At 63.9% G+C, this 52,845-nt stretch carries 63 protein-coding genes, 3 tRNA genes and 1 pseudogene (1 of these 67 only partly in view); 32 read left to right on the top strand and 35 right to left on the bottom strand.

Features of this window, described 5'->3' with window-relative positions; translation table 11 throughout:
* Positions 1–148: 148 nt before the first annotated feature.
* The 3 genes from AC0YKC_RS18685 to AC0YKC_RS18695 all read right to left on the bottom strand — a co-directional run bounded on the left by AC0YKC_RS18685 (position 149) and on the right by AC0YKC_RS18695 (position 2,110).
* Positions 149–892: a 2OG-Fe(II) oxygenase gene (locus AC0YKC_RS18685; RefSeq protein WP_488512105.1), complete on the bottom strand. Its 744-nt coding sequence runs from the start codon at positions 890–892 to the stop codon at positions 149–151.
* Positions 893–1,157: 265 nt separating this feature from the next.
* Positions 1,158–1,682 carry a carboxymuconolactone decarboxylase family protein gene (locus AC0YKC_RS18690; protein ID WP_488512106.1) on the bottom strand — a complete coding sequence of 175 codons (525 nt, stop codon included), beginning with the start codon at positions 1,680–1,682 and terminating at the stop codon, positions 1,158–1,160.
* A gap of 5 nt (positions 1,683–1,687) precedes the next feature.
* Entirely contained in the window at positions 1,688–2,110 is a 423-nt protein-coding gene (locus tag AC0YKC_RS18695; RefSeq protein WP_488512107.1) for an OsmC family protein, read from the bottom strand.
* A 1,308-nt stretch (positions 2,111–3,418) separates the two neighbouring features.
* Here AC0YKC_RS18695 and AC0YKC_RS18700 point away from each other — a divergent pair.
* Positions 3,419–4,768: a putative bifunctional diguanylate cyclase/phosphodiesterase gene (locus AC0YKC_RS18700; RefSeq protein ID WP_488512269.1), complete on the top strand. Its 1,350-nt coding sequence runs from the start codon at positions 3,419–3,421 to the stop codon at positions 4,766–4,768.
* A gap of 73 nt (positions 4,769–4,841) precedes the next feature.
* Here AC0YKC_RS18700 and AC0YKC_RS18705 read toward each other — a convergent pair whose 3' ends face one another.
* On the bottom strand, positions 4,842–6,374 hold the full coding sequence (locus tag AC0YKC_RS18705) for an acid phosphatase (RefSeq protein WP_488512108.1): 1,533 nt from the start codon (positions 6,372–6,374) through the stop codon (positions 4,842–4,844).
* Positions 6,375–6,580: 206 nt separating this feature from the next.
* On the opposite strand from AC0YKC_RS18705, the gene AC0YKC_RS18710 reads away from it, so the two are divergent.
* Entirely contained in the window at positions 6,581–7,846 is a 1,266-nt protein-coding gene (locus AC0YKC_RS18710) for a cytochrome-c peroxidase (protein ID WP_488512110.1), read from the top strand.
* Between the two features lie 151 nt (positions 7,847–7,997).
* Positions 7,998–8,222 carry a hypothetical protein gene (locus AC0YKC_RS18715; RefSeq protein WP_320296213.1) on the top strand — a complete coding sequence of 75 codons (225 nt, stop codon included), beginning with the start codon at positions 7,998–8,000 and terminating at the stop codon, positions 8,220–8,222.
* A 92-nt stretch (positions 8,223–8,314) separates the two neighbouring features.
* Here the strand turns inward: AC0YKC_RS18715 and AC0YKC_RS18720 are convergent, their stop codons facing one another.
* Positions 8,315–8,902 carry a dihydrofolate reductase family protein gene (locus AC0YKC_RS18720; protein ID WP_488512111.1) on the bottom strand — a complete coding sequence of 196 codons (588 nt, stop codon included), beginning with the start codon at positions 8,900–8,902 and terminating at the stop codon, positions 8,315–8,317.
* A gap of 101 nt (positions 8,903–9,003) precedes the next feature.
* Between AC0YKC_RS18720 and AC0YKC_RS18725 the strand changes: the two genes are divergently transcribed.
* The gene (locus AC0YKC_RS18725) at positions 9,004–9,420 is read left to right on the top strand and encodes a winged helix-turn-helix transcriptional regulator (protein ID WP_488512112.1); all 417 of its coding nucleotides are present in this window, start codon (positions 9,004–9,006) and stop codon (positions 9,418–9,420) included.
* Between the two features lie 121 nt (positions 9,421–9,541).
* Here the strand turns inward: AC0YKC_RS18725 and AC0YKC_RS18730 are convergent, their stop codons facing one another.
* The 4 genes from AC0YKC_RS18730 to AC0YKC_RS18745 form a co-directional block, all read right to left on the bottom strand.
* Positions 9,542–9,739 carry a hypothetical protein gene (locus tag AC0YKC_RS18730; protein WP_320296216.1) on the bottom strand — a complete coding sequence of 66 codons (198 nt, stop codon included), beginning with the start codon at positions 9,737–9,739 and terminating at the stop codon, positions 9,542–9,544.
* Positions 9,740–10,276: 537 nt separating this feature from the next.
* Positions 10,277–10,423: a hypothetical protein gene (locus AC0YKC_RS18735; protein WP_320296217.1), complete on the bottom strand. Its 147-nt coding sequence runs from the start codon at positions 10,421–10,423 to the stop codon at positions 10,277–10,279.
* A 108-nt stretch (positions 10,424–10,531) separates the two neighbouring features.
* Positions 10,532–10,756 carry a hypothetical protein gene (locus tag AC0YKC_RS18740; protein WP_320296218.1) on the bottom strand — a complete coding sequence of 75 codons (225 nt, stop codon included), beginning with the start codon at positions 10,754–10,756 and terminating at the stop codon, positions 10,532–10,534.
* A gap of 94 nt (positions 10,757–10,850) precedes the next feature.
* Positions 10,851–11,327, bottom strand: a complete 477-nt coding sequence (locus AC0YKC_RS18745; protein ID WP_488512113.1) for a phosphatase PAP2 family protein — start codon at positions 11,325–11,327, stop codon at positions 10,851–10,853.
* Between the two features lie 104 nt (positions 11,328–11,431).
* Here AC0YKC_RS18745 and AC0YKC_RS18750 point away from each other — a divergent pair, with 104 nt between their 5' ends.
* Positions 11,432–11,914, top strand: coding sequence for a DUF2127 domain-containing protein (locus tag AC0YKC_RS18750; protein WP_320296220.1), 483 nt, complete (start codon positions 11,432–11,434; stop codon positions 11,912–11,914).
* A 12-nt stretch (positions 11,915–11,926) separates the two neighbouring features.
* Here the strand turns inward: AC0YKC_RS18750 and AC0YKC_RS18755 are convergent, their stop codons facing one another.
* Genes AC0YKC_RS18755 through AC0YKC_RS18765 form a run of 3 tightly spaced genes read right to left on the bottom strand, consistent with a single transcriptional unit; the run spans position 11,927 to position 13,646 of the window.
* A complete protein-coding gene (locus AC0YKC_RS18755) occupies positions 11,927–12,490 on the bottom strand; it encodes a cytochrome c (protein WP_488512115.1) in 564 nt (187 codons plus the stop codon).
* Positions 12,487–13,245, bottom strand: coding sequence for a multicopper oxidase family protein (locus AC0YKC_RS18760; protein ID WP_488512116.1), 759 nt, complete (start codon positions 13,243–13,245; stop codon positions 12,487–12,489). Before AC0YKC_RS18760 ends, AC0YKC_RS18755 begins: the two co-directional genes overlap by 4 nt.
* A complete protein-coding gene (locus AC0YKC_RS18765; RefSeq protein ID WP_488512270.1) occupies positions 13,158–13,646 on the bottom strand; it encodes a multicopper oxidase domain-containing protein in 489 nt (162 codons plus the stop codon). Before AC0YKC_RS18765 ends, AC0YKC_RS18760 begins: the two co-directional genes overlap by 88 nt.
* Positions 13,647–14,579: 933 nt before the next feature.
* Here AC0YKC_RS18765 and AC0YKC_RS18770 point away from each other — a divergent pair.
* Entirely contained in the window at positions 14,580–16,112 is a 1,533-nt protein-coding gene (locus tag AC0YKC_RS18770; RefSeq protein WP_488512117.1) for a DUF2778 domain-containing protein, read from the top strand.
* Between the two features lie 246 nt (positions 16,113–16,358).
* Positions 16,359–17,606, top strand: a complete 1,248-nt coding sequence (locus tag AC0YKC_RS18775) for a glycosyltransferase (RefSeq protein ID WP_488512118.1) — start codon at positions 16,359–16,361, stop codon at positions 17,604–17,606.
* A gap of 17 nt (positions 17,607–17,623) precedes the next feature.
* Here the strand turns inward: AC0YKC_RS18775 and AC0YKC_RS18780 are convergent, their stop codons facing one another.
* Entirely contained in the window at positions 17,624–18,382 is a 759-nt protein-coding gene (locus tag AC0YKC_RS18780) for a bestrophin-like domain (RefSeq protein WP_488512119.1), read from the bottom strand.
* Between the two features lie 212 nt (positions 18,383–18,594).
* Here AC0YKC_RS18780 and AC0YKC_RS18785 point away from each other — a divergent pair, with 212 nt between their 5' ends.
* From AC0YKC_RS18785 to AC0YKC_RS18795, 3 genes are all read left to right on the top strand, one after another.
* Positions 18,595–19,380: a ThuA domain-containing protein gene (locus AC0YKC_RS18785; RefSeq protein ID WP_488512120.1), complete on the top strand. Its 786-nt coding sequence runs from the start codon at positions 18,595–18,597 to the stop codon at positions 19,378–19,380.
* Between the two features lie 103 nt (positions 19,381–19,483).
* A complete protein-coding gene (locus AC0YKC_RS18790; RefSeq protein WP_488512122.1) occupies positions 19,484–20,542 on the top strand; it encodes a Gfo/Idh/MocA family protein in 1,059 nt (352 codons plus the stop codon).
* Between the two features lie 5 nt (positions 20,543–20,547).
* Entirely contained in the window at positions 20,548–20,967 is a 420-nt protein-coding gene (locus AC0YKC_RS18795) for a GFA family protein (RefSeq protein ID WP_488512124.1), read from the top strand.
* A gap of 146 nt (positions 20,968–21,113) precedes the next feature.
* Here the strand turns inward: AC0YKC_RS18795 and AC0YKC_RS18800 are convergent, their stop codons facing one another.
* From AC0YKC_RS18800 to AC0YKC_RS18810, 3 genes are all read right to left on the bottom strand, one after another.
* Complete coding sequence (locus AC0YKC_RS18800) at positions 21,114–21,836, bottom strand: 3-keto-5-aminohexanoate cleavage protein (protein WP_488512125.1); 723 nt, start codon at positions 21,834–21,836, stop codon at positions 21,114–21,116.
* A 168-nt stretch (positions 21,837–22,004) separates the two neighbouring features.
* Positions 22,005–22,937 carry a dimethylarginine dimethylaminohydrolase family protein gene (locus AC0YKC_RS18805; RefSeq protein ID WP_040988460.1) on the bottom strand — a complete coding sequence of 311 codons (933 nt, stop codon included), beginning with the start codon at positions 22,935–22,937 and terminating at the stop codon, positions 22,005–22,007.
* A 32-nt stretch (positions 22,938–22,969) separates the two neighbouring features.
* Complete coding sequence (locus tag AC0YKC_RS18810) at positions 22,970–24,565, bottom strand: zinc-binding metallopeptidase family protein (protein WP_488512126.1); 1,596 nt, start codon at positions 24,563–24,565, stop codon at positions 22,970–22,972.
* A gap of 82 nt (positions 24,566–24,647) precedes the next feature.
* Between AC0YKC_RS18810 and AC0YKC_RS18815 the strand changes: the two genes are divergently transcribed.
* From AC0YKC_RS18815 to AC0YKC_RS18835, 5 genes are all read left to right on the top strand, one after another.
* Complete coding sequence (locus AC0YKC_RS18815) at positions 24,648–25,544, top strand: LysR substrate-binding domain-containing protein (protein ID WP_434722000.1); 897 nt, start codon at positions 24,648–24,650, stop codon at positions 25,542–25,544.
* A gap of 368 nt (positions 25,545–25,912) precedes the next feature.
* On the top strand, positions 25,913–27,007 hold the full coding sequence (locus tag AC0YKC_RS18820; protein WP_434721999.1) for an ABC transporter ATP-binding protein: 1,095 nt from the start codon (positions 25,913–25,915) through the stop codon (positions 27,005–27,007).
* Positions 27,008–27,078: 71 nt separating this feature from the next.
* A complete protein-coding gene (locus tag AC0YKC_RS18825; protein WP_488512127.1) occupies positions 27,079–28,194 on the top strand; it encodes an ABC transporter substrate-binding protein in 1,116 nt (371 codons plus the stop codon).
* A 17-nt stretch (positions 28,195–28,211) separates the two neighbouring features.
* Positions 28,212–29,045 (top strand): ABC transporter permease, encoded by an 834-nt coding sequence (locus AC0YKC_RS18830; RefSeq protein WP_488512128.1) that lies wholly within the window; start codon positions 28,212–28,214, stop codon positions 29,043–29,045.
* 5 nt (positions 29,046–29,050) lie between these two features.
* Positions 29,051–29,857 carry an ABC transporter permease gene (locus AC0YKC_RS18835; protein WP_320296236.1) on the top strand — a complete coding sequence of 269 codons (807 nt, stop codon included), beginning with the start codon at positions 29,051–29,053 and terminating at the stop codon, positions 29,855–29,857.
* Between the two features lie 477 nt (positions 29,858–30,334).
* Here the strand turns inward: AC0YKC_RS18835 and AC0YKC_RS18840 are convergent, their stop codons facing one another.
* Positions 30,335–30,694, bottom strand: coding sequence for an ArsR/SmtB family transcription factor (locus AC0YKC_RS18840; protein WP_040988334.1), 360 nt, complete (start codon positions 30,692–30,694; stop codon positions 30,335–30,337).
* 428 nt (positions 30,695–31,122) lie between these two features.
* Here AC0YKC_RS18840 and AC0YKC_RS18845 point away from each other — a divergent pair, with 428 nt between their 5' ends.
* Both AC0YKC_RS18845 and AC0YKC_RS18850 read left to right on the top strand, forming a co-directional pair.
* Positions 31,123–31,317: a hypothetical protein gene (locus AC0YKC_RS18845; protein WP_320296237.1), complete on the top strand. Its 195-nt coding sequence runs from the start codon at positions 31,123–31,125 to the stop codon at positions 31,315–31,317.
* A gap of 106 nt (positions 31,318–31,423) precedes the next feature.
* Positions 31,424–31,669, top strand: coding sequence for a DUF982 domain-containing protein (locus AC0YKC_RS18850; RefSeq protein ID WP_434721997.1), 246 nt, complete (start codon positions 31,424–31,426; stop codon positions 31,667–31,669).
* A 154-nt stretch (positions 31,670–31,823) separates the two neighbouring features.
* Here AC0YKC_RS18850 and AC0YKC_RS18855 read toward each other — a convergent pair whose 3' ends face one another.
* Positions 31,824–31,988 (bottom strand): hypothetical protein, encoded by a 165-nt coding sequence (locus AC0YKC_RS18855; RefSeq protein WP_488512129.1) that lies wholly within the window; start codon positions 31,986–31,988, stop codon positions 31,824–31,826.
* A 273-nt stretch (positions 31,989–32,261) separates the two neighbouring features.
* On the opposite strand from AC0YKC_RS18855, the gene AC0YKC_RS18860 reads away from it, so the two are divergent.
* On the top strand, positions 32,262–32,504 hold the full coding sequence (locus tag AC0YKC_RS18860) for a DUF982 domain-containing protein (RefSeq protein WP_320296240.1): 243 nt from the start codon (positions 32,262–32,264) through the stop codon (positions 32,502–32,504).
* Between the two features lie 285 nt (positions 32,505–32,789).
* On the opposite strand, the gene AC0YKC_RS18865 is transcribed toward AC0YKC_RS18860, so the two are convergent.
* Together AC0YKC_RS18865 and AC0YKC_RS18870 are read right to left on the bottom strand one after the other, a co-directional pair.
* Entirely contained in the window at positions 32,790–33,863 is a 1,074-nt protein-coding gene (locus tag AC0YKC_RS18865; RefSeq protein ID WP_488512271.1) for a glycosyltransferase family 8 protein, read from the bottom strand.
* 2 nt (positions 33,864–33,865) lie between these two features.
* Positions 33,866–34,066: pseudogene (locus AC0YKC_RS18870) on the bottom strand (DapH/DapD/GlmU-related protein); the annotation flags it as partial.
* A 472-nt stretch (positions 34,067–34,538) separates the two neighbouring features.
* Here AC0YKC_RS18870 and AC0YKC_RS18875 point away from each other — a divergent pair.
* From AC0YKC_RS18875 to AC0YKC_RS18885, 3 genes are all read left to right on the top strand, one after another.
* Positions 34,539–35,324 (top strand): hypothetical protein, encoded by a 786-nt coding sequence (locus AC0YKC_RS18875; protein ID WP_488512130.1) that lies wholly within the window; start codon positions 34,539–34,541, stop codon positions 35,322–35,324.
* Between the two features lie 69 nt (positions 35,325–35,393).
* The gene (locus AC0YKC_RS18880; protein WP_488512131.1) at positions 35,394–35,831 is read left to right on the top strand and encodes a hypothetical protein; all 438 of its coding nucleotides are present in this window, start codon (positions 35,394–35,396) and stop codon (positions 35,829–35,831) included.
* Between the two features lie 43 nt (positions 35,832–35,874).
* Positions 35,875–36,321: a hypothetical protein gene (locus AC0YKC_RS18885; protein WP_488512132.1), complete on the top strand. Its 447-nt coding sequence runs from the start codon at positions 35,875–35,877 to the stop codon at positions 36,319–36,321.
* Between the two features lie 82 nt (positions 36,322–36,403).
* On the opposite strand, the gene AC0YKC_RS18890 is transcribed toward AC0YKC_RS18885, so the two are convergent.
* From AC0YKC_RS18890 to AC0YKC_RS18910, 5 genes are all read right to left on the bottom strand, one after another.
* A tRNA-Arg gene (locus AC0YKC_RS18890) sits at positions 36,404–36,476 on the bottom strand.
* 7 nt (positions 36,477–36,483) lie between these two features.
* On the bottom strand, positions 36,484–36,792 hold the full coding sequence (locus AC0YKC_RS18895) for a HigA family addiction module antitoxin (RefSeq protein WP_488512133.1): 309 nt from the start codon (positions 36,790–36,792) through the stop codon (positions 36,484–36,486).
* Positions 36,793–36,819: 27 nt separating this feature from the next.
* Positions 36,820–37,098 carry a type II toxin-antitoxin system RelE/ParE family toxin gene (locus AC0YKC_RS18900; RefSeq protein WP_320296247.1) on the bottom strand — a complete coding sequence of 93 codons (279 nt, stop codon included), beginning with the start codon at positions 37,096–37,098 and terminating at the stop codon, positions 36,820–36,822.
* Positions 37,099–37,182: 84 nt separating this feature from the next.
* A tRNA-Arg gene (locus tag AC0YKC_RS18905) sits at positions 37,183–37,259 on the bottom strand.
* 54 nt (positions 37,260–37,313) lie between these two features.
* Positions 37,314–37,619 carry an ETC complex I subunit gene (locus AC0YKC_RS18910; protein WP_112101520.1) on the bottom strand — a complete coding sequence of 102 codons (306 nt, stop codon included), beginning with the start codon at positions 37,617–37,619 and terminating at the stop codon, positions 37,314–37,316.
* A gap of 248 nt (positions 37,620–37,867) precedes the next feature.
* On the opposite strand from AC0YKC_RS18910, the gene AC0YKC_RS18915 reads away from it, so the two are divergent.
* The 6 genes from AC0YKC_RS18915 to AC0YKC_RS18940 all read left to right on the top strand — a co-directional run bounded on the left by AC0YKC_RS18915 (position 37,868) and on the right by AC0YKC_RS18940 (position 41,806).
* A complete protein-coding gene (locus AC0YKC_RS18915; RefSeq protein WP_488512134.1) occupies positions 37,868–38,467 on the top strand; it encodes an NADPH-dependent FMN reductase in 600 nt (199 codons plus the stop codon).
* On the top strand, positions 38,464–38,835 hold the full coding sequence (locus AC0YKC_RS18920; RefSeq protein ID WP_488512135.1) for a YybH family protein: 372 nt from the start codon (positions 38,464–38,466) through the stop codon (positions 38,833–38,835). The genes AC0YKC_RS18915 and AC0YKC_RS18920 overlap by 4 nt, the downstream gene beginning before the upstream one ends.
* Positions 38,836–38,971: 136 nt before the next feature.
* The gene (locus AC0YKC_RS18925; RefSeq protein ID WP_488512272.1) at positions 38,972–40,147 is read left to right on the top strand and encodes a flavin-containing monooxygenase; all 1,176 of its coding nucleotides are present in this window, start codon (positions 38,972–38,974) and stop codon (positions 40,145–40,147) included.
* Positions 40,148–40,306: 159 nt separating this feature from the next.
* A tRNA-Pro gene (locus tag AC0YKC_RS18930) sits at positions 40,307–40,383 on the top strand.
* A gap of 60 nt (positions 40,384–40,443) precedes the next feature.
* Positions 40,444–41,166, top strand: a complete 723-nt coding sequence (locus tag AC0YKC_RS18935) for an LCP family protein (RefSeq protein WP_488512136.1) — start codon at positions 40,444–40,446, stop codon at positions 41,164–41,166.
* A 379-nt stretch (positions 41,167–41,545) separates the two neighbouring features.
* Entirely contained in the window at positions 41,546–41,806 is a 261-nt protein-coding gene (locus AC0YKC_RS18940; RefSeq protein WP_320296250.1) for a hypothetical protein, read from the top strand.
* Between the two features lie 128 nt (positions 41,807–41,934).
* On the opposite strand, the gene hdaA is transcribed toward AC0YKC_RS18940, so the two are convergent.
* The 3 genes from hdaA to AC0YKC_RS18955 are packed head-to-tail and all read right to left on the bottom strand — an operon-like array spanning position 41,935 to position 44,435.
* Positions 41,935–42,639, bottom strand: a complete 705-nt coding sequence (gene hdaA / locus AC0YKC_RS18945; RefSeq protein ID WP_488512273.1) for a DnaA regulatory inactivator HdaA — start codon at positions 42,637–42,639, stop codon at positions 41,935–41,937.
* 1 nt (position 42,640) lies between these two features.
* Positions 42,641–43,906, bottom strand: coding sequence for an AI-2E family transporter (locus tag AC0YKC_RS18950; RefSeq protein WP_430699260.1), 1,266 nt, complete (start codon positions 43,904–43,906; stop codon positions 42,641–42,643).
* Positions 43,803–44,435: a CDP-alcohol phosphatidyltransferase family protein gene (locus tag AC0YKC_RS18955; RefSeq protein WP_488512137.1), complete on the bottom strand. Its 633-nt coding sequence runs from the start codon at positions 44,433–44,435 to the stop codon at positions 43,803–43,805. Before AC0YKC_RS18955 ends, AC0YKC_RS18950 begins: the two co-directional genes overlap by 104 nt.
* 227 nt (positions 44,436–44,662) lie before the next feature.
* On the opposite strand from AC0YKC_RS18955, the gene purM reads away from it, so the two are divergent.
* From purM to AC0YKC_RS18970, 3 genes are all read left to right on the top strand, one after another.
* Positions 44,663–45,742 carry a phosphoribosylformylglycinamidine cyclo-ligase gene (gene purM, locus AC0YKC_RS18960; RefSeq protein WP_434721986.1) on the top strand — a complete coding sequence of 360 codons (1,080 nt, stop codon included), beginning with the start codon at positions 44,663–44,665 and terminating at the stop codon, positions 45,740–45,742.
* Positions 45,739–46,446 carry a phosphoribosylglycinamide formyltransferase gene (gene purN, locus AC0YKC_RS18965; protein WP_434721985.1) on the top strand — a complete coding sequence of 236 codons (708 nt, stop codon included), beginning with the start codon at positions 45,739–45,741 and terminating at the stop codon, positions 46,444–46,446. Before purM ends, purN begins: the two co-directional genes overlap by 4 nt.
* Positions 46,447–46,636: 190 nt before the next feature.
* Positions 46,637–47,152 carry a SixA phosphatase family protein gene (locus AC0YKC_RS18970; RefSeq protein ID WP_488512138.1) on the top strand — a complete coding sequence of 172 codons (516 nt, stop codon included), beginning with the start codon at positions 46,637–46,639 and terminating at the stop codon, positions 47,150–47,152.
* 70 nt (positions 47,153–47,222) lie between these two features.
* On the opposite strand, the gene AC0YKC_RS18975 is transcribed toward AC0YKC_RS18970, so the two are convergent.
* From AC0YKC_RS18975 to AC0YKC_RS18995, 5 genes are all read right to left on the bottom strand, one after another.
* Complete coding sequence (locus AC0YKC_RS18975; RefSeq protein ID WP_320296257.1) at positions 47,223–47,471, bottom strand: DUF680 domain-containing protein; 249 nt, start codon at positions 47,469–47,471, stop codon at positions 47,223–47,225.
* A 275-nt stretch (positions 47,472–47,746) separates the two neighbouring features.
* Entirely contained in the window at positions 47,747–47,953 is a 207-nt protein-coding gene (locus tag AC0YKC_RS18980; RefSeq protein ID WP_320296258.1) for a DUF680 domain-containing protein, read from the bottom strand.
* Between the two features lie 320 nt (positions 47,954–48,273).
* On the bottom strand, positions 48,274–48,480 hold the full coding sequence (locus tag AC0YKC_RS18985) for a DUF680 domain-containing protein (RefSeq protein ID WP_320296259.1): 207 nt from the start codon (positions 48,478–48,480) through the stop codon (positions 48,274–48,276).
* Between the two features lie 54 nt (positions 48,481–48,534).
* Entirely contained in the window at positions 48,535–48,741 is a 207-nt protein-coding gene (locus AC0YKC_RS18990; protein ID WP_434721982.1) for a DUF680 domain-containing protein, read from the bottom strand.
* Positions 48,742–48,794: 53 nt separating this feature from the next.
* On the bottom strand, positions 48,795–49,034 hold the full coding sequence (locus AC0YKC_RS18995) for a DUF680 domain-containing protein (protein ID WP_320296261.1): 240 nt from the start codon (positions 49,032–49,034) through the stop codon (positions 48,795–48,797).
* 483 nt (positions 49,035–49,517) lie between these two features.
* On the opposite strand from AC0YKC_RS18995, the gene AC0YKC_RS19000 reads away from it, so the two are divergent.
* Together AC0YKC_RS19000 and AC0YKC_RS19005 are read left to right on the top strand one after the other, a co-directional pair.
* Positions 49,518–50,195: a response regulator gene (locus AC0YKC_RS19000; RefSeq protein WP_320296262.1), complete on the top strand. Its 678-nt coding sequence runs from the start codon at positions 49,518–49,520 to the stop codon at positions 50,193–50,195.
* Complete coding sequence (locus tag AC0YKC_RS19005; RefSeq protein WP_488512139.1) at positions 50,192–51,565, top strand: sensor histidine kinase; 1,374 nt, start codon at positions 50,192–50,194, stop codon at positions 51,563–51,565. Before AC0YKC_RS19000 ends, AC0YKC_RS19005 begins: the two co-directional genes overlap by 4 nt.
* Before the next feature lie 28 nt (positions 51,566–51,593).
* On the opposite strand, the gene AC0YKC_RS19010 is transcribed toward AC0YKC_RS19005, so the two are convergent.
* Both AC0YKC_RS19010 and AC0YKC_RS19015 read right to left on the bottom strand, forming a co-directional pair.
* Positions 51,594–52,472 (bottom strand): ABC transporter permease, encoded by an 879-nt coding sequence (locus AC0YKC_RS19010; RefSeq protein WP_488512140.1) that lies wholly within the window; start codon positions 52,470–52,472, stop codon positions 51,594–51,596.
* Positions 52,473–52,483: 11 nt separating this feature from the next.
* A protein-coding gene (locus AC0YKC_RS19015) for an ABC transporter ATP-binding protein (RefSeq protein ID WP_434721978.1) crosses the window boundary here: on the bottom strand, positions 52,484–52,845 show its 3' portion. Its footprint extends 448 nt past the window's final position; the window shows 362 of its 810 coding nt (coding positions 449–810); its start codon lies off the right edge, out of view — the gene reads right to left on this strand; the stop codon is at positions 52,484–52,486.

Below are 52,845 nucleotides of genomic sequence, written 5' to 3' on the forward strand. Positions count from 1 at the left end.
TATCGATCACCGATGGAGTTCGAGGCTAACTTGCCGCCGCATGGGGTTGCTGCGCAGCAGCCCCGTGCGGCATAAACGCAACCATGTCCCTATTCCTCTGTCTCACGACAGGGGTGCACTCCACTACTGCCTACTGCCTACTGCCTACTCACTTCGCGTCGTGGAAAATGATCCCCACCGTATGCCGTCGCCCTGACCGCAGCCGGCTCACGCCGTGGCGCAGGTTGACCCGGTAATACCCCTTGGTTCCCTGCACCGGCCGATTGTGCACGGCGAAGATCACTGCATCGCCGCGCCTCAACGGCACCACCTCGGCGCGGCTTTGCATGCGCGGGCGTTGCTCGGTGAGCACGAACTCGCCGCCGGTGAAATCCTCGCCCGGCTCGGACAACAGGATTGCCACTTGCAGCGGAAAGGCGAGCGCGCCGTAGAGGTCCTGGTGCAGGCAATTGAAGTCGCCGGGGCCGTATTGCAACAGGAGCGGCGTCGGCCTCACCTGGCCTTCGTCGTGGCAGCGCTTCAGGAAGGCGGCGTGCTCGGAGGGATAGCGCTGCGCGACACCCATCTTCTCGTTCCAGTCGTTGGCGATGGTGGCGAGGCGCGGATAGAGGACTGTGCGCAAGCCCTCGATCAGGTCCGGCAGCGGATATTTGAAGTAGCGATACTCACCCTTGCCGAAGCCATGGCGCGCCATCACGACATGGCTGCGGAAATGCTCTTCATGCGGATAGAGGCTGGCGACATCGGCGCATTCTTCCGAAGACATCAGGCCGGGCATGACGGCGCAGCCCTGGGCATTGAGATCTGACACCAGCGCGCGCCAATCCTGCGCCGCGACGCGGGATTCGGCCGAGCGGCTGGCGCGCTTGGTGTTGAGGGAATAGATGGTCATGGGCGCCTCCTTTGCTTGGTGTCAAAGTGGGGCGGAGGCGACGTGTGGGCCACCCGATACATGACAAGATGGCGAGGCGCCGACTTCCCCTTCTCCCCCTTGTGGGAGAAGGTGGCCTCGCGAAGCGAGGTCGGATGAGGGGTGTTGGAAGCAATGAGGCGGCGGCAATTTCACACTTGTTGCCAAGCTGGAACACCCCTCATCCGTCTCGGCGCTATCGCGCCGATCCACCTTCTCCCACAAGGGGAGAAGGAAAGGCCGCGTTTCACCGCTTGCGATACGTCTCCAACTCCGGATCAAGCTCCACCTTCACCGCATTGGTGAACACGCAGGTCGCCGCCATGATGCCGGCGAAGGCGGTGAGGTTGACCAGCAGCGTCTCGTCGTAGCGGGCCTTGAGCGCGGCCCAGGTCTCGTCCGGGACGGTATTCGCGTCGGCCGCGACCGCCTTGCCGAAGCCGATCAGCAGCGTCTCGTCGGCCGACGGCTCGATCCCCTCGGGATCGACCCCGTTCTCGATCAGCGCGCGGCGGAAGAAGGTGACCGGGATCTCGGCGCGCATCGTCTCGGCGATCACCTTCGAGAACAGCCAGATGGCGCGGTCGTCGAGTGTGGGCTTGAGAAGGTCACGCAGGGTGAACCATTCGGCGTAGATGCGGTGGGCGGCCGGCGAGTGCAGCAAGACGCGCTTCATGTTGGTCATGCGGCCGCGCAGCGCAAGCTCGCGGTCGTGCTCGGCGCGGATTTCTTCGGAGGCGGTCGCGTAGTCGATTGCGGAGAGATGCGCCATCGCGCTCACCCCAGCGTCGCGTGAAGCGTCGGGGCGCCGCGCAGCGTGTTGGAGACGGTGCAGATGTCCTCGGCGTCCGCCAAGATCCGCTCTTTCGTCGCGGCATCGAGGTCGCCGGCGATCTCCAGTTTGATGTTGAACGTCTCGACCCGCGAGGGCTCGTCCTTCGCCTTCCCGCCAGTGACCTCCGCCCTCACCTCGCCCAGCCGGTCGGCGACGCCGAGGCGATTGGCGGCGATGCGGGCGCTAAGCACCATGCAAGCGGCCAGGGAAGCGTAAAGCAGGTCAAGCGGATTGAAGCCTGGAGCGCTGACCGAAGTCACCACATCGACAGTGCCACCGGTTGGTGTGGTCACCGTCGGCAACCCACCGGGCGGGAGGTCCGCCAGCGCACCGGTCGTTCTGGTCCTCACCTTGAGCTCACTCATCGACTGTCCTTTCCGCCGCGAGGCCGCTCTACGCCCCGGCGTGCCTTCGCGCTTCATATTGTATCGCTTACTTCGCACAAGATGGATTTCAGCCACCTTCGTGCGGCCCGCCGTGCCAGTCCGGCGCGCGCAAAATCGTCCACCCGCCGCGCCGACGGCAGCGGATCATTAGCGCTTCCTAAACCGCAAAGGGGTATGCCTTGCGGATTAGCGGTGGAGTCGTCGATGAGCGCCTTCAGGCGAATGGCCGGATTTGTGCTGATCCTGTTGACAGGGGCTGTGACGCTGGCCGCGCTGCGCATCGACTCCGAGCGCAATTTCGCCCTTGCCAAGCAACGCTACCTTGAGAATTCGCAGGCCGGATCCAGGGCGACCGCCAAAACCGTCGAGGATGCGCTGCGATCGATCTACGAGAATGTCCGGACGCTGACCTATCTGCCCAGCGTTCGAAACCTCGACCGGCATGGCACCAACCTCGGCGACGAGGGCCGTGCCACGATCCAGCAGATCTACAACAACCTGGCCAGCAACGTTTCCATTTCCGAAGTCTACTTCCTGCCGCTGGACTTCGACCCCGACCGCTTCGATCCGGTGACAGGCAAGCTCGAGGAGCCGATCCTTCAGTTCGACCAGCTGATCGTCAACGCCAGGGCAAGGGCCGATGCCGACGATCGAAAGCCGAGGAAGCTGGACAATCAATCGCTTCAGCGGCCGGCGGAGGAGGTCGAGACCTATGAGTACCACGAACTTGCCAAGCAGCTTGCCTGGCTGAAGGCGAATTATCCAGATTCAAGTGGCATCGACGGTCTCAACGTGCCGATCATCGGCACGAAGGAACTGATCACCTGCGACAACACCGATTTCATCCACAGCGGCAACGATGCCGACCGCTCGGGCTTCATCCTCTCGGTTCCCGTTTTCGCGGCTGACGGCACCCTTCGCGGCTCGGTCTCGGCGATCATGCTGACCTCGGCGTTGCGCAAGCTGCTGCCCAGCAGCGACTACGTCATCGTCAATTCCGACTATGGCTTCGAATCCGACCAGCACCGGCTTTCGACAGCCCTGGCGGCCGACACAAAATCGTTCACGGCGCCAGATTCCAAGCTGATCTATTCCGAAGTCATTCCGCTCTCGCTCAACGATCCCAGAAGCGCATGGCGGCTGTGGGCCGGCTTTCCCAACAGCCGGTTCGAAAGCGACGTCGATGTCCAGTCGGTGAAGCAATTCGAGCTGGCGGGCTACGCCGCCATTGCCGTCGTCACGCTGCTCGCCCTGGCGTGCTGGTATGCGATCGCGCGGAGCATGTCGATGCAGGCGGAGGCTGCCGAAACCCTGGAGCGGCGCGTGGAGGAACGCACCGCCGAGATACAGCATCTTGCGACACACGATATTCTTACCGGACTGCCCAATCGCGGCCTGCTGGCCGAGACGATGGACGAGGCGCTGCGGAGCTTGCGGGACGGCGAAAAGTTGGCGGTACACTGCATCGACCTCGACCGGTTCAAACCGGTGAACGACACGCTCGGCCATCCGGTGGGCGACGAGCTTCTCGTGGCCGTGGCCAAGCGCCTCAGGCAGCAGGCCGGCGAAACCGCGATGGTGGCGCGGGTCGGCGGCGACGAATTCATCGTCATTCAGTTGCTTTTTGACAGCGACGCGCAGGCCGGCGGGTTGGCCAGCCGGGCCATTCACGCGCTTTCGGCGGAATTCGTGATCCAGGGACACAAGATCGGCATCGGCGCCAGCGTCGGCATCGCTGTGTTTCCCGACGACGGCGACAGCTCGGAAATCCTCATCCGCAACGCCGACCTCGCGCTCTACAAGGCCAAGATGGAAGGCCGAGGCACCTGCCGGTCGTTCGAGCCGGGAATGGATGCGCGCCTGCAGGAGCGTCGCCTGCTCGAAGCGGAACTGGCGCTTGCCGTGGCGCAGGATCAGTTCGTGCTGCACTATCAGCCTCTGCACGACGCAAAGACCTCCAAGCTTACCGGCTTTGAAGCCCTCGTGCGATGGAACCATCCGCGGCTCGGCCTGCTGCCGCCGGGCGAATTCATCCAGCTCGCGGAGGAAACCGGGGTTATCGAAGGGCTTGGCGAGTGGATCATGCGGCAAGCCTGCGCAGACGCGGCCAGTTGGCCTCAGCCGGTCAAGATCGCCGTCAATCTCTCGCCGGCCCAGTTCAAGCAGCAGGGTCTGCCGCTTCAGGTTGCCTCGGCGCTCGCCACGTCCAATCTCTTGCCGTCACGGCTGGAGCTAGAGATCACAGAGTCAGTGCTGTTGGCCCACAATGAGCATACGATCCAAACGCTGCACGGCCTGCGCGACCTTGGCGTCAGCATCGCCATGGATGACTTCGGCACCGGCTACTCCTCGTTGAGCTACCTGCGGTCGTTTCCGTTCGACCGCATCAAGATCGATCGCAGCTTCGTCAGCCTGATGTGCGAGAGCAGCGAAAGCCGGGCTATCGTCAAGGCCGTCGCCGAACTCGGCAGCACGCTCGGCATGACGACCACGGCGGAGGGTGTCGAAACGCAAGACCAGTATCTGCTGGTCAGGGAGAACGGCTGCACGGATGTCCAGGGATGGCTGTTCGGGCGGCCTATGCCGGCCTCCCAGCTGCATGTGTTTTTCGAGCAGCACGCAGCCTTGACCGCATAGGCGGTTCAGCGGTCCGGCGCCAGGCCAACGAAATGGCCCGCCGAAGCGGGCCTTTTCTTTGGGTATTCAACGCCTACTTCGTCAGATCGAGCGCCGCCGTCAGATCGCCCATTGGCGGCTGGTCGTTGTTGCGCAGCGCCTTGTCGCGGGCGACGATGCCCGGCAGCACCGGCAGGTCGTAGCGGTTGGTGATGAAGCGCAGGATCGAGGTGGTGTCGTACTGCGTGTGGTCGACCATGCCCATCTTGGCATAGGGCGAGATGATGAAGGCCGGGATGCGGTTGCCCGGGCCCCAGCGATCGGCCTTGGGCGGCGCGACGTGGTCCCAGAAGCCGCCATTCTCGTCATAGGTGACGACGACCAGCATATGCGCCCATTGCGGGCTCTTTTCGAGATGCGCGACGAGGTCGGCCAGATGCTGGTCGCCAGAGGTCACATCGGCATAGCCGGCGTGCTCGTTGAGGTTGCCCTGCGGCTTGTAGAAGGTGACGGCCGGCAGCTTGCCGTCGTCGATCGCCTTGATGAACTCGACGCCGTCGAGGCCGCCATCCTTGATGTGCTCGGCGCGAGCGGGCGTGCCCGGCGCATAGGCCGCGAAATAGTTGAAGGGCTGGTGGTGGAACTGGAAATTCGGCACGGGCGTCGCGTTCTTGCCGTCGAGCGCCGCCTGCCAGGCGCCCGAATACCAGGCCCAGGAAATGCCCTTCAGCGACAGTAGGTCACCGATGGTGATCTCGTGCTGCGGCGGCAGCGTGGTCGGCTGCGCCGGATCGGCCAGCGCCTTGTCACCACCCTCCGCCGGCTTGTTGGCGCTCGGCTGGTAAGGCGGCTGCATGGTGTTGACGGCGTAGAAGTCGGGCGTGATGGCGCCGTCATTGGCGAATTTCGGCACGCCACCCAGCGCCGAGGCGGGCGAATTGTCGGCCGGCTTCAGCGTCACGCCATCCGGCTCGACGACGGCGATCTGGCCCTTCACCGGGCTGGTGTCGGCGTTCGGATAGTAAGGCGCGCAGGCGCAGGCGAGCATGAAGTGGTTGAGGAAGGAGCCGCCGAAGGCCCCCTGGAAGAAATTGTCGGCCAGCACGTATTTCTTGGCGATGTTCCACATCGGCAGGTTCGAGCCGTCGTAATGGCCCATGACCAGCGAGCCGGAATCGGCCCAGGCGACGAACTTGTCGTTCCGGCCGCCGTCGATCTGCATCTGCTCCTGGTAGAAGCGGTGCCAGAGGTCGTGCGTGACGACGTTGGTGCTTTCGTTGAAGCCCTTGGGGTCGTCGATCGCGAAAGCGGCATTGGGAAGATGCGCGCTCTGCGCTTCCGTCACCGCCGGGGTGACGCCCTTGCCGGTCAGTCCGCCCCATGCCGGCGGCAATTCCGAAAGCGGCTTGCCGTCGCGGTCGAGCTGGCGCGCCTGGTCGAGCGAGACATTGGCCAGGCCGTTGGCGCCGGGGAAGCCGCCATAGAGGTTATCGAAGCTGCGGTTCTCGGCGTAGATGACGACGACGGTGTCGATCTTGTCGTAGCCGGGAGGAGCCGCGTGGGCAGCAACGGAGAGCGATGCCAGCGCCGTGGAGGCGAGGCAGAGCGAGAGAAAGGACCGGGTCATCGGGAAATGCCTCGTGGCTTGGGAATGGCTGGAGGACGGCAATGCAGGCAAGCAGCCTGCATCTATGCCCAGCTACTTCGGCGCGTTGTCACCTTTGTGACAGTTCCGCCCCGGCCGAACACGGTTTCGTGAGCGAATACGCCGGTCATCAATCCGTTGCACTCGATCCTTACGTCGCGAACGAAATCTGGCGAAGGAAATCAGGGATGTCGCCACAGACGATGGGACGGAAAAATCACACGATCGCCCTTCTGACTGCCCTGACGGTCGGCTTGACCGCGCCTGCCAACACCGCGGAACCTTCCGGCGTCCATCCCGGCCCCATGTCGCGCCAGGACGCCTTTGCCCGCGCCGACGCGCTGACTGCGCTCGGGCGGCAGATGTTCTTCGACCCTTCGCTCTCGGCCTCGGGCAAGCAGGCCTGCTCGTCCTGCCACGATCCCAACCACGCCTTCGGACCGGCCTCGGCTTCGCCGGTCGAGATAGGCGGGGCAAAGCTCGACCAGCCGGGCGTCCGCACTGTCCCATCGCTGCGCTACCTGCAGGCGGCGCCGGCCTTCACCGAGCATTTTTACGACTCCGAGGACGAAGGCGACGAGAGCGTCGACAACGGCCCGACCGGCGGCCTGACCTGGGACGGTCGCGCCGACCACGGCAAGGACCAGGCGAGGATCCCGCTGCTGTCGCCCTTCGAGATGGGCAATAAGGATGAGGCCCAGGTGGTCGCCAGCCTGCGCAAGGCGCCCTATGCCGACGCCTTCAAGGCGGCGTTCGGCGCCGATGTCCTTGACCATCCGCAGGACGCTTTCGAGGCCGCGGTCGAAGCGCTCGGCACGTTCGAGCAGAGCAGCGCCGATTTCTATCCCTATTCCAGCCGCTACGACGCCTTCCTCGCCGGCAAGGCGCAGCTCTCGGCGCAGGAATTGCACGGCCGTATGCTGTTCGAGGACGGGGCGAAGGGCAATTGCGCGAGCTGCCATCTCAGTGAACCCGCCAATGACGGCGAGCCGCCGCAATTCACCGACTACGGCCTGATCGCGATTGGCGTGCCGCGCAACCCGGCGATCCCCGCCAATGCTGATCCCAATTACGTCGACCTTGGCCTGTGCGGTCCGCTGCGCACTGATTTCAAGGGACGCGCCGAATATTGCGGCCTGTTCAAGACGCCGACCCTGCGCAACGTGGCCTTGCGCAAAAGCTTCTTCCACAATGGCTATTTCCACTCCCTGCGCGAGGCGGTCGCCTTCTACGCCAGCCGCGACAGCGATCCGGCGCGCTGGTATCCGACGATGGCGGACGGCACGGTCGACAAATTCGACGACCTGCCAAAGGCTTACTGGCCGAACCTCAACACCGACCCGCCGTTCAACGGTAGAAAGCCCGGCGACAAGCCGGCGCTGAGCGACGCCGAGATCGACGACATCGTCGCCTTCCTTGGCACGCTGACCGACGCCGACCAGGCGGGGCAGTAAGGCAAGCGGCCAAGGCGATTGATGGGGACGCACGGCATGCTTGCAGCCGGGGCCGTCTATCCACCGTAAATGTGTGCCAATGTGAGCCACGTCATAGGAACGCCAAGTCGCGTCTGCTATGTTGCCCATCTCTTCACAGATGGAGTCTCCGATGAGGTTCGTCGCGGTGCAGGAGCCGCCCGGCAGCAGTTGGGCGGTGTTCGATGCGGGCAATGGCGCGCCGGCCGAATATGCCGGCCGGGTGCTTATCGGCCTGACATCGCGCGAGGCCAGCTGGTTCGTTGCCGCAGGCAACGACCAGGCGGCCTGGCCACGGCCCGGCCGGCCAGCCGCGCAACTGCGGCTGGTCAGCGGAGGCGGCTCGCAGCCGATCTAGGAAAGGCACGGCCAAACAGGCGGTTGAGAAGCCGCGCTGCCGGATTGATTCAAGCGGATTGATTCAGGGCAGCGCGACTTCGGTGTTGCCCCTCATTGCGCCGGTGCGTAGCGGCTCACCACCATGCCGCTGGCATAGGGCTTCGAGCCGAGGAGCTTCAGCCTGCCAAAACCGCCCTCGTCGAAGATGCGGCGGCCGCTGCCCAGAACCGCAGGATTGACGAAGAGCTGGAACTCGTCGACAAGGCCGGCGGCGATCAGCGCGGCGGCAAAGCCCGCGCCGCCGAACACGGCGATGTCGCCGCCCTCGCCTTGCTTCAGCGCAGCGACCTCGCGTGGCAGGTCGCCGCTGACGAGCCGCGTGCGTTCCCAGCGCGATGCCTCGAGCTTGCCGCTCGCCACAACCTTCTCAGCCTCCAAGATGCGCTGCGCGAAGGCGTAGAAAGGGTCCTTCGGAAATTTCCTCGCCGCGTTGCCCCAATGGGTCAGATACCCCTCCTCAGCCATCTTGCGGCTCAACAGGATGGTGTCGATACAAGCAAAGACGGCGTTGAAGTCCCGCTTGAGCTCCTCGTCCCAGGCGCTGTCATCGCCCCATTCCCAGAGCTGCCAGCGATGCCCCTCGTCGGCGCCGACAAAACCGTCGACCGACATCTGCATCTGCAGGATGAGCTTCTTCATGTCCGGTCCCCTCGCGCTTAATTGCTTTACTTTCGGAACCATTTGACCCAGATCGGGAAATGATGTCAATAGTAGAGTGATTTAAAAATGGAACCATACCGATGTCGACCAAGGGACGGTCCGGCTGCCCGATCAGCCTCTCGCTCGAATTGCTCGGCGACCGCTGGACGCTGCTCATCATCCGAGACCTGGCCTTTGCCGGGAAACGGCATTTTCGCGAGTTCCTGCAATCCGACGAAGGCATCTCGTCGCGCACGCTGGCCGAGCGGCTGCAGACGCTGGTCGACGAAGGCGTCCTCACCCGCAGCGACGACCCGAGCCATGGGCTGAAGGCGATCTATCGGCTGACCGATGCCGGCATCGACCTTTTGCCGATGCTGGCGGCGCTGGGCGCCTGGGGCAGCAAATATCGCAAGGCCGACAACGACCTCGCCCGGATCGCTGGTGAGCTCGCGGCCGGCGGCCAGCCGGCGCTCGAGCAGATGAAAGAAAAGCTGAAAGCCGAGCATCTGGGGTAACGGGGCGGCGTGCTGTCGGCGCACCGGCCGTCCAATGCTGCGGCGAGGCGGCCGCCAGCGTCGGCTGTCTGCGAGCCGATTGGACAACAATCCCCCTCGCCTGTCAGCGAGGCCGTCCGTGTCACTGCAGCCCTACCGGCTCCTCGGCCGGCGGCTCCCCGGGCAACCCCAGTCGCAGCCGCTCCTCCTCGGCGAATATCTCGGCCTGCGCGTGAATGTCGAACACTTGCTGCGTCAGCCTGCCACCATCGACGACCCGCACTATCCATTGGCCATTGAGGGTTTTTACGCGGACACTGTCTGGCTCGCTTGTTACCATATACAGCCCCTGCTCATCGCTCGAAGAACTTCCTGCCTCCGACCAAATACGATCTAGAGCGCCTGGAGTTGCCGGAAAGCGGGGCTTATTAGTCTTTAGTGCAAGGGTACTCGCCAATATCCGATATATTTGCAGATCGTGATGAATAAAAACGAGCATGGAGGCGAAGGGATGCCGTTGCGCCCCAGGTCATTGGAATTCGACTTCGATATCGAGTTCGGTCTGCGATACGATACGGCAGCGCATTTCAAAAGCGTCTGAGCGGACTTGCAGATTGCGCAGTCTGGCACTTGGCCGGGCGGGAAGCGCGAACGAATTCGCCGCGCGGCTGCGGCCCGGTCGCCTTGGGGGGTGATACTGGGTTCGGCGGCCGGGCCTGACCGGAGTTTGCGAGGCCGCCGGCTGTCATAAACATGCGCTCGGGCTCAGCCAAGGACAAGAACGACCTAGGCCCTAGGACCAAAGCTGCAAGGACATGGCCGACAGGACCAGTTGCGCTTTGACGACTGGGAAGAAACGTGCCGAACGCCGGCCGCGTCAAAAGCCCAAGAAATGCCGACCGAGGAGATAGCCGAGCGCCGCCACGACCAACGGAAACAGCGCCGGCGCCGCCCTGCTGAACAGCGAGGGGTTTATCTCCTTGGCAGGAGCGCTGGATTTGGCATTGCCGAGGTTTTTGGTCATGAACTCATTACCGGTTGGGGGCTAGCTGCCGGCTGGTCCATTAAATTAGAAGTCGCTTATTAAGTTTCCGGCAAGCCCAACGCTACAATTCGCGGCAATTTATTCCGACTACTGGGTGCGCTCGGCAAGCGCAAAAGCCTGGAGATTGCGCGACTTGCCAGGATCCTGGTCGGCGTTGGCGATGATGGCGTGGAAGGCCGCCCGGGCGATATCCTTTTTCTTGGCATCCGGATGCAGTTTTCGCACCGCCTTGAGCAGGTCTTTCGGTTTCATATCCGGGGTGACGACGCGCATCAGCGTATCACCTATAGCCTGCAATTCGTTGGCATCCATGACGATGAGCCCTGTTTTGGCGGCAGGAGCCTAGCATATAGCGGGTCGAGCGCGTCACTTTTGTGATGCGCCGATGGAGTCGGAGCCAGTCTTTCTAGAGAATTTTAGTGGCGAAAGCGTCCAGCCGTGAATTTTCGCGGTAGCAAAGCCGAACGACCATAGCGGCCGCAATCCCGGTAGCGGCGCCGCCGGCGATGTCACCGGCATAGTGGATGCCGATATGCAGCCGCGACCAGCAAATCAGCACGGCCATGACGAGCAAGGCGAGCGTGCGGCGCGGCAGCGCCTGCATGGCGAAGGCGGCGACGATGGCTGTGCTGGCGGTCGCGTGGTCGGACGGGAACGACCAGTCGGCGCTGGGCGCGATCAAAAGATGCGTGGCGCCGGCATCGTATGGCCTGATCCGGTGGACAAACAGCAGGATGGCCTGGTTGATCGCCAACCCTAGCAGAAAGGAAAGGCCGGCGGACAGACAGGCATGGCGCACATGGGCGCGGTCGGTCCTCGACCACCATTGCAGGGCCACCACGATCACCATGAGCGGCACACCGATTTGTGAGATGGCGATCATTGTCCTATCAAGGGGTGGGCTGATGCCGGCAGCTGAATTGATCCAGTGCGTGAGAGAAACGTCCATTCTAGCCTGATTTCCCGGGTCTATTGTGAGGTCGATCGTTGAAGCCCGCCGGCGAGCACCGCATTCACCAGCTCTTTGAGGTCAGCGTATGGCTAAAAGGTGCCCATGCCTTGATCGAGTGCGTCGGCGGCATCCTGCTTTACGTTGTCACCACCGAAACCATCGCTTCCTGGGTCAACATGTTCACCCAGGAAGAGTTGATCGAAGATCCGAACGATTTCATAGCTGGCTATCTCTCGCGGATGGCCGGCCAGTTTTCGCTGGACAGCAAGGAGTTCTACGCCTTCTACCTGCTCAGCCACGGGCTGATTAAGCTTCTGCTGGTCATCGGCCTGCTGCGCGGCAAGCTCTGGTCCTACCCGGCCTCGCTGGTGGCACTCGGCGCCTTCATGGCCTATCAGGTCTACCGCTACTCCTACACGCATTCGCCCGGCCTGCTCGTCCTGACCGTTTTCGATGCGATCGTCATGTGGCTGGTCTGGCAGGAGTGGAAGACGGTGCGCCGCCATATCGCGCCATGATCGCGCCGGCCCTCACTCGATTTTCCGCCGGAACTTCGAATGGCAGCTCGCGCAATCCTGCAGGATGAGGTGCAGGAGATGTTCCGCAGGCATCGTTGCCGGATCGGCTTCAACGGCGCCCGGGCGCTTGCCGAGCAGGCTGCCGCCATCCATCGGCGGGCCGGTCATCCGCATGTCGGCGGTGATCCCGGCCGGCGCGTTCGCGGCCTTGGCGGCGAGCGCGTCGGCGAGCCGACCGATATGGCGTGCCAGCGCCTCGAACTCCGGCCGGGCCTCCTCCATCTCCAGCCTGGCGCCAGACGGCGCGCCAAGCGTGCCTTGCGGGAATTCGGCGACCAGGGCGGCGCCGGTGCGGGCGCTGAGCGTGTCCGCGGCTGCCTTGAAGGCCACCGGCTCATAGCCGCGCTTGCCGCCGAACATTTCGGCGATCGCCTTGGCGGCGGCCGCCATCTCCTTCATCGAGGCCTGGCGCGCCGCCACGATGGGATCGCCGGGATCCGCTGCCAGCGTTGGGGCAAGGACCAGGGGGCCGGCGAGCGCAAGCATCGCCGCCCCGAAAGCAACGCGCAACCTCATGCCCGCACGTCGACGATGCCCATCATGCCGAGTTGCTCATGCTCGAGGATGTGGCAGTGATACATGCGCGTGCCCGGCCGTTCCTGGCGCGTGCGGAGCCGCACCGTCTCGCCGCGTGCTACGTTGACCGTGTCCTTCCACGCTAGATAAGGCGGCTTGGCGACCTTGCCGTCGCGTTCGCGTTCGACCACCTGGAACTGCGTGCCGTGGATATGGAACGGATGGTCCATGTCGGCCTGGTTGACGATTTCCCAGAGCTCGGTGTCGCCGGCCCTGGCGACGATGTCGACGCGCCCCATGTCGAACGCCTTGCCATTGATCAGGAAGCCCATCTCCATGCCGGTGGCGTTCATCGCCATGGTCTCGGTGAAGACGAGGCGGCGGCTGACCGTGGGAGCCCCTAGCGGCGCGATCGGCCTCAACCGCTCGGGCAGCGGCGGCATCGCCTCGGCCGGCGCGTCGGAGACATCGACCGTCAGCAACGTCAGCCCGGCGTCCGTGGGCCGGCCAGGACCCATCCAGCCGCGGTCATAGTCGAGCGTGGTGAGGGTGGCAGTGCCCGACCGGTCGAAGGCGACGACCAGTTCGACACGTTCGGCCGGGCTGAGCAATATCTCCTCGGCCACAACTGGCGCCTCCAGGAGACCGCCGTCGCTGCCGATCACGGTCATCGCGGCGTTGGCGAAAGCGAGCCTGAGGAAGCGCGCATTGGTGGCGTTGTAGAGCCGCAGGCGCCGCTTCGCGCCACGCGCCATCGCCAGCTCGGGTTCTTCTGGCCGTTGACCAACACATGATCGCCGACCCTGCCGTTCATCAGGTCGGTCATGGTGTTGTCGGGCATCGAGCCGTCCGCGGCAAGGCGAAGGTCGGTGAACATGAGCACGGTATCGCCATAGGCGGCCGGGATCGGATCGGCTTTGGCCTTGACGACGAAGGCGCCGGCAAGGCCGCGATAGACCTGCTCGGCCGTCCGGCCATGCGGATGCGGGTGATACCAGTAGGATCCGGCCGAGCCCTCGGGCAGCTCGAAGGCGTAGACACGGTCGGCGCCCGCCGCCACCGGGTCCATCGGATTGCCGTCCTGGTCTGCCGGCACCGGCATGCCGTGCCAGTGGACGGTGCTTTGCTCGCCCGCGATCCGGTTGGCGAAGGTGATCTCGACGCGGTCGCCTTCATAGCCACGATCAGCGGCCCCGGGCTCGTGCCGTTATAGGCAAGGATCGGCGTGTCCTGGCCCTCGACGAAGCGCGCCGTGGCCGCCTCCGCCGTCAGCCTCGCCTGGAACAGCCCGGGTGGGCCGGCCTCGTTGGCAAGCAGCGGCAATTGGCGCAGCCCCTCGCCCTCGGGCAGCGTGACGGGCGCTTGCGCCATGGCGCCCATGTCATGGCCCGCATGACTGCCCATTCCCGGCATCGAGTCCATGCCGGACATGCTGTCCATCTTCATCTGCGCCAGCGCGCGAGAACCCGACAGAGCCGTTGCCAGGCCAGCCATCAGAAAGCCGCGTCGGTGCATTTTCCGTCTCCTCGATCGTGTTTGGGAAGGGCGCCGCCTGGACGACCCTCCAACACGCTACGGGTTCCAGCAACTGGAAGGTCAAGCGAAAATCGAGCAGGCAGGTACGCCGAGGTCCGTGTCTGGCTTCGCCCAAAAGAAAATGCCGGGACAGCCCCGCCACATGCTCACGCCGCCGTTTTTTAACCCCAATCGCCCTCTAGCCGGCTGAAGACGCTGCGGTTCCAGCCCTCACGTTTTCTTGACAGAGGCTGGAAAAACGGGCAGCAAGCGGGTGAGGGAGAGCATTTCTACCGTGGCAAAGACCACGGAGGGCTCTTTTTTCGTATGGACCGTCGCCAAATCGGCGATTGGTGGAGGGATTGGTTAACCAACTTTGTCCATCTTTTGAATCAATCGGCAACAGACGCGAGTAGGTGCAGGGGGCACCAGCGAACTGTGATCGTGACGGGTGCCAGGTCCGCAAACCGGCATGCCGATTGAGAGTGGTCGTATGGCGTTTTTGCGTTTGAAAATCCGGGGTGACGCTCCTCATGGGGAGGTAACTTCGAAAAAGTCTGGTCATCGTTGGGTCGTGGTGCCTGCTATCGGCGCCGCCCTCGCCCTATGGTCCGTCGCCACCTTGGCGGGGCTCTATTCGGTGAGCACCTCGCTGACCGCAGCTTCCAACGGATTGCCGCAAGGCCTGCTTTCCGGGCGTAGCATCGGGCTTGGCGACCAGCGCCGGCAGCTCGCCAATGCCTGGGCGCCGCATCTTGCCGCCAACGGCGGCTACCAGGCAGGCTCGCTCATCGGCAGCTGCGACGCAGGCTGCTTCAGCCTCGCGACAAGCTTCAGACATGACAGCCAAGCAGCTGAAAAACTGCAGAATAAAGGCCTCGACGGCAAGATGGCGCGCCTCAAGTTGCCGTCGCCGGACAGCGTCGCGCAGGAAAAGGTCGTGGTGGTGGCTTCGGCGGCCGGAGCCGCCGACCGTTTCGACGGCGTGGTGAAGCGCGCGGCGCTTTCGCCGCAAAAGCTTGCCGATGCCTTTGCCCGCGCCGAGAAGGCGCCGTTCCTGCTCGCCAGCCTGCCTTCGGCGAGCCGCTTCGGCGGCGCGCAGCCGAACGCCCCGATCGAAGCCCGCTTCGGTTCGCAGCCGGCCGAAATCGGCGGCGCTTCCGACTTGGCGCTGGCGCTTGCCAACATCGCGCCTGAAGATACGGCGGACGTCCCGACTGCCGTCGCGCTGCAAAACAGCGATGCGCCCGATGTTGCCGAGAATACGGAAAAGGGCCAGGAGGGCGAGTACCAGGTCGCCTCGCTGCCGCCGCAGGACGATCTGCCCGACAGCGTTGTCGTGCCCGGCCTTCGGCCACGCACGACGCTCGAACGCGCCACCGAGACGCCCGAACAGAACGCGGCCAAGCCGCAGAAACCCGAACCCACGAAGCCGCAGGCCGCCAAGGCCAAGCCGCAGCCGGCCGCAGCCGACACCGCGCAAAGCGCACCGACGGCCGTCTCGCCGAGAAGCGGCGACCAGGCCCTACCGGGCGTAGCCGGCTCGAAGCCGGTCGTGGCCGACTCAAAGCCCAGCAAGCGCAAGGCGCAGGCGTCAGAAATGCTCGCCTATGCCAAGCCGGATACGCCGGAGCGCGGCGGGCTAGGCAGTGCGTTCCGCAACCTTTTCAACGGACCCTCGACGGGCAATGGCGTCGCCGTCTACGATATCTCGGCCAAGACGGTCTACATGCCGGACGGCTCCAGGCTCGAGGCGCATTCGGGATTGGGCTCGATGGTCGACCAGCCGCGCTTCGTCAACAAGAAGAATGTCGGCCCGACGCCGCCCGACACCTACAATCTGTCGATGCGTGAATCGCGCTTCCACGGCGTCGAGGCGATCCGGCTGACGCCGACCAGCGGCAGCAACAAATATGGCCGCAACGGCCTGCTCGCCCACACCTACATGCTGCGCGGCGGGCGCGCCGAGTCGAACGGCTGCGTCGTCTTCAAGGACTATCACCGCTTCCTCGCCGCCTACAAAAACGGCAAGATCAAGCGCCTTGTCGTGGTCCCGCGCCTGACAAGCTCCCCCACCCGGGTCGCCCAGGAAGGCCGCCAGGGTTAAGCCTTACATAAGCCGGCGCGCTGGTCGCCGGCTGTTATCGATCCCCACTTGCTGATCCGAAGGGCCCGGCGCCAAGACGCGCCCGGGTGTTTGCCGTCGCTTCAAGCCATGGCAACAATCACTGCCTCGCATGAGGAAGCGATAACGACCCTTCCCAGGATATAGATATGGCGCAGCCCGGGCTTGCGGCAAGACCCCGGCCATGGCGTATCAACGCTGCTCCGAAAAACCACAACGGAGCATGGAATGCGGATCTTGTTATCGACTTACGGCTCGCGCGGCGACGTCGAGCCCTTGGCGGCGCTGGGCGCGGCGTTGCAGGCGCACGGCGTCGAGGCCAAAGTGAGCGCGCCGGGCGACACGGAGTTTGCCGCCCTTCTGGCCCGCGCCGGCGTGCCGCTGGCCCCGGCCTTCTCGCCTGTGCGCGAATGGGCGAAGGAAATGATCAATCGGTCGCGATCGGCGTCGCCCGAAGACCGGGCCAGGCTCATTGCCGGCCAGGCGGCCGAGATCGTCGCCAGGCAATATGAGGCGCTCGGCGCGGCCGCCGAAGGCTGCGACGCCGTGGTGGCGTTCGGTCTCTTCCCATCCTGCGCCGCCGCGCGGATGCTCGCTGAGCAACGCGGCATGCGCTACATGCTCGGCACGTTCTGTCCCATCTGGCTGCCGTCGCCGCACAACCGGCCGCATGAATATCCAAGCCATCCGCTGCCGCCCGGCGTGACCGACAACCGCCTGCTGTGGGAGATGGATGTCCGGACCAAGAACGCCCTCTTCGGCGAGGCGATCAACGGCCAGCGCGCGTCGCTCGGACTGCCCCCGGTGGAAAATGTCCGGGACTATGTCTATGGCAAGAGGGTCCTGCTCGCCTGCGACCCGACATTGGGGCCTTGGCCGGGCTCGGACCTGATCGATGCCGCTCAGACCGGCGCCTTCATCCTGCCGGACGAACGGGCCCTCCCCGATGATCTCGAAGCCTTCCTCGCCGCCGGACCGCCGCCGGTCTATGTCGGCTTCGGCTCGATATCGGTCGCGAGCGAGGCCGGCCGCGCGGCCATCGAAGCGATCCGCGCCAATGGCCTTCGCGCGGTCATCGCGCATGGCTGGGCCGGGCTCGGCCGCATCGACAATGGCGGCGACTGCTTCGCCGTCGGCGAGGTCAACCAGCAGGCGCTGTTCGGCCGCGTCGCCGCCGTCATCCACCATGGCGGCGCCGGAACGACCGTTGCCGCGGCGCGGGCGGGAGCGTCGCAGGTGATCGTGCCGCAGATCGGCGACCAGCCCTATTGGGCGAAGCGGGCGGCCGAACTGGGGATAGGCGCCGCGCATGACGGTCCGGTGCCAACCGTGGAGTCGTTGGCGGCGGCGTTGGAGGTGGCGCTGGCGCCCGAAACCCGCGCTCGTGCAGCGGCGGTGGCTGGCAAGATCCGCACCGACGGCGCCGAGGCGGCGGCAAGGCTGCTGATCGAAGCGTCGGGTCAATCCAGCCGGTGACCTCATTGTGTCGTTAGTTATTGTGCCGTCAGTTCCGCCAGCGCCCTTTGCAGGGGCGCCGGCGAGACCTGGATCGGGCCTGAGAAGGGACTGTCCATGTCGACGATCAAATAGATCGCGGCCGCCACCAGCGCTCCCGAAATGAGGCACGTGAAGACGATAGTGCCATTGTTCGGCGCCCTGAAGCCGAAGCTGGCGAAGATAAGCGTCAGCCATGCCACGAGCAGCGCGATCAGTGGCGTAGGGATCGCGCCCTCGGACTGCTCGGCCAGTATCCAGCGCTGCTCGATCAGCTTCTGGAGTTGCTGCATCGCGGCCTGTTGCGCGGCAGTCTGCCTGGCATCCGCGGGCGTCAATCCCGCCAGGATGTCTCCGACCTGATTGAGCAGCAGTTCCGACAGCCTGTTCGGGACGACGGTTGTGTCGCTGTCGGCGGTGGAGGTGTCGACGACGCGTTGGACATAGGCGGCAAGCGACTGCCGGGCGCTGTCGGCCTCCGGCCCGTAATGCCGGAGCGTTCGGTCGAGCAGAATGATCTCGGTGGCGAAAGTGTGTACGTTGCCGTTGATGGACTCAAACGTGTTCTTGGCCGAGTTGATCATCAGGCCGAGCATAAGCGAGGACATCACCACGAAAAGGTTCGCGGCAAGCCGTACCACCGCGCTGGTGTCGTCCCCAAGGTGGTGGGCGGGGAATCGCTCATGCATCATCAAGCTGACCAGCGAGGCCCCGGCCAGGCACGCAAAAATCGCTATCCCTACAAGCACTTCGCCCATGACTGACATTGTAGCCGAGGCACGACGCTTGCCAATTGGCTGATCAGGGTTGAATCAACATCGAAGCATAACGGCCTATGTCGTTGGCCGGCATGGAGACTTTCGTGTCAGGCTCCAGGTGCATCGGGGCGGCGCTCGAAAACCGCTTTCAATACCGGGCGAAGGCGCTATCTATGGCGCGGGGCGGCTCCCAATCACTCACGAGGCAATCCATGACAATTCGCGCTGTCGTCTGGGGCGAGAACATCCATGAGCGGACCAATGAGGTGGTCGCCTCCATCTATCCGGAAGGCATGCACGCGACCATCGCCAAGGCGCTGAACACGGACAAGGCGATCTCCGCCTCGACAGCCACGCTGGAGCAGCCGGAGCACGGCCTGCCGCAATCCCGCCTCGCCGAAACCGACGTTCTGGTCTGGTGGGGCCACAAGGACCATGGCGCGGTGGCCGACGAGGTGGTCGAGCGCGTCGCTCGCCGCGTCTGGCAGGGCATGGGGCTGATCGTGCTGCATTCCGGCCATTTCTCGAAGATCTTCAAGCGGCTGATGGGCACGCCCTGCACGCTGAAATGGCGCGAAGCCGGCGAGCGCGAGCGGCTCTGGGTGACGAGCCCCAACCATCCGATCGCCGAAGGCGTCGGCGAGTTCTTCGAACTGGAGAACGAGGAGATGTATGGCGAGCAGTTCGCCGTGCCGGAGCCGCTGGAAACCGTGTTTATCTCCTGGTTCCAGGGCGGCGAGGTGTTCCGCTCCGGCCTGACCTACCGGCGCGGCGCCGGCAATGTCTTCTACTTCCGCCCCGGGCACGAAACCTATCCAACCTATCACGATGCGACGGTCCAGACAGTGCTGCGCAACGCGGTGAAATGGGCGGTGAACCCGCAAGGATCGAAGCCCGCCATCCTCGACGCGCCGAACGTGCCGGTAGAGAAGGCGCTGGAGCCGATCGAGGAGCGCGGACCCAAGCTGCACGCGCATGGCGAGGCCGGCTTCCGCTAAAAAAGGCGCTTGCCTGCTCCGCTTGGGATTGCGCGGACACGGCGCCTAGGTCACATTCGTGTCAAACGATTGAATCGAACCAAATCGCTCAAGGGAGCAGAAAATGCGGCTTCTGATACTCGGTACCGGCTGGATGGCGCAGGAACATGCCCGCCGCTTCGGCGCCATCGAGGGCGTCGACATCGTCGGCGCGGTCGATGTCGATGCGGCCCGCGTCGATGAATACGCGGACGCCTACAAGATCCCGAAGCGCTTCACCTCGCTGGAGGCGGCGCTCGACTGGGGCGACTTCGACGCGGTCGCCAATGTCACGCCGGACCGCATCCACCATCCGACCACCATGGCGCTGGTCGCCGCCGGCAAGCCGGTGCTGTGCGAGAAGCCGCTGGCGGAAAATTTCGGCAAGGCCAGCGAAATGGCCGATGCGGCGGAAGCCGCCGGCATCGTCAACATGGTCAACCTCACCTATCGAAACGTGGCCGCGCTGCAGAAAGCGCGCCAGATGGTGCAAGCCGGCGAGATCGGCACGGTGCGCCATGTCGAGGCGTCCTATCTGCAGAGCTGGCTCGTGTCGAAATTCTGGGGCGACTGGCGCACCGATCCGAAATGGCTGTGGCGGCTGTCGCGCGGCCACGGTTCCAATGGCGTGCTCGGCGATGTCGGCATCCATATCCTCGATTTCGCCAGCTACGGCGCGGCGCTCGACATCGACCACGTCTTCTGCCGGCTGCGCGCCTTCGACAAGGCGCCGGGCAACCGCATCGGCGAATACCAACTCGACGCCAATGACAGCTTCGCCATGACGCTCGATTTTTCCAACGGCGCCTTCGGCGTGGTGCATGCCAGCCGCTGGGCGACCGGCCACATGAACGAATTGCGCCTGCGCATCTATGGCGACAAGGGCGGTATCGAGGTGGTGCACAATCTCGAAGGCTCGGCTCTGAGGGCCTGTATCGGCGACAATATAGAGAGCGCCAAATGGGAGGAGCTCGATGCAGGCTCCGTGCCGACCAACTACCAGCGTTTCGTCGAAGCGGTGAAGAGCGGCGTGCAGACCGAACCGACCTTCCGCCACGCGGCAGGCCTGCAGAAGGTGCTGGACCTCGCCGTGGTGTCGGATGAGAAACGCGCCGAGTTGAGGGCCAACGCGGATACGCAGTAAGGTCATTGCTGAAAGGAGCCAGCATGGTCACGCGTCGCGCCGAATGTTCCTGCGGTCAGCTGTCAGCCACCTGTTCGGGCGAGCCGGTGCGCATTTCGGTTTGCCATTGCCTTGATTGCAAGCGGCGCACCGGCAGCGCCTTCAGCTACAATGTGCGATTTGCCGAGGCGGACGTTTCGATAGAGGGGCGGTCGGCACAGTTTACGCGCGTCGGCGAGCTGGGCGGCCGTGTCATCTATAGTTTCTGCCCGGACTGCGGAACCACCGTCCACTATCGCATCGACACGCAACCCGGCCTTACCGCCATTCCGGTAGGCGCGTTCGCGGACCCGTCGTTTCCGCCGCCCTTCCAGTCCTTCTACCACGACAGCCGCCGCTGCGAGTGGGTCGAGATAAAAGCCGAGCCTTTGGCGAAAATTGGCTGAGTGCTGAGCTGGTTCCTCGCCCCCGCCAGCGGCGGGGGAGAGGTGTCCGCGAAGCGGACGGAGCGGGGGCCTTCGTAGGGTGCTCCCCTCTCCGTCTCGGCTTCGCCGAGCCACCTCTCCCCACTGCGTGGGGCGAGGAATCAGGGTCACGCTCCGCGATAAATCCCGACCGCCGCCGCCACCAGCGCGGCATTACCATCGGCTATGCTGCCGTCCGGCAATTCCTTGCCGTCCTCCAGCCCCACCCGCGTCGAAAGTTTCCTCGCCGCCGCCCTCTCCACGAAGGGCCAGACCGTGGCGTTCTCACCATGCAACAGGATGGAGCGGCGGATGCCGGCGCGCTCAAGCACCTTCCAGATGCCGTTGGCGACGGCGAAGGCCTCGTCCAGCGCCTGCTCGGAAATCTCGATCAGCACGCGCAGCACCCGGCCGCCATGGTCGAGGCTAGCGAGCCTTAGAGCGTCACCGATCGAGGCAAGCCCAGCCTCGATGCCGACACCGCGGCCGCGCAGGGCCTCCATCACTTCCGGCGCCGCCGTCTCGCTGAGATTGACCGAGGCATAATCGGGCAGTTCGCGCCAGCCGGAGATGGCGACCAGGGTGCGCAAATCATCCTTCTCGATCCAGGCGCCGGTGGAGACGCCGATCAGCGTGCCCGGGCAGGCGCGGCGGAGTGCCGCGACCGTCCTGTCCATCGCTTCCGGCGCCAAGCTCTCGCGGCGATCAGTGCCGCGCGCATGCACATGCAGCTCGGCGGCGCCCGCCGCAATCGAGGCGGCGGCGTCGCGCGCCATCGCCTCGGGATCGAGCGGCAGCGCGGGATGGAAATCGGCGGGGCGGGCGCCGTTGATGCACGCCTGGACGATCATCTTCGCGGCAATCCTGTTTCGGCTGGCGGGGAGCCTAGCGCAGGATCGGATTGGCCGGAACCGGAGCGACGGAAATTTCCTGACAAGCCGCGCAAGAAACATCCCCCTGGCCTGTCGGCCAGAGGGATTGGCTTTCATCGTGGACGATTGCCGAAGTTCGAAAGTCCGTTACGCCGGCACCCGCTTCAGCGCCTGAGCCATGCAGTGGATGCCGCCGCCGGTCTTGGAGATTTCGCTCATGTCGACGGCCGCGACCTCGAAGCCTTGAGCCTTCAGCTTCTCGATCAGCGTCTTGCTGGAGGTCGGCGCGATCACCCTGTCCTTGCCGAGCGACATGAAGTTGCAGCCGAGCGCCATCGTGTCCTGGAAGGGCACGTCGATGATCTCGTGGCCCTTGCCCTTCAGCCAGTCGACGATGCCGGGCTCGGTGCAGGCGAGGCAGACGGCAGTGAGCTTTTCGGCGATCGGCACCACCATCAGGTCGATATGGACGTAATATTCGTCGATGAAGGCAAGACGTGTCTCCCAGCCTTCCTTCTCGAACCAGTCCTGCACCTGGCGGGCGCCCTCTTCCTGGGTGCGGGCGCCGCCGCAGCCGATCAGCACCACGCCCTCCTCGATGACGTTGAAGTCGCCGCCCTCGAAGGTGCCGGCCGTCACCATGTCGTAGATCGGGATGCCGAGCTTTTCATAGGTGCGGATGGCGGCGTAGTTCTCGCCGCGCCGCCACCAGTTGGCCATGGCGGTGATGAAGGCGCCGTAAGGCGTCATGACGCTGGAGTCGCGCGAATAGACCTGCATCGGCAGTTCCGGCGTCGGCTCGTGCCAATGGATGTTGACGCCGAAATGCTCGTAGGCGGCGACGAGGTCCTTGTGCTGCGCCTGCGCGATCTGGACGTTGCAGGGCGCCTCGCGCAGATGCTTCCTGGACAGCGAGCTGGTCGACAGATGGCGCAGGAAATTGGGCGAGCCGAGCAGCACGTCGGTCAAGACATCCGTCTCGTTGGCGAAGCCCCAGGCGGTCAGCGGCTTGGTGCCGCCATTGGGGTTGCGGCGCTGCAGCGAGAACGGCTCGGCGACGATGCGGTCATGGACGGTCATGGTGTTCTCCTCTGGACTGTTCTGTTGATCGGTTATGCGGTCGAAGCGGCCGGAATCCACCAGTCGCGCCCGCGCGGCGTGGTGACATATTCCGGCCAGCGGAAATGGATCGGCGGTTCATAGTCGCAGAGCGGCGCGATCCAGTTCGAGCCGCCGACGCCGCCGCCGGTTCGCTTCACGAACTCGTCCATCGCGGCATCGCGCGCGGCCTTGTCTTCCAGCAGGCGCAGCGCCGTCAGCGCGACTGTCTTCGCGGCGCAGGTAACCATCGGGTCGATGGTGGCGGGGATGCCGCCCAGCGCATTCATCACCCAGGCCGGATAAGTATGGCCCTTGGCCGCGCGTAGCGCCGGACGGGCAACGTAGAAGCGCGACGTCGGCGCGTGCCAGCTCATGTCGGTGTAGTCGTCCGAGGTGGAGTTCACCTGCGATGGCGGCAGGTCGCGGCGCAGGATCGCCTCGGCCTCTTGCGGCGAAATCAGCCGCTCCAGCTCGTCGATGAACGGGTTTTCCGCCAGCTCGCCGCCTGCATTGACCTGGATTTCGCGAGCGATGGCCTTGGCTGCCTCGTCCCAGCGCGGAGCGCCGACAGTGGAGAGCGCCGCGTAGGTGATGTCGGCCATGGCGTGGTTGGCCAATCCCGGGCGCGACTTCGAGACCCAGTGGCGCTCGTAGCGGCAGCCGCTCATCTTCGCCGCTGCTTCCGCATTGCGATCGAGCACGGCGCTCACCTGCTCGGCCATCGCGATCGTCGGCACGCGGATCATGTACTGGATCTCGGCGAGGCCGGCCGGCAAATTGTCGGCGGTCGCCTGGCCGGCCGTCAGGATCGCCTCGCTGATCGACCAGCCGCCCTGATGCGTCAGCATGGAATCGCGCAGCGCCTTGGAGGCCATGTACATCATCATCAGCGCGTCGTTGGCGCCCGGCGCCCTGACCGCCGAATGCGCCTGCGGGATCGGCGCGCCATCGGTTGCCGCGCGGGTCCAGTTCTCCGGTTCGTCGCAGACAAAGCGGTAGATCATTGAATAGGCGGCGCCGCAATGCGTGTCCCAGCGCGCCGTGTTGCAGAGCGGCAGCATGTAGAAAGGATGGAAGGAGATCATGCCGGCGAGGCCGTCATAGTAGCCTTTCGCGGCATGGATCGGCTTCGAGCCCCTCACCTTCTCGGCCGGCTCGCCGGTGAAGCGCAGCGTACCCTTGATGCCGTGCTCCAGCATCGCCGCCTTGGTGGCGAGAAGCCCGCCGAGACTGCCGATGCCGAGCCCCGAATGCGGATCGGTGTGGCCGCCGGCCTCGACGCCCAACCCTTCTCGCGGCCGCTTGACCGTCGCGGCGTCCTGGCAGTTGCCGGGTACGGCGTCATACTCGCCATACATGCCGATCACCGGGCCGTCGCCATTGGTCCAGTGGGCGCAGAAGGCGGTCGGCATGCCGCCCGAGCCTTCCTCGACCGAAAAGCCCTCGCGCTTCAGCCGGTCCACATACCAGGCGGCCGATTGGTACTCGCGCCAGGCGGTCTCGCCGAAATCGAAGATGGTGCGCGTCCAGGCCGACAGCAGCGGCTGGATGCTGTCGATACAGGCAAGCGCGGTTTCTTGCGCCGGGGTCGTCACCGGTTTCTCCATGGACCCAAGAAAGCAGTGAAGCGGCTCATCAAAAAGTGATATGTTTTCCCGGTTCGTGCAAATTCGGTTCACCTGAGGTCCCTTGCGAATACCCTCCACACAGGCGCTACGCGCCCTCGACAGCTTCGCCCGTCATGGCAGCGTGTGGCGCGCCGCCGACGAGCTCCACCTCACCCGCAGCGCTGTCTCGCATCAGCTGAGGCTGCTCGAGCGCGACCTCGGCTTCGATCTCTTGCAGCGTATCGGCAAGGGCGTGGCGCTGACGCCGCGCGGCCAGCGCTACGCGGCGGATGTCCGGAAGGCGCTGACCGTGCTCGGCGACGCGGGAACGCAAAACAGCGGCGCCGGCGTCGGCGGCTCCTTCGGCATCTCCTGCCCGCCGGGCTTCGCCTCGATGTTCCTTTGCACCCATATCGGCGAATTCCAGCAGATGTATCCGGATGTGGCGCTCTCCGTGCTGACGCCAAGGCGGCTCGACGACGTCTCCAACCCGGAGGCCGACGCCTTCATCGCCTTCGGCGTCGGCAACTGGCCGAACCGAGCGGTGGAACTGCTTTGCGAAGTCCACTTCACACCGCTCTGCAGTCCGACGCTGCTCAACAAGGTCGGCGGCTTTTCCAAACCCGCCGACGTGCTGCGCGCCAATCTCCTGCATCTTTCCGACACCGAGGACTGGGCGCGCTGGCTCGCGCTGTCCAAGGTGGAGAACCCCGATACCGAGGGCGGCATCTTCTTTTCCGACATGAACCTCGTCTTCTCGGCCGCGATCGCCGGCCAGGGGATTGCGCTCGGCGACGAGTTGACCGGCCGCAGGGCGCTGAGCGAGGGCCGGCTGGTCAAGCCGTTCGAAGCGTCGGTCCCCTCGCCGCGCGCCTATTTCCTGGTGTTCGAACACGCCAAGGCCGGACACCCGGTGCTCAACGCCTTCAGTGACTGGCTGCGAGCGAAGTTGTCGGAGAGCAGCCTGGCGAAGTATTGAGGCGGGGCGAGTGCCCTTCGCTTTCGTCATCCTCGGGCTTGACCCGAGGATCCATGCCGTGACGTTTGCCGTCGAACACGGCGGACCAGAATTCTGCACCGTTGCGACGCGTATAAGGTCACGGCATGGATTCCAGGGTCTGCGCGCGTCGCTTCGCTCCTTGCTCCGCCCTGGAATGACGACGGCGTGAACGCTTTCGCCAATCGCGAACGCCGGTGAGCGCCGAAGGCCCGCGTCCATAGACGCCCCAATCACCCGCCAATGTCGGCCACCCGTGAATCAAATTTGCCGATCAGGCGAAAACTATTCGGTTGCGGTGAACGCGCGCCATGCCTACGATTTCTCTGGGAACTGAGGAAGGAGCCAGGATGCAGCAACCCGGCCGGGCCGCAGAAATCAAGGCGAACGGGATCGGCAAGAGCTTCGGCTCGTTCCGCGCGCTCGATAATCTGTCGCTCGATATCGGCCGCGGCGAGTTCCTGACGCTGCTCGGACCCTCCGGCTCCGGCAAGACCACTTTCCTGATGATCCTGGCCGGCTTCGTGCAGCCGAGCGAAGGCAAGCTTTTCAGCGACGGCGTCGACATCACCAACCGGCCGGCCGAGCAACGCGCTGCCGGCATGGTGTTCCAGGGCTACGCGTTGTTTCCGCATATGAGCGTGGAACAGAACATCGCCTTCCCGCTCAAGGTGCGCAAGAAATCGGCCGCCGAGATCAAAAGCCGTGTCGGCGAGATGATTGAGCGCGTCGGCCTCAACGGCCATGAGAAGAAGCTGCCGGCGCAGCTTTCCGGCGGCCAACAGCAGCGCGTGGCGCTGGCCCGCGCGCTGGTGTTCGAACCGGGCGTGCTGCTCCTCGACGAGCCGTTCTCGGCGCTCGACAAGAGCCTGCGCGGCCAGATGCAGGCCGAGATGAAGCGGCTGCACCAGGAGACCGGCACCACCTTCGTCTTCGTCACGCACGACCAGAGCGAGGCGCTGGCGCTGTCGTCGCGCGTCGCCATCTTCAATCACGGCAAGCTTCTGCAGGTCGGCAGGCCGGATGAGGTCTATGACCGGCCCGCCAACCGCTTCGTCGCCGAGTTCCTGGGCGAGATCAACATGCTGCCGGTGAAGGGCGTTCGCCCCGCCGACAATGGCGCCACGGGCCTCTGCGAGGACCGCGCGGTCAACATGCGCTGCAAGGCCGAAGCGATAAAGGGCGACGCCATTCTTGCCATCCGCCCCGAGGACATGTCGATCGCGCCGGAAGCGTCAGTCAACGAGAACGGCATCGCCGCGACCGCTGTCGCCTCGACCTATCTGGGGGCTGCGACCAAGCTCGACCTCACCACGCGCCAGGGCGCCAAGGTAACCGTCTCGGTGCCGAACGAGGTCGCGGCGGCAGCTTTGAGCAAAGGCAATTCCGTCTGGCTGACATGGCCGGCCGAAAAGGGTTTCCTCCTTCCGGACGGAGGACAATAAGAGCGCCGCGGCGGCCCGAATTCAGCCGCATCGGCTTCCGGTTCAAATCAACGACAACAAGGGGAACTGACATGACGAACGATACGAAGAAACAGGCAATGGAAAACCTCGCTGAACGGGCGAAGCGCGGTGAGATTTCACGCCGCCAGTTCGCGCAGCTTGCGGGCCTCGTGCTCGCCGGCACGCCGATGCTTTTGCGCTCGACCGGCGCTTTCGCCGAGACCAAGGGGCTGGTGCTGGTGAACTGGGGCGGCGACGCCATCACGGCCTATGACGCAGCCTACGGCCAGGCCTTCACCAAGGACACCGGCATCCCGGTCAAGATGGACGGCTCGGGCCCGACCGAAGGCGCGATCGCCGCGCAGTACAAGAGCGGCGCGCCGACCTGGGACCTGGTCGACGTCGACCCGTTCTCGGCCATCACGCTGGGCGGCCAGGGCATGCTCGAGCCGATCGACTACAAGATCGTCGACAAGAGCAAGATGCGGCCGGGTTTCGGCTGGGAATATGCCGCCTCGACCTACTTCTTCTCCTATGTGATCGCCTACGACTCGCAGAAGTTCGGCTCCAATGCGCCGACCGGCATGGCCGACTTCTTCGACGTCAAGAAATTCCCCGGCAAGCGCTCGCTCTACAAATGGGGCGTGTCGAGCTGGGAAGCAGCACTTCTGGCCGACGGCGTAGCACCCGCCTCGCTCTATCCGCTCGATCTGAAGCGCGCGCACGACAAGATCGCCGCCTTCAAGGACAACGTCGTCTCCTATTGGGGCGGCGGCGCCGAAAGCCAGAGCGTGCTGCTCAACGGCGAAGCCTCGATGGCGATCGTGTGGTCGACGCGCGCCTCGCTGATCGAGCAAGACTCGGGCGGCCAGATCAAGTTCATCTGGGACCAGGGCCTGATCTCGCCCGGCGCGCTCGCCGTGCTCAAGAACAACCCCGGCGGCAAGGACGCGGCGATGAAGTTCATTGCCAGCACCCAGGATCCGCAGAAGGAACTGGTGATGTTCGACAAGCTTGGCCAAGGCCCGGCCAATCCGGCGACCGACGCGCTGATCCCGGCCGACAAGAAGCGTATCAACCCGGTCGATCCGGAAAACATGAAGAAGCAGATTCCGCTCGACATGGAGTGGTACGCCAAGAACTACGGCGCAGCGCTCGACGAATACACCAAGATCATCTCGGCCTGACCGGCCGAGAGCTTCTAATGAGAGGCCTCCTCTCCGACAGGACGGGCGCGGCGCTGCTGATGGCGCCGCTGCTCCTGTTCCTCGTCCTCGCCTATGCATGGCCGTTCCTCGGCGTGGTGAAGTGGAGTTTCACCCTCCCCACGCCCGGGCTCGGCCAGTATCACGCTTTGCTCACCGACGATCTGGTGCAGTCGGTGTTCATCCGCACGCTGCGCATCGCGGCGATCGTCACCGTGGTTTCGGTCACCGCCGCCTATGCCATCACCGTGGTGTGGGTGCGCGGCAGTCCGGCGCAGCGCGTGCTCGCCGAGTTCTGCATCCTGGTGCCGTTCTGGATCTCGGTGCTGACGCGCGCCTTCGGCTGGGTGGCGCTGCTCTCCAACCGCGGCCTGATCAACACCTGGCTGCAATCGATCGGCTTCATCTCGGAGCCGCTGACCCTGGTGCGCAATGAGTTCGGCGTCATTGTCGGCATGTCGCATTTCCTCATCCCCTTCGCGGTGTTCCCGCTGGCATCGGCCATGCGCAGCCTGGACGAGCGCGTGCTGCTCGCGGCGCGCGGCCTGGGCTCCAGCCGCATGCGCACCTTCTGGACGGTGTTCGTGCCGATGACGCGCTCGGGCATCATCGGCTCGGCGCTGATCACCTTTGTCTTCTCGCTCGGCTTCTTCGTCACGCCGGCGGTCCTCGGCGGCGGCCGCAGTGTGATGATCGCGGAGCTGATTTATCTTCGCATCTTCCAGAGTCCCGACTGGGGGCTGGGCGCGGCGATCAGCGTCGTGCTGGTGGTGTTCGTCGGCGCGCTGATGGCGCTTATGTTCCGCTACGTCAAACCGAAGCAATTGGTGTAGCCAAGATGCCGACTTATCGCCCCGGCCCCGTTTCGCTGATCCTGGCCGTGCTGGTGGCGCTGTTCCTGCTGATGCCGCTGCTGGCCGTCATCCCGGTGTCGCTGACGCCGAGCCGCATGCTGACCATGCCGACGGGTGAACTGTCGCTGCGCCACTACCGCTCGCTGATCGAGGATCCGCGCTGGCTGGAGTCGATCCTGCTTTCGCTCAGGATCGGCATCGTCAGCAGCATCCTTTCCACCGCGCTTGCCCTCACCTTCAGCCTTGGCGTGTGGATGTTCCAGCCACGCTTCACCGCTGCCCTCGTCGGCTTCGTGCTGCTGCCGATGGTGGTGCCGCCTGTGGTCTCGGCGGTGACGCTCTATTTCCTGCTCACCTCGGTCTCCGGCCTCACGTCGTTCTTCGGCTACGACACCTGGCTGGGTGTCGCCATGGCCCATTCGGTGATGACGGTGCCCTTCGCCACGGTGCTCATCCTGGTGTCGCTCAGTCAGCTCGACCGGCGCATAGATCTTGCCGCGCGTGGCCTCGGCGCCAGCGTGTGGGAGCGCGCGACGCGCGTCATCATGCCCAACATCAAATTCGGCATCGTCACCGCGGCGCTGCTGTCCTTCGTGCTTTCCTGGGAAGAGATCGGCGTGACGCTGTTCATCACCTCGGTCAACGCCATCACCCTTCCCCGGCTGATGTGGATGGGCCTGCGCGACAACATCGATCCCGCGATCGCGGCACTCTCGGTGATCCTGATCATCATCACCGTGCTGGTGCTCGCCGTGCGCAGCGTCGTCACGAGGCAGCGCGCCGCACGCTGAAACGGCTCAGACAAACCTGACCGAGACGCGGCCAAATCTCCCGAGGTCGCCGGTGACTTCATCGCCGGGTTCGACCTCTATCGGCTTAACGCAAGTGCCGGTTATGACCAGCTGCCCCGGCTCGATAGCGATGCCCAGGCCCGTCATGATCCGGGGGTGTTGATCGACTCAGAAGGTTAGCCAGCGGAGGCCTGCGAGGCGACTTACGAATCTGTAATCTTGGCCGGATCCGGCGCCGACTTTCGCAAGAAAATCATTCTATACCAATAGCTTAAAATGAGCTTTCCGAAACTTTGAGGCTCGTCTCTCAAACAAATGTGATGAACCGTCCGTCCTACAAGCGGCGCGGCGGATTCGGCTTTGAGGCGCAGGAAAGTATCAGCGGCACCGCCGTGCGGCTCTTGTTCGTGGTGTTGCGCCATCGAGGCACCGCGCCGGACGAAGGCCCCCCGGCCTCGTCCGTGCGTAGCAGTGAGTTCAGGCGGCCTGCGGCCGCCGCATCCTCTCGACAAACGCCTGCCTTGCCGGTCCGGCAAGCGGCTTGTCCATGGCCAGCAGGCCGTCGAGCAGCGCCAAAAGCTCGCGCGCTGCCGAAGACTTGCAAGAATAATAGACCATCTGACGATCGCGGCGGGTTTCGACCAGGCCAAACCTGCGCAGTTTGGCCAGGTGTTGCGACAGCGCCGATTGGCTGAGTTCGACCTTGTCAGCGAGCACGCCGACAGAGAGTTCGCCCTCGGCCAGGTAGTTCATGATGAGCAGACGCTTCTCGTTGCCCATCACCGCGAGAAAGGCTGCCGCGCTTTCTGCGTTGGCGGTAAGTTTCTTGGTGACCATCGATTTCCCCATGCTTCATGCTCTTCCGAAGGCCATGGGGGCAATGGCTTCAGAGTTCCAGAGCGTTGGTGAGCATGCCCCGATTTGCACACGGGACCTGCCCTGCTTCTTTTCAACCAGAACCCCTTCGTAACCCGGTTGCCACCACGTCGGGGTTGTTGGTCTCGGACAGAACGCGCGGCGCTTTTCTGGGCGCAAGTCAATGCAGACTCGGAAAAATTCCACGCTGCTAATGCGTATCAGCGAAGCGCTCATTCGGCAAGAATATAACGAGACCGGCAAAGCAGTGGCCAACCGCAGGCAAGCAAGCACAGCAGCCGACGTGCCCGTACGAAGAGACTTCGGCCGCGATGTTGCCGCGACTCACTCCCGATCTCGAAGCGTGCTAGTATTAGTCGGGCAAAGGGACCGGGCTGGAGGAGGAAGCCATGTCCGTCATACGCAACACGTTCACCCCCGACGAGACGGCCATGCTTGGCCGGGTCTATGAGAACGGCAATGTCGAGGGCGAGACCGCCGAACAGAAGGAAGCGCGCGCCTCGCGCATCATCGCCAACTACATGGCGGGCATCACCGACGAGGCGGAGCTGATCGAGCTTTCGCGGAGGCCGCTCGGACGATGAGCAGCGTGTGCCGCATTGGTGAGACGGCTTCACGTTAAGTTGACGTTCCGCCACGCGATACTACGATAAAATATATCGTGTTCCGAGATATTTCGGGAGATTAGCGATGATCCAGGGATGGTTTTCAAGGCCGGTCGAAGTCGCCGTCGGCGTTTCCGGCTCGATCCGCCACATATCCAACGCCGAGCAAGCGGTCGAACTTTTGACCGGCCAATGGCGCGATGCCGGCAGCGCGCCGCATGGCGCCGCGCTGCGCGCCTGCCGCCGGGCGATCAGCGGCGACGTCGCGGCGGACAACGCCAGGGAAGCCTTCATCGTCGCCGCGCGCGAAGCGCATGTGCTGGTGGAATAGAGCATGGCGGGACTCGCATTCCGCAGGCCCGCCTATCGATGGTAAAGCCACAAGAGCACCAGCACCGCGAACACCGCCGGCGACAGCAGGATCCCGGCCCGAAAGATGCACATGGCCAGTTGAAGCGGCGTGAACATGCCCGGCGGCGTCGGGCCTATCGATCGCGCCGCTTGACGGCAAATCGACGCGCTGTTCCAAGCGCGGGCAAACGATCCGTTTCACCGCGCGCACGGCTCAGCCGTATTTCCTCGTAGAGTCCGAAAGCGGTCGCCATCAAGGTGGCGACTGTCATGGTGGATGCGAGCACGGCGATAAGCATGAGAGGTCTTCCCGCGTTTCATCAGCCTGCCGGATTCATTAGCGCCGCCCGCGAGGGTGCGTCAGTGACTTTGGTCACGCAATTTTTCAGCTATCGCGGATTCGTCGGTCCATAAGCCATTGGGGCGCGGCCCGCCCTCGCCGTGAAAATTCTTCGGAACCTAATGCGCGGCGATTGGTTAACGCGCGGGTTGGCAATCGCCCTCGGCCTGCATCGGCGCCATCCAGCGCCGCTTGCTTGCCCAAAAGACGATCATAAGAAACGGAGAAAGTGATGAACGATGTCTGGTTTTCCGAACCGGTCATGATTGATTTCCAGCCAAACGGCCAGCGCAAGGTTTCGAGTTGCTTCGAGGCGATGGAATGCCTCGACCAACGCTGGCCCGGACGGGCGCGCGACGGCGCCTGGCGTTCGGCGAGCCGCGTCTGCCGGGACGCGCTCGACGGTCTGCGCAGTCCGGTGGAAGCCCGCAAGACGCTGCGTAAGGCGGCCAAGGTCGCCGGCCTGCTGGCGTAGCCTCGATTTCCCCATGGCGTCCCATCGTGGGCGCCAAGCCCGTCGCGGTTTCCCATTGCCGCGGCGGGCTTTTGTTTTCCATGAGGGCGAAGCGACGGCCGGCGCATACTGCGGAATACGTTCAAGCACGCATCCCGTGGGGCACATGAAACGCCGGCCGCTGGGCTTCGGGGTTGCCTGACGGGTTCAGGCCGCTCCATTTCGGCGAGTCGGGTGCCGGGCCGCAACGCGAGCCTGCGCGTGGTAAACGAGGGGTTACTATCCACAGCCGTCGCGGCGGACCGATCAGCCAAATCCGCCAAGCACTTCCGGAAACTGGACCGCCATCGCTCCTTCGTCCGCCTGCCGGGCGTAGATCCGATGCATCTTCGTGCCGTCATATCTGGCCCGGCGGCGTTGCACGTCCTTGCCCAAAAGACCGGCAACAGCATCGAAGCGCCGGAAGAAACGCTTCATCACGCCGCGCTCGAAAGGTATGCGCTGCTCGAACGGCTTTTGCCAGGGCGTGTCCTTGGCCAGGTCGCGCCAGATGCACAGCGCTTCGAGCTCGACCCCGACCTGATTGCCCCACGGCTTGCCGCCGGCGAAATGCCTGGCCCAGGCTTGCGAGAAGCGGAACTCGCTGGTTCCAAGCGATTGCAAATTCCAGTTCGGATGCATCGTCTGCCATTTGCCCTCGAAGACGATGTTGAGCGCGTTCTGATCGTTCATCTGACCCTGAATGGCGGTCTCTCGCGTTTGCTCCAGCAGGGCATCCTCGCGGACGGCGTTCATGTCGAAGACGACGACGCCGGAATTGAAATAAGGCGCGCCCGGCTTCAGCCCGAGCTTTTGTCGATAGGACGGCCGAAAATACATGTAGTCATCATGGGCCGCCAGCATCGGAGCGTGCAGCTGCTGCCCGGCCAAGTCATTGATGTCCCTGTTGAAGAGAACGTCGCAGTCCGTGTACGCAATGCGGTCATATGGCGCAAAAACCGGAAGCTGATCGGCAAAAAGGCGAATATAAGCCGCAATCGAGTACGTTCCGTAGCGAAAGCCGTAACTGGTCATGAAATCCGCGACGTCGACCAGCTCGACCTTGCCTTGCAGCAGATGGCGGCCGGCTTCGAGATCCGGTTCGCTCGCGCCGGTATAAAGCACATAGCCGTCGATCGGCGCGGAGACGTCAACGATCCGACGGGCCGCCAGGCAAGCATACGGAAAATATTCAGCATCCGCTGCCAGGAAGAAACACTTCTTCATTCGCACCACGCCCCTTATTTTGCCGCGGTGCCTGCCACAAAATGCTTCTCGACGAAAGCCTCGATCGGGCCGGTGAGCGAGGCCGCCTCGCGCTTGACCATGTCGTCGTCCCAGCGCCACCACTGGATTGTCAGCAGCTTCGCTATGATCTCCTCGGGGAATCGATATTTGATCAGCCGGGCCGGAGACCCGCCGACGATCGCATAGGGCGGCACATTTTTGGTGACGACGGCACCGGCGCCGACGACCGCACCATCGCCGATCTCCACGCCCGGCAGGATCATTGCGCCATTGCCGATCCAGACGTCATTGCCGACAGTGATGCCGGCCGGCTTGCCGCCATTGGGGACTGGCTCGGGCTGCTTCAGCAAGCGGCTGTAGATCGGAAACGACGTTGCGCTGTCGGTCTGATGCTGGCCAGAGCACATGAAACGCACTTGGTCCGCGATAGAGCAGAAGGCTCCGATTTTCAGCGGAGCGTCCTTCGAGGGAAACATGACCTTCTGCCATTTCACGCCGTAGGTGTGACGGCCAACCGTCACATGCTCCGGCAGTTTGGAACGGACTTCCCTCAGCCATTTGGAAAATGTCGACATTCAGATCCCTCCCCCAACGCTCCTGCGACATAGCCTCGGACCGGTAAAACCATCAACTGGGAACTTTGGCCGGCGCAATGGAGCGATCTACCGAGAACCTGTTATCGCAGACCTACATTGGGGAAATTTCGAGTGGATTGCGGTTGCCCGTGTTGGTAGTGGGAGCACCTCAGACAAATCTCCCGTAGATCGAATGAACGACGTTTTTGGCTATATCGCCTATGGCGACAACGAGGTTTATCACTTCGGCGCGCTGCTCAGCGCGCTTAAGCTTTTGCATAATTGCCCTAGCGCGAAAATAATTGTCGCAACGGACAGGCCGGAGCTTTTTCGCCAATACCCAATCGAGACGATAACCATAACCGCCGACCAGAAAGAGTTGATGTCTTTCGGCTGGCGCTATCATTTCGGCATCAAGGCTGCATTCTTGAGCGAGGTTCTGAAGCGGGCGGACCGCCTTATCTTCATGGACTCGGACCACTACCCTTATGCCGATCCATCCAGAGGGTTTCGTCAGATTTCTCCGATCCGTTCCTTCATGCGTAAATGTGAGGGCGAGCATCGGCTCTACCCGGTTCTCACGGGCAGAGGCATCAAGATCGGAGACTATACCCTGACTGGCCACGAACCGATGTGGCAAAGCGGAATCCTTGGCATCCATCGAGCCAATATCGGTGCACTGAGCGACGCCTATTCCGCGATGCTGGCCGTACGCGAATTGACCAACACAGACGCGCCGGAGCAGTTTTGCATCGGTGTCGCGCTCTCTCGATATGGCCTGGCTCTCAACCAGCACCGACTTCCGGTCAGCGACTACAACACGCGGGGCAAGAAGGCCTTTGCCAGCCCGCGCGTGCTGCAGTTCTTCAAAATGTACGGTGACGCTCCAAATGCCGAGCAAATAAGGCGAGCCGGCTGGTATCGCCTATGGCGAGCCCCCATGGACCTGTGGCGCCAGCGGGATAGGTGGTCGCTCTAAGTTGGCTGTGAGAACTCACGGCAGAAAGGCGGACTTCCCTTTTGCCTGGCATCAAGTTATGCAGGCCAAATGGGCCTGAAGATTGTCGATATCATAACCAGAGCGCCGGCAGTCATCGCGGCGAAGGAAGTCAGAAATGGCTTAGTATACAAGGCCTTCGAGCATCGTGGCAGAGTTGCTGGACGCGCTTTTGCAGATCGCCTCAAGGCTAGTGATACATCGCGTATCTGCTTTACGGTGGCGTTCAATACGCCCTGGGTCATAGATGCACTGGCCAAGGCCTGGGAAATGCACCCGCCGGGAATGACCCTGGCAGTTGTCGACAATTCGACCGATCAGGCATCGAGAGAAGCGATAGAAAGCATCTGCAAAGGTGAGAGGCGTGCCTTATTTGGCGCTTCCGATGCGGGTGGAAAAACATCTGTCCAGATCGCACGGAACCGCGATAAGCTGGGCTTATCACAACATCATACGGCACCTGGAGCCCGAGTTATTCGGTTTCATTGATCATGACTGTTTCCCCGTGGTGCCATTTGACATCCCTGCCAGGATGGACGGCAAGGCTGTCTACGGCAAGCTGTTCCTTCCAGGTCGAAATCATATCCACCAGCCGAAGCCGACCGATCGGCACTGGAATTTATGGGCAGGCTTTTGCTTCTATCGCTTCTCCGCCACGGCGGGGCGAAAACTGAACTTCGAACCCCGCTTGAACATGGGGCTCGATACTGGCGGCGCAAACTGGAACGTCCTTTACTCGCATTTGGATAGGGCACGTGACGTTGGCATAGCTGCCTCTCGGGAGAACCCGATGACGATGGCAGGGGCGGTTGGGCACCATGAGATCATCGAGGACGCATTCTTTCATGTTGCCGGGGTATCCTATCCTGACCGTCCCAGTTATCACCGCAGAACAGCTGACCATCGAGAACTGATCCGCGACTATGTCTGGAATACATACCTTGGCGGCACGAGTGGCAGGGTAGCCCAAGATTTCTAGGCGCTACGCGGGCCTGTCTGCCCGAAACACACCATGCAGCAGCTTGTGATGCACACGGCCGTTTCCGGGCAAGCTTTGAAAATGGCGATCCCGGCAGGATTTCGAACCTGCGACCATCGGCTTAGAAAGCCGGTGCTCTAAGGGACCGCCGAGCAAACTTTGTTAAGACGCGTGCAAGGTCGGTATAGCGCTCACATCCACTTCCCGTTCGGCGTGCCAGGCATCATAGGCCGCCTGCATTCGAAGCCAGATTGCAGCGCCGTCGCCGAACATTTTTCCGAGCCGAGCCGCAACGGCCGGCGAAACCGGCTTCCGTTCCCGGGTGATATCGTAGAGCTGCTGTCGCGAGATTCCGAGCAGCCTGGCAATTTCCACCTTAGTCTTTCCAGTCGCCGGGATGATATCCTCAAGCAGCGCTCCCGGGTGGGACGGGCAACGCTCAATCGGACGCTTCGGCTTGTGCTCGCTCATCAACCAAACTTCCCCAGTCTGTCCGCCTCAATGATACTGCTCGAAATCGACGCGGGCGGCGTCTTCGCCGTCGAATTCAAATGTGATGCACCACGGGCCGTTCACGTGAACCGTATAGCGGGTCGGGTCGAAGCCTTTCAGCGCATGAAAATCAAATCCTGGCAGGTTCATATCTTCCGGCCGCTCGGAAGCCTCGAGACGGTCAAGTCTGACTAGGATGCGCTTATGCATCTTAACGTCAATCTTTCCGGTTTTCCCGGTCTCGAACAAATCGGCCAGCGCTTTGCTCTTGAATGACTTGATCATGCCTCACGTAAGCAGATAGCGTACACAAGTCAAGCTCGCGTAAGCAAAAAGCGTACATTTGCAATCGACAAGAAAGCCAAAGAATGGCGATCCCGGCAGGATTCGAACCTGCGACCATCGGCTTAGAAGGCCGGTGCTCTATCCAGCTGAGCTACGGGACCGTCGGCCGACCGGGCCGGCTGATACGCGTTACGCCAGGCGACGCAAGACAGGAGTCAGTGCGTCCAGGGCGTCCTGCGGTCATAGCGGAAATTGTCCGAATAGGAAATCTGCCGGCGCTTGGCTTCCTTCGGCTCTTCGACGCGATAGGCGATCTTTTCCTTCTCGGCATAAGCCACCGCTTCTTCCTTCGTGTCGAAGGTGAGCTTCACCTGGCTCAGCATATCGCCCGAGGTGGTGTAGCCCATCAGCGGGTCGATCTTCTTGCGCTGGGCGGGGTCGAATTCCAGCACCCAATGCCCGGTCTTGGCCTTGCCGGACTGCATCGCGGTTTTGGCTGGACTGAAAATGCGCGCGGACATGGCCACCTCGTTGCCGCCCGAAGACCGGGCACCTCGTTCAGCGCCGTCTCCGGGGATTCTGCGGGAAACCCCGATCTTGCGCCAATCCGTCATTACTGTGCAATGACCGCGGCGGCAAGGCCGCAAGCGTCCCCTGCGCCCCCACGGCGCAGGGAACCTCGTCGCGCCGGCGACATTATCGGAATGTCGGGCGGGCAGACCCCGTGCCGCCTCTCCCCGTGAGCCACTGCCAAAACGGACGTTTCGCCATGACCAATGCAACCGAACACGCCGTCCTGCAGCTCGCCGTTCTTGTCGGCAGTCTGCGCGCCCAATCCTTCAGCCGCAAGATCGCCAAGGCGCTCGCTGCCCGCGCGCCGGACTCCGTGCGCTGCCGCTTCATCGAGATCGGCGACCTGCCGCTCTACAACGAAGACCTGGACGGCGACCGCCCGCCGGCGGCGTGGTCGGGCTTCCGCGCGGCGATACGCGAGTGTGACGCGGTGCTGTTCGTCACCCCGGAATACAATCGCTCAATCCCTGGCTGCCTGAAGAATGCGCTCGATGTCGGCTCGCGCCCCTCGGGCAAGAGCGTGTTCAAGGGCCTGCCGGCCGGCGTGGTCAGCGTCACGCCGTACCAGCTCGGCGCATTCGGCGCCAACCATGCGCTCAGGCAAACCTTCGCCTTCCTCGACATGCCGGTGATGCAGCAGCCGGAGGCCTATATCGGCAATGTCACGGAGTTGCTGGACGACAAAGGCGCGGTGACCAACGCCGACACCGCCGCCTTCCTCGAGAAGTTCATGACCAGCCTGGAGATGTGGATCAGGACGATGCATCCGGCGGCTCATCATTCGATGCTTTCATGAAGCAGCGCGAGAAGATCGCGGAGGACTATGTCAATGGCGATGCCACCTCGCTTAAGGCGATCGTCACCCGCGCCGGGCCGGCGACGTTCTTCTCGCCACGCGGCGACCACCTCGAAGGCGCAGAGGCGGTTGCCGGCCGCTACGAACGCGACGCGGCGAGCTTCCACAAGGGCGGCAACACCGATCTTGAGGTGCTGCAGGCGTCGGCAAGCGGCGATCTGGCCTTCTGGAGCGGCTTGCAGCATGCCAAGGCGCGCATGGGCAAGAACGGCGAGGCGACCGATATGACCTTGCGAGTGACGGAAGTGTTCCGACTGGAAGATGGCGCGTTCAAGCTGGTGCATCGCCACGCCGACCCGGTTCATTAGCCGGCGCTTGCAAAAATCCGCGACACAATGTCGGAAGTCTTTGCAACATCGGCCTATTCCTTTTGGCCCGTGGGCGGCATATGTCAGATACATGGTCGTGCCAGTTAAAGGCATGATGACGACGATAAAGACACGGATGGACGCGGAAGCGAAAGTCTTGCCGTCGGGGGTCGGCGAGCCAGCGATACTGGAAGGCGCGATTGTCATCGGCGCGGGCGCTGCCGGGCTTGCCGCCGCTTATGCGTTGGCCAAGGCCGGCATGACGACGCAGATCCTGGAACGCGAGCAGCGGCTGGCCGAGCCCTGGCATCGCCGCCACGACAACCTGCACCTCAACACGCATCGCGACCTCTCCTCGCTGCCGGGCGTTTCCTATCCCGCGGGAACGCCGGCCTTCCCGCATCGCAGTGCCGTCATCCGCCATTTCAACGATTTCGCCGAGACGCACCGGCTGCCGATCGCCTTCGGCGTCAAGGTCGACGAGATCGAATTTCGCGGCGATCACTGGCTGCTGCTGACCAGCGCCGGCCTGAAGGCGGCGCGGCATGTAGTGATCGCCACCGGACGCGACCGGCAACCCTTCATCCCGGCCTGGAAGGGCATGGAGGATTTTTCAGGCAAGATCATCCATTCGGCCGATTTCGGCAGGGCAAGCGACTATGCCGGCAAGAAGGTGCTGGTGGTCGGCGCCGGCAATTCCGGCTTCGACGCGCTCAACCATCTTTCCCGCGTGGAGACGGGCCAGATGTGGCTTTCGGCGCGCAACGGACCTTCGCTGCTGCCCAAGCGTATCGGCAAGATCGCCGTGCATCGCATATCGCCGCTCATGGCGAGGCTGCCGACAAGGCTCGCGGATGCGGTCATGGCGGCGACGCAGCGCCTGGTGTTCGGGGATCTGACGAATTACGGCCTGCCCCCTGCCCCGGCGGGCGGCGCCAGCCGGCTCGGCTCCGACTACACGGCGATCGCCGCCGACGACGGCGCGGTCGACGCCATCAAGGCCGGGCGCATCATCGTGGTGCCGCAATTGCGCGAATTCAAGCGCGACGGCGTCGTGCTGGACAATGGCCAGGTGATCGCGCCCGACATCGTCATTGCCGCCACCGGCTACCGCACCGGGCTGGAGACGATACTGGGCCGGCTCGGTGTGCTCGACGCTAGGGGCGTGCCGCTGTTCAACGGCGCCGCGAACGACCCGAACCTGCCCGGGCTCTGGTTCACCGGCATGCGGCCGAGCATTCGCGGCTGCTTTGCCAATTCAATAATCCAGGCCGCTGCGATCGCCAGGAAGATCGCCTCTCAGAAGCGCTGATCGGCAGCCCGACGGTCATTTGTCCAAGAAGGCAGCGCTGTTGCCTTGTCAACGAAACCGCGGTCCGGCGCTCTTCAACACTGCGGCATCGGCTGAATTGCGAGGCCTCCGTTTTTGTGTTGCCTTCCGGGCGTGCGCCCCCTATACGCCGCGGGACGTCGGAGTGTAGCGCAGCCTGGTAGCGCACCTGATTTGGGATCAGGGGGTCGCGTGTTCGAATCACGCCACTCCGACCATCGCTTCTTCCCCAGAGACAACCAGGCCGGCCCCGTAAGCCCGACCGGAGGGTGCATATCTTGGCAGCCGTGGTTGTAGCGATCCTCGACAGGGACAATTGGAACGCCAACACCGACATCATCGTCGTCGTGGACGCTTCCAGGCGGCGGCTGACATGGGTGCCGCGCGATCTGTGGTCTCCCCTCATCAGCGACCGCGTCAACGCGGCCTTCGCCATGGGTGGCGGCGGATTGCTGCTCGATGCGCTTGCGGGACTGGGATTTTCGGCGCGCAGCGCAGTCTGCCTCAGGCGCGGCGCGAGCGAGGCCGCGCTTGCCGGCGCTCGTGTGAACGTGCCGGTCAGTGAGCCGCTCGATTTCTGGTATCCGCTGACGCCGACGAGCCGCCTCGAGGACGGGCGCCAACAGGTTTCCTTCCGCCCGCCCGCCGAGACACTCACGGGCGTGCGTCTCCATCAGTGGATCGGCGCACGCAGCATGGTCAATGGCAAGGGCACCGACTTCCATCGCATGCAGCGCCAGATCGTGTTCCTGCGCGCGCTCATCGCCCAGGGTTTCGATTTCCGCTCGGCGCTGAAGAATCCGGAGCTGGTGCGCGTCGCTGGCGAGGATCCGTTGCCGCTGCTTGCCCGGGTCAGCGCCAGTTGGCGCATGCAGGAGCATGACTGGGTGGATGACGCCGTCATCAATGGCAAGATGGTCCTGGTCCCGCGCAAGCCGAAGCCATGGTGGCGGCGGCAATTGCGCCGGCTGCGGGACAGGCTCAAGATGAAGCGGGACTAAAGCGCGTCGCGTCGAAACGGATTCACGCGACGCGCTTTAGCGCCTTGCTTGATGCATGTCGTTGCCGCAAAACCGAGGTCACTTTTGCGCGACATGCATTAGCCATTCCAACGGCGCGGTCGCATCGACGGTAAACCCGCCGGGCGAGAACCCCAACACCTCGAGCCCGGCGAGCCTACAACCCGATCTGGAACGCGACCGGGACCGGGATCAACCGGCATTGTCTGCGTTGCAAGAACGATGCCTGAAAGACTGCTCCGGAATGGGACAGCTACGCCGCATGCTCCCACGAGTTGATCACGGAACGCCTGGGCGAATCGAATAATCTCCTCGCTTCCAACTTTGTCGCCGGTCTAGACTTCGGACAAAAGGGGGTTCGATGCCTGTCCTGGAGGCATTGCTGTCGCTGATCGGCCCGGCCTATCTGGCCTATTACGGCTTTACGGTTCCGGTCGCAGTCGTCTGGGCCATTCTGTGCGCTGCTCTTTGGGTTTGGAACAACCGGCCCAGCAAGAGGAATGGCGTAGCCCGGTCGCGGTCCGCCAGCCTGATGTTCTTCATCCTTGTCGCCGCCTGCTATGTGACGGCGCATATGGGCGTCTATCTGCTGGCCCGGCATCTGGCCAGGCTATGGGCGTAAAGGGCGCGCCGCGAGCGGCGTCTCCCTCTAGTGCGTTTCACCGTTTCACGGAAACGGCGAAACGCCCTATCTCTTTGTTTTTACGCAATTCCGGGCGGAAAACCGCTCACACTTTTCCTGGAATTGCTCTAGATATCGAACTCGCCCTGCCCTTCGTCCATGGCGCTGACCGTCTCGGCGGCCAAAGCGCGGGTGATTGGCGTCTTGCGTTCGAGCGCCGCGCGGTCGAGGCGCTCGACGATGCGCATGGCGGTGCCGAGCGAGCGCTCGATGCGGCGCACCAGATATTGCACCACATGCGGCTCGACTTCGACCTGGCGGTCGGCGAACAGCTTTGTGATGACGCCGGCCAGCAAAAGGTCGTCGGGCTCGTGGATCTCGACCGTCGCCGCCGCCTTCAGCCGCGAAATGAGGTCGGGCAGCACGACGCGCCAGGCCGAGGGGAAACGCCGCGCTGTCAAGAGCAGCGTTGAGCTCGCGCCGCGCACGGCGTTGATCAGGTGGAACAGGCCCTGCTCGTCAATCGGGCCCTTGTCGATATCGTCGATGAGCGCAGGCCTGGTGCCGAGCCCGGCAATGTGCTCGGCGATCCGGCCTGGATCGATGGCGACGGCATGCGTCCGATCCTGCCAGATCCGGGCGAGATGGGTCTTGCCGGAACCGGGCGGCCCTGCCAGCACGACCACTGGCGACGGCCAGTCCGGCCAGCGGTCGATCAGCGATGCCGCTTGCGCGTTGGTGCCCGAGACGACGAGCTCGTCACGCGAATAGCCGGTGCCGTGGCCGAGGTCGAGCGGCAGCTGGCGCGGCGGATCGGATCGCTCTGCGGACACGTCAGCCACGCGGCTTCGAACGATGGCCGCCGCCACGATCGGCCGGCAATGGCGGCACGGGCTGGGCGGCGTGGCCCTTGTAAAGAGGCGATTCGAGGTAGCGGGCTATGGCGAAGCGCACCAGCACGGCAATCGCGGCCGAGGCCGGCACGGCAATCAAAAGGCCGACGAAGCCGAACAGCGCGCCAAAGGCAAACAACGCGAACATCAGCCATACCGGATGCAGGCCGACGCTTTTGCCGACCAGCCTCGGCTGCAGGATATTGCCCTCGATGAACTGGCCGACAAAGAACACGCAGGCGACCAGCACCACCATGGTCCAGTCCGGCCAGAACTGGACGAAGGCGACGCCGACGGCGAGCACCAGCCCGGTCAAGGAGCCGACATAGGGGATGAAGGAGATCACCCCGGCGAAGAAGCCGATGAGGATGGCGAAGTTCAAGCCGGTCAGCGTCAGGCCCGTGGCGTACATGGCGCCGAGCACCAGGCAGAGCGTGCCCTGTCCGCGCACGAAGCCGGCGGTGGCGGTGTTGATGTCGCGGGCCAGCGCGCGCACCGTCTCGACGTGGTCGCGCGGCACCCAGCCATCCACTTCGGCGACCATGCGGTCCCAGTCGAGCAGCATGTAAAAGGCGACGACCGGGGTGACGACGAACAGGCTCACCACGGAGACCAGTGCGACGCCGGAGCTCCATATCGAGGTGAAGACGGTGGTGAGCAGGCTGAAGCCGGACGTCAGCAGCGAATTCAGCCCGTCGCGCAGGCCGGCGGCGTTGACGCCAAAGCGCTGCTCCAGCCATTTCGGATCGAAGCTGGTGATCAGCGACTGCAGGCGCGTGAGATATTCCGGCAGCTTGCGGGCGAAATCGGCCATCTGGGTGGCCAGCACCGGCACCAGGATGACGAAGGCCAGCACCACGACGACGATGAAGGCAATCAGGATCACCACCGTCGCCATCAGGCGCGAGAGGCCGAGCCGCTGCAGCCAGTCGGCGACCGGGTCGAGGAAATAGGCGAGCACCATGCCGGCCACGAACGGCAGCAGGATACCGGAGAAAAGATAGAGGAACAGCGCCAGCAGGACTGCCGTCGCCAGCCAGAAGAAGACCTGGCGGCGAAGCCCGCCCGAGCCGTCGTCAGCGGCGATCACCGCGCCGTCATTGTCAGGCGTCCGTGCTGGAGCCGCCCGACTTGCCGATGCCCGACTTGCTGTCGCCGGTCTTGATGTCGTCGTTCTGGGAGTTGCTCGTTCGGGAGCCTTCGCCATAGCCGCTCATATGCCTTAGCCAAGCCACGAGATAGGCCGCGGCCGAAGCCACGGTCAAGACCCCGGTCAGCAATATGAGCGCGGTCCGCAGCGGGCCAAGTTGCACGGAGAAGGCGAGTTCGCCCAGCACGAGCGCCGCCAGCACGATCTGCACGGCGGTGTTGGCCTTCGACACGAAGAGCGGCTTCATCTCGACCGGATGGCTCATCACGCTGGACAAAAGCACCGCGCAGACGATCAGCCCGTCGCGCGAGACCATGGTCACCACCAGCCAGAGCGGCAGTTCGCCGGCAAAGCCCATGACGACGAAGACCGAGACCAGCAATAGCTTGTCGGCGATCGGATCGAGATAGGCGCCGAGGCGCGACGACTGGTTCCAGCGGCGCGCGATGAAGCCGTCGACACCATCGGAGATGCCAGCGACGAGGAATCCGGCGAAGGCCCAGCCCCAAAGCGACTGCAGCATGGCCAGCACCACCGCAGGCACGAGCAGCAGCCGCATGATCGTGATCATGTTGGGAAGGGTCACATGAGGTCCCGTCGTGTCTTTTGTTGGGAAAAGATGAGGGAGATAGGAGGTGGGCGCAAGGGAGGAACTACTGATCTCCCACTTCGTGGGGCCCGCAAGAGGGGGAGATTGGCAGCTTCGACGCCTCGCCCACTTTCCACGGTTTTATAGGCAGGAATGGCCGTCATCCTTGCTCCCCGAAACCATTCATGCGAATAGCCCGCAATGGAAACAGGAACGAGCCAACGATGAGCAAGGGCGACAAGGCCAAGCGCAAGAACGGGCTCACCTATGCTGAAGCCGGCGTCGATATCGATGCCGGCAACCTGATGGTCGAGAAGATCAAGCCGCTGGTGCGCGCCACGCGCCGGCCGGGCGCCGACGGCGAGATCGGCGGCTTCGGCGGTCTGTTCGACCTGAAGGCCGCAGGCTTCACCGATCCGGTGCTGGTCGCGGCCAATGACGGCGTCGGCACCAAGCTCAAGATCGCCATCGACGCCGGCAAGCACGACACGATCGGCATCGACCTCGTCGCCATGTGCGTCAACGACATCGTCGTGCAGGGCGCCGAGCCGCTGTTCTTCCTCGATTATTTCGCCACCGGCAAGCTCGACCCGGACCAGGGCGCTGCGATCGTCGGCGGCATTGCGCAAGGCTGCCGGCAGGCCGGCTGCGCGCTGATCGGCGGCGAGACGGCGGAAATGCCCGGCATGTACCACGACAAGGATTACGACCTTGCCGGCTTCGCCGTGGGCGCTGCCGAGCGCGGCCAGTTGCTGCCGACCGACGACATCGTCGAGGGCGACGTTCTGCTCGGCCTGGCGTCGTCCGGACTGCACTCCAACGGCTTCTCGCTGGTGCGCCGCATCGTGGCGGCAAGCGGGCTTGGCTGGAGCGATCCGGCGCCGTTCAACGACGAACTAAGCCTCGCCGAGGCGCTGCTCGAGCCGACGCGCATCTATGTGAAGTCGATCCTCAAGGCGATCCGGAACACGCATGGCATCAAGGCGCTCGCCCACATCACCGGCGGCGGTTTTCCGGAGAACATTCCGCGTGTGCTGCCCAAGGATTTTTCGGCCGAGCTCGACCTCGAGGCGATCGACGTGCCGCCGGTGTTCGCGTGGCTGGCCAAGACCGGCGGCGTCGCGCCGGAAGAGATGATGCGCACCTTCAACTGCGGCATCGGCATGATCCTAGCCGTCGCTTCCGGCCAGGCGGCGCAGGTCGCGGCGGTGCTGCAAGAAGCCGGCGAGACGGTGACGCCGATCGGCCGCATCGTGCCGCGGCGCGATGCCGGCGTCATCTACAGGGGCTCGATCGGCCTATGAGCAGGAAACGCACGGTCGTCCTGATCTCGGGACGCGGCTCCAACATGACGGCGCTGATCGCGGCGGCGAGCGATCCAAGCTATCCGGCGGAGATCGTCGGCGTCATTTCCGATCGCGCCAACGCGGCCGGCCTCGGCATCGCCCAGTCGCGCGGCATCGCCACGAAGGTGGTCCAGCGCGCCGACCATCCGAGCAAGGATGCCTATGACGCCGCGATCGATGCCGCGCTCACCGGCTTCGGCGCCGACATCGTGGCCCTGGCCGGCTATATGCGCATCCTCGGCCGCGGCCTCGTCGAGAAATGGCAGGGGCGCATGGTCAACATCCACCCTGCCCTGCTGCCGGCCTTCAAGGGGCTGGACACGCACGCGCGCGCAATCCGCGCCGGCGTTCGCATCCATGGCTGCTCGGTGCATTTCGTCACCCCCGAGATGGATGACGGTCCGATCATCGCGCAGGCCGCCGTGCCGGTGATGGTCGGCGACAACGAGGACACCTTGGCCGCGCGCGTGCTCAAGGTGGAGCACCGGCTCTACCCGCTGGCGCTGGGTCTCGTCGCCGAAGGCAAGGCGTCCATGGAAAAGGGTCACACCGTGCTTGCCCATTTCGCCGACGACGCCGACAACGCCAGCTCGGTCGTAATGGCGCCGGACCCGCTGCGCGAGGAGACGGACCTCGAACAGCTGGCGCGGATCACGCCGTAGCCTTGGCTGGAAGCAGCAGTATGGCGATCAACTCGGAACCGACGAACCAACCGCAAAGCCGAACTGAAACAGACTGGCTGCGTAAGGCGTGGGAAGACGGGCTGGCCAGCGGCCCGTTCGATGATTTTAACATCGAGGCAATCAAGGAGAAGGCTCGCGCTCGTCTCGCTGGTTCCCCTGGTCCTGATCAATGCCGATAAGACAACTGCTCATCCTGCGCCACGCCAAGTCGAGCTGGGATGATACCGCACTTGCCGATTTCGATCGGCCGCTGGCCCCACGCGGCTTGAAGACGGCGCCGCTGATCGGACGGGAGCTTGCGCGGCGCGGCTGGCTGCCCGATCTCGCTCTGGTCTCGCCGGCGCTGCGCACCCGCGACACCTGGCGGCTGGTCGCCCAGGAACTGCCGAAGAACGTACCGGCGCAATTTGCCGAGGAACTCTATGAGGCGGCGGCGGGCGCAATCCTCGCACGCGTGCGGCAGGCCAAGGCGACGAGCCTGCTGGTGATCGGCCACAATCCCGGCCTGCAGCATTTTGTGCTGCGGCTGGCCGGCGCCGGATCGGACGAGGCTGTCTTCAAGAAGATCGAAGCGAAGTTCCCGACGGCGGCGCTCGCGCGATTCACGCTGGACGAGGATTGGGCGGACCTCGACTTTCGCGGCGCGCGGCTGACGCATTGCGTGAGGCCGAAAGACTTAGACTAGGGTAGAGCCAGAAGCTTGCCGAAAAGGCGGCGGGCGAGCCCGCCGCCTTCAGTATTTTCAGAGAAGCTGATCAATTGCCCCAATTATCCGCAGGCGGACCCGGCCAATTCGCAGGGTCGGTCGCTCCGGTCTTCATCGCGGTGTCGACATTGGGAGCCGGCTTGGCCATCTTGTGCTTCGGGATCGAAGCCGTGACGCTGGTGTCAGCGCCGATGGCTGCCTGGTTGACGCCGTCAGCGCCGTAGTGATCGCTGCCGGCGGATGCGGTGCCTATGGCGGCGACAAGTATGGCGGCCGCGACGAATGCAATCCTGGTCATGTTCGATTTCCTTGTTCCGTGTCGTTTCATCGGCGGTAGCCTTGGGAGGATGGCCCCGCTGCCGAGAAGACCTGAGGTAGCCAGGATTTATTCCCGGCGCGCCGCTGTTTTCAGCGGCCACGGCAGCGTCGGATTCGACTTCGCCCGGGAAAAGGAAAACGATTACAAATACTTGTGATACACAAACGTGTGAAGTGAATGATGTTGCCGGTAGCCGGCTTCACAAAAGCGAAGCGGCGGGACAAAGCCCGCCGCCTGGTACCTTTCGGACCGGATCAGTGGTTGCCGAACAGGTCGTGGTTGGTGCCTTGCACGACCGGCTTATGGACATCCGTATCCGACTTCGTGATGGAGGCCGTCACAGTCCGGTCGATGGTGACGACCGGCTGATTTGCGTTGGCAGCGCCATAATGGTCGGAGCTGGCGAAAGCAGTGCCCGTGGCGACGAGAATGGCGGCTGCGGTAAGTGCGATCTTGGTCATTTCAAATACTCCTGTTCCGGGTTGTTCCGTTATCGATCGGGAGCGATTGACGATCCGATGACCCAGTGGATCGGTACAGGACGGCCCCCGACATCGCCCGGGGCTGCCCGCTCGCTGCACTCGTTTGAATTTCCCTGGATCGGCCCCGTCTATCGGCCCTTGCCTCCACTTCGGAGCCACCGGGGGTCCCGTTACAGGCATCACCGCTTCGTGATAAATGCTTGATCAAACCTAGGAGGCGGCCTGGGAGTAGCCGGCTCCACAAAAGCAGAGCGGCGGGACAAGCCCGCCGCTTTGAGGTCCGTCGAGGACAGAACCGTTTAGCGATTGCCGAAAAGGTCGTGATTGGCGCCCGTGACGACCGGCTTCTGGACATCAGCGTCCGACTTCGTGATCGAAGCGGTGGACGAGGTGTCGACCGACGCGGCCGGCCGGTTGGCCTCGTTGGGGTTGTAGTGGTCGGACCCAGCGAAAGCGGCGCCAGTGGCGACAAGCAAGGCGGCGGCGGTAAGAGCGATCTTGGTCATTTGAGTTACTCCAGATTTGAAGGTTGTCGATTGAAGGTTCGCGTGGCGAACCGCTTAGTGGTTGCCGAACAGGTCGTGGTTGGCGCCCGTGACGACCGGCTTCTGGGCATCCGCGTCCGACTTCGTGATCGAAGCGGTGGACGAGGTGTCGACCGAAGCAGCCGGCTGATTGGCATTGGCCGACCCGTAGTTGTCCGAGCCGGCGAAAGCGGCACCGGTGGCAACGAGGAGGGCGGCAGCGGTAAGAGCGATCTTGGTCATTTGAGTTACTCCAGATTCAAGGTTGTTGGTTTGAAGCGGATCAGGAGGGCCGATTAACGGCCCCAGATGCCCTGGCCCGACTGCGGCTGGTTCTGATCAGGCGTGATGTGGAGATCGCGCTGTTCGAACTTGTCGAGCTTGCGGATCGAGCCGGTGACGGTGTTGTCGACCTTGCCCGCGGGAGCGGTGACGGCCGGCTGGTTGACGTTGTCGGAACCATAATGGTCGCTGCCGGCGAAAGCGCTGCCCGTGGCAATGAGGAAAGCGGCGGCGGCAAAAGCAATCTTGTTCATTTTAGGTACTCCAGATTTCAAAAGTCATGTCCGTCTAGTGGCGTGCCTTGATGGAAATTCGCGTCGCTCGGACCACCCCGAAATGGGTCGGCCCTGTTGCCATTTCCAATCACGAAAAGTTGTGAACCGAACCGTTCGGTTCGATCTTGAAATTATGCGAGTGACGCGGCGGCCACATTCTTATCATTTAATATCAACTGGTTACGGCGAACGCCTTGAGATGCGGCACCCTAATGCGGGCCGTCGGTGTTCACCCTAGTTACACGAACCGTCAACATTAATTGAACCGAACGGTTCGATTTAATCGCTTGGCGGACCGAACAAGGGGCTGGGCAGGCGCCACGACCAGGATGGCGATCGCCGGCAAACCACGTTTGCCTTGCGCGCGGATCGATACTATCGGTTGCCTGAGGGACCAATTTGGACGCCGCCCGCCGCCCTATGGCGACGGTCGACGCCATTGGGAGGAAACAGCGACAAACGATGCGGCTGCTGCTTGTCGAGGACAATCGCGAACTGGCCGATTGGCTGAGCAAGACGCTGCGCCAGGCGAGCTATGTCGTCGACGTCGTGCATGACGGCGAGGATGTCGAGCATGCTTTGGCCGCCGGCGACCATGCCTTGATCATCCTCGACCTTGCCCTGCCCCGCATGGGCGGCATGGAGGTGCTGAAAAGGCTGCGGGCGCGCGGCAATCCTGTGCCGGTGATCGTGCTCACCGCCAATGCCAGCCTCGACGGCCGGGTCAAGGGCCTCAACGAAGGCGCCGACGACTATCTGGCGAAACCCTTCCAGATCGAGGAACTGGAAGCGCGCATCCGCGTGCAGTTGCGCCGCGCCAACGACCGCACGGCGCCGGTCATTTCCTGCGGCGATCTGGTCTTCGACACCAACACACGCCTGTTCTCGCTTGCCGGCGCGACGCTGTCGCTGACGCCGCGCGAGCACGCCGTGCTGGAACAGCTCGTCGTCAAGGCCGGCCGCACGGTGAGCAAGGCGGCGCTCTCGACGGCGATCTACGACTTCGAAACCGACGCCGATCCCAGCGCCATCGAGATCTACGTGCACCGGCTGCGCAAGAAGCTGGAGGGATCGCGCGTCCAGATCGCCACCTTGCGCGGCCTCGGCTATCTGTTGCGTCATCACGATCCGGCGCCATGAGGATCGACAGGTTTCGGATCGGCAGCCTTCGCCTGCAATTGCTGGCCTGGGTGGTGCTGCCGCTGGCCGGGCTCGCCGCCATCAATTTGTGGACCAGCCATGGCAATGCGCTCGCGACCGCCGACTTGGTTACCGACCGGATGCTGATGGCGTCGGCGCGCGCTATCGCCGAGCAGGTCGCGGTAAAGGACGGCGTGCTTGACGCCACAATTCCGCCGGCGGCGATCGAAATGTTCGATACCGGCGACCGCGACAGAGTCTACTACCATGTCGAGACCGCGGGCGGACGCCTGCTTACCGGCTATCCCGACCTGCCCAAGGCGACTCAGCGCGGCAGCATCGAGACCGGCTTTCGCGAGCACCGTCTGCGGCTCGCGACGCTCGGCCATGCCGTAATCGGCGCCGGGAAGGATTCGCCGATCACGGTCACAGTCGGCGTGACGCTTGCCGGGCATGACGCGATGGTGAGGCGTCTGTGGTTAAGCGCCTTCGGCCAGCAGCTGGCGCTGGTGGTGATTGCCGGCGTGTTCGTCCTGCTCGGCCTGCGCCGAGGCCTCGCGCCGCTGCTGCGGCTGCGCGACGCCGTGCGTTCGCGAAGCCGCAGCGATCTGGATCCGGTCGAGGTCTCGGGCGCCCAAACCGAAATCCGGCCGCTGATCGAGGCGCTCAATGCCTATATGGCGCGTGTGCGAGCCCAGATGGCGGCGCAGCGCCGCTTCATCGCCAATGCGGCGCATCAGTTGCGCACGCCGCTGGCGCTGCTGTCGACGCAGGCAAGCTATGCCTTGCGGGAGACTGTCCCCGATGCCCGCCATGAAGCGCTTGTGGCCCTGCAGGCAAGTTCCGGTCGCCTGGCGCGTTTGGCCGAGCAGTTGCTCACCCTGTCGCGGGCGGAGCCCGGGAGCAGGCGGCCGCGCGCCGATCGCATCGACCTGACCGAAGCGGCGCGGCAAGTGCTCGAAACCCATGCGCCGGTCGCCGTTGGTCGCAATATCGATCTCGGCCTGGAGGAAACCGGGCCCGTGCCGGTCATCGGCGACGGCACCATGCTGCGCGAGATGATCGTCAACCTCGTCGACAATGCGCTGCGCTACTCAGCGCCCGGGAGCAGCGTCACGGTGAAGCTGGCGGCCATCGATGGCGAGGCACAGCTCACGGTCGCCGACGATGGACCCGGCATTCCCGCGGACGAGCGCGAGCATGTGTTCGAGCGCTTCTACCGCGTTGCCGGAACGACAGAGGAAGGCAGCGGGCTTGGGCTCGCCATCGTCCGCGAGGTTGTCGAGAACGCCGCCGGCCGCGTCACTCTTGGAGATGGCGCGGCCGGCGGGCTGATCGTCGAGGTGCGGCTGCCGCTGGCTGGCGGCTAATATCCAGCTGTGAAACCTGCCGCGGCCATCACTGCGTCTCGTGCAGCGGCTGCGGCCGCCACTTCGCCAGTCTGCTCTCGACCAGCGTCATCAGGTACTCGGCGCCGAGCGCCACCACCATGACGATGACGATCGCCGCATACATGCCGGCGGCGTCGAACGAGCCCTTGGCGATGTTGATCAGCAGGCCGATGCCGTAGCGCGAGCCGACGAACTCGCCGACGATGGCGCCGATGATGGCGAAGCCGAAGCTGACATGGAGGCTGGCGAAGATCCAGCTCATCGCCGACGGCACGATGACCGAGCGCGTCAGCTGCCAGTCGGAGGCGCCGAGGATGCGGGCATTGGCGATCATCGCGCGGTCGGCCTCGCGCACACCCTGGAAGGCGTTGTGGAAGACGACGAAGAACACCATGACGAAGGCCAGCGCCACCTTCGAGGCAAGGCCAAGGCCGAGGATCATGATGAAGATCGGCGCCAGCACGACGCGCGGGATCGAGTTGATCACCTTGATGTAGATCGAGAAGATGTCGGCGGCCATGCGGTTGCGGCCGAGCGCGACGCCGATGACGATGCCGGCGACGGAGCCCGCTACGAAGCCCAGTACCGATTCCTCCATGGTGACATAGAGGTGGTACCAGAGCGGCCCTTCCGACGTTCCCTGCGTGGTCCATTCATAGAGCCGCCCGGCGATGGTGCTCGGCATGGCGTAGAAGAAGGGATCGATCCAGGCCATGCGGCCGGCGATCTCCCACAGGCCGAGGAAGATGATGAGGATGGCGAGCCGCCAGAAGATGACGGCGTGACGGCGATGCGCGGCGGCCTTGGCAGCGGCTGCCTCGATCTCGGCGTCCGAAGTTCCCGGCCTGAAGCTCGCGGCCGAGATATTGACGGTGGCGTCTGTCATATCGGGTTCCTTTAAGCGGCCGCGCGGGCGTAGCTGGTCTCGACCTCTTCCTTCAGGTCGGCCCAGATGGTGCGCGAATAGTCGATGAAGCTCTGCTCGTAGCGGATGTCGGCGACGACGCGCGGGCGTGGCAGGTCGATCGTGTAGACGGACTTCACCGTCGCCGGCCCGGCCGTCAACACATAGACCTTGTCGGCCAGCGCGATCGCTTCCTCGAGGTCATGGGTGACGAAGACCACCGACGCCCTCGCCTCGGACCACAGGCGCAGAAGCTCCTCATGCATCAGCACGCGGGTCTGCACGTCGAGCGCCGAGAACGGCTCATCCATCAACAGGATCTCGGGACCGTTGATGAAGGTCTGGGCGAGCGCCA

Source organism: Mesorhizobium sp. CNPSo 4661 (assembly GCF_057784215.1).

Coding starts and splice junctions, on each gene's coding strand:
- AC0YKC_RS18850 (WP_434721997.1), top strand. CDS start 31,424: ATGATCCAGGGATGGTTTTCAAGGCCGGTCGAAGTCGCCGTCGGCGTT.
- AC0YKC_RS18970 (WP_488512138.1), top strand. CDS start 46,637: ATGCCGATAAGACAACTGCTCATCCTGCGCCACGCCAAGTCGAGCTGG.
- AC0YKC_RS18855 (WP_488512129.1), bottom strand. CDS start 31,988: ATGCTTATCGCCGTGCTCGCATCCACCATGACAGTCGCCACCTTGATG.
- AC0YKC_RS18710 (WP_488512110.1), top strand. CDS start 6,581: ATGTCGCCACAGACGATGGGACGGAAAAATCACACGATCGCCCTTCTG.
- AC0YKC_RS18740 (WP_320296218.1), bottom strand. CDS start 10,756: ATGGATGCCAACGAATTGCAGGCTATAGGTGATACGCTGATGCGCGTC.
- AC0YKC_RS18785 (WP_488512120.1), top strand. CDS start 18,595: ATGACAATTCGCGCTGTCGTCTGGGGCGAGAACATCCATGAGCGGACC.
- AC0YKC_RS18845 (WP_320296237.1), top strand. CDS start 31,123: ATGTCCGTCATACGCAACACGTTCACCCCCGACGAGACGGCCATGCTT.
- AC0YKC_RS18925 (WP_488512272.1), top strand. CDS start 38,972: ATGGACGCGGAAGCGAAAGTCTTGCCGTCGGGGGTCGGCGAGCCAGCG.
- AC0YKC_RS18800 (WP_488512125.1), bottom strand. CDS start 21,836: ATGATCGTCCAGGCGTGCATCAACGGCGCCCGCCCCGCCGATTTCCAT.
- AC0YKC_RS18980 (WP_320296258.1), bottom strand. CDS start 47,953: ATGACCAAGATCGCACTTACCGCAGCCGCCATTCTCGTCGCCACGGGC.
- AC0YKC_RS18780 (WP_488512119.1), bottom strand. CDS start 18,382: ATGGGCGAAGTGCTTGTAGGGATAGCGATTTTTGCGTGCCTGGCCGGG.
- AC0YKC_RS18880 (WP_488512131.1), top strand. CDS start 35,394: ATGGGCCTGAAGATTGTCGATATCATAACCAGAGCGCCGGCAGTCATC.
- AC0YKC_RS18885 (WP_488512132.1), top strand. CDS start 35,875: ATGGACGGCAAGGCTGTCTACGGCAAGCTGTTCCTTCCAGGTCGAAAT.
- AC0YKC_RS18975 (WP_320296257.1), bottom strand. CDS start 47,471: ATGACCAGGATTGCATTCGTCGCGGCCGCCATACTTGTCGCCGCCATA.
- AC0YKC_RS18730 (WP_320296216.1), bottom strand. CDS start 9,739: ATGGTAACAAGCGAGCCAGACAGTGTCCGCGTAAAAACCCTCAATGGC.
- AC0YKC_RS18940 (WP_320296250.1), top strand. CDS start 41,546: ATGCCTGTCCTGGAGGCATTGCTGTCGCTGATCGGCCCGGCCTATCTG.
- AC0YKC_RS18810 (WP_488512126.1), bottom strand. CDS start 24,565: ATGGAGAAACCGGTGACGACCCCGGCGCAAGAAACCGCGCTTGCCTGT.
- AC0YKC_RS18760 (WP_488512116.1), bottom strand. CDS start 13,245: ATGGCGCGTGGCGCGAAGCGGCGCCTGCGGCTCTACAACGCCACCAAT.
- AC0YKC_RS19000 (WP_320296262.1), top strand. CDS start 49,518: ATGCGGCTGCTGCTTGTCGAGGACAATCGCGAACTGGCCGATTGGCTG.
- AC0YKC_RS18735 (WP_320296217.1), bottom strand. CDS start 10,423: ATGACCAAAAACCTCGGCAATGCCAAATCCAGCGCTCCTGCCAAGGAG.
- AC0YKC_RS18715 (WP_320296213.1), top strand. CDS start 7,998: ATGAGGTTCGTCGCGGTGCAGGAGCCGCCCGGCAGCAGTTGGGCGGTG.
- AC0YKC_RS18820 (WP_434721999.1), top strand. CDS start 25,913: ATGCAGCAACCCGGCCGGGCCGCAGAAATCAAGGCGAACGGGATCGGC.
- AC0YKC_RS18995 (WP_320296261.1), bottom strand. CDS start 49,034: ATGAACAAGATTGCTTTTGCCGCCGCCGCTTTCCTCATTGCCACGGGC.
- AC0YKC_RS18875 (WP_488512130.1), top strand. CDS start 34,539: ATGAACGACGTTTTTGGCTATATCGCCTATGGCGACAACGAGGTTTAT.
- AC0YKC_RS18825 (WP_488512127.1), top strand. CDS start 27,079: ATGACGAACGATACGAAGAAACAGGCAATGGAAAACCTCGCTGAACGG.
- AC0YKC_RS18725 (WP_488512112.1), top strand. CDS start 9,004: ATGTCGACCAAGGGACGGTCCGGCTGCCCGATCAGCCTCTCGCTCGAA.
- AC0YKC_RS18830 (WP_488512128.1), top strand. CDS start 28,212: ATGAGAGGCCTCCTCTCCGACAGGACGGGCGCGGCGCTGCTGATGGCG.
- AC0YKC_RS18745 (WP_488512113.1), bottom strand. CDS start 11,327: ATGATCGCCATCTCACAAATCGGTGTGCCGCTCATGGTGATCGTGGTG.
- AC0YKC_RS18755 (WP_488512115.1), bottom strand. CDS start 12,490: ATGAGGTTGCGCGTTGCTTTCGGGGCGGCGATGCTTGCGCTCGCCGGC.
- AC0YKC_RS18790 (WP_488512122.1), top strand. CDS start 19,484: ATGCGGCTTCTGATACTCGGTACCGGCTGGATGGCGCAGGAACATGCC.
- AC0YKC_RS18990 (WP_434721982.1), bottom strand. CDS start 48,741: ATGACCAAGATCGCTCTTACCGCTGCCGCCCTCCTCGTTGCCACCGGT.
- AC0YKC_RS18705 (WP_488512108.1), bottom strand. CDS start 6,374: ATGACCCGGTCCTTTCTCTCGCTCTGCCTCGCCTCCACGGCGCTGGCA.
- AC0YKC_RS19010 (WP_488512140.1), bottom strand. CDS start 52,472: ATGACAGACGCCACCGTCAATATCTCGGCCGCGAGCTTCAGGCCGGGA.
- AC0YKC_RS18685 (WP_488512105.1), bottom strand. CDS start 892: ATGACCATCTATTCCCTCAACACCAAGCGCGCCAGCCGCTCGGCCGAA.
- AC0YKC_RS18720 (WP_488512111.1), bottom strand. CDS start 8,902: ATGAAGAAGCTCATCCTGCAGATGCAGATGTCGGTCGACGGTTTTGTC.
- purM (WP_434721986.1), top strand. CDS start 44,663: ATGAGCAAGGGCGACAAGGCCAAGCGCAAGAACGGGCTCACCTATGCT.
- AC0YKC_RS18700 (WP_488512269.1), top strand. CDS start 3,419: ATGCAGGCGGAGGCTGCCGAAACCCTGGAGCGGCGCGTGGAGGAACGC.
- AC0YKC_RS18985 (WP_320296259.1), bottom strand. CDS start 48,480: ATGACCAAGATCGCTCTTACCGCCGCCGCCTTGCTTGTCGCCACTGGC.
- AC0YKC_RS18690 (WP_488512106.1), bottom strand. CDS start 1,682: ATGGCGCATCTCTCCGCAATCGACTACGCGACCGCCTCCGAAGAAATC.
- AC0YKC_RS18775 (WP_488512118.1), top strand. CDS start 16,359: ATGCGGATCTTGTTATCGACTTACGGCTCGCGCGGCGACGTCGAGCCC.
- AC0YKC_RS18695 (WP_488512107.1), bottom strand. CDS start 2,110: ATGAGTGAGCTCAAGGTGAGGACCAGAACGACCGGTGCGCTGGCGGAC.
- AC0YKC_RS18835 (WP_320296236.1), top strand. CDS start 29,051: ATGCCGACTTATCGCCCCGGCCCCGTTTCGCTGATCCTGGCCGTGCTG.
- AC0YKC_RS18950 (WP_430699260.1), bottom strand. CDS start 43,906: ATGGCGAAGGCTCCCGAACGAGCAACTCCCAGAACGACGACATCAAGA.
- AC0YKC_RS18840 (WP_040988334.1), bottom strand. CDS start 30,694: ATGGTCACCAAGAAACTTACCGCCAACGCAGAAAGCGCGGCAGCCTTT.
- AC0YKC_RS18805 (WP_040988460.1), bottom strand. CDS start 22,937: ATGACCGTCCATGACCGCATCGTCGCCGAGCCGTTCTCGCTGCAGCGC.
- AC0YKC_RS18910 (WP_112101520.1), bottom strand. CDS start 37,619: ATGTCCGCGCGCATTTTCAGTCCAGCCAAAACCGCGATGCAGTCCGGC.
- purN (WP_434721985.1), top strand. CDS start 45,739: ATGAGCAGGAAACGCACGGTCGTCCTGATCTCGGGACGCGGCTCCAAC.
- AC0YKC_RS18900 (WP_320296247.1), bottom strand. CDS start 37,098: ATGATCAAGTCATTCAAGAGCAAAGCGCTGGCCGATTTGTTCGAGACC.
- AC0YKC_RS18860 (WP_320296240.1), top strand. CDS start 32,262: ATGAACGATGTCTGGTTTTCCGAACCGGTCATGATTGATTTCCAGCCA.
- AC0YKC_RS18920 (WP_488512135.1), top strand. CDS start 38,464: ATGAAGCAGCGCGAGAAGATCGCGGAGGACTATGTCAATGGCGATGCC.
- AC0YKC_RS19005 (WP_488512139.1), top strand. CDS start 50,192: ATGAGGATCGACAGGTTTCGGATCGGCAGCCTTCGCCTGCAATTGCTG.
- AC0YKC_RS18895 (WP_488512133.1), bottom strand. CDS start 36,792: ATGAGCGAGCACAAGCCGAAGCGTCCGATTGAGCGTTGCCCGTCCCAC.
- AC0YKC_RS18915 (WP_488512134.1), top strand. CDS start 37,868: ATGACCAATGCAACCGAACACGCCGTCCTGCAGCTCGCCGTTCTTGTC.